Annotated in this window: 54 protein-coding genes, 1 tRNA gene and 1 pseudogene (1 of these 56 only partly in view); 37 read left to right on the top strand and 19 right to left on the bottom strand. The window is 55.8% G+C overall.

Translation table 11 applies throughout. The features are described from left to right. Together AB9F29_RS09635 and AB9F29_RS09630 are read right to left on the bottom strand one after the other, a co-directional pair. Nucleotides 1-1,077, bottom strand: the 5' portion of a protein-coding gene (locus AB9F29_RS09635) for an HlyD family secretion protein (RefSeq protein WP_369755485.1). Its footprint begins 159 nt before the window's first position; 1,077 of the gene's 1,236 nt are visible here — the first part of the coding sequence; it begins with the start codon at nt 1,075-1,077; the stop codon falls past the left edge of the window. After that, nucleotides 1,070-1,447 carry a hypothetical protein gene (locus AB9F29_RS09630; protein ID WP_335584797.1) on the bottom strand — a complete coding sequence of 126 codons (378 nt, stop codon included), beginning with the start codon at nt 1,445-1,447 and terminating at the stop codon, nt 1,070-1,072. Before AB9F29_RS09630 ends, AB9F29_RS09635 begins: the two co-directional genes overlap by 8 nt. 407 nt (nt 1,448-1,854) lie before the next feature. Between AB9F29_RS09630 and AB9F29_RS09625 the strand changes: the two genes are divergently transcribed. The 7 genes from AB9F29_RS09625 to AB9F29_RS09595 all read left to right on the top strand — a co-directional run bounded on the left by AB9F29_RS09625 (nt 1,855) and on the right by AB9F29_RS09595 (nt 6,961). Then, a complete protein-coding gene (locus AB9F29_RS09625; protein WP_335584798.1) occupies nt 1,855-2,247 on the top strand; it encodes a helix-turn-helix transcriptional regulator in 393 nt (130 codons plus the stop codon). Nucleotides 2,248-2,348: 101 nt separating this feature from the next. Further along, nucleotides 2,349-3,866 (top strand): sensor histidine kinase, encoded by a 1,518-nt coding sequence (locus AB9F29_RS09620; RefSeq protein WP_369755484.1) that lies wholly within the window; start codon nt 2,349-2,351, stop codon nt 3,864-3,866. Continuing rightward, entirely contained in the window at nt 3,863-4,471 is a 609-nt protein-coding gene (locus tag AB9F29_RS09615) for a response regulator transcription factor (RefSeq protein WP_369755483.1), read from the top strand. Before AB9F29_RS09620 ends, AB9F29_RS09615 begins: the two co-directional genes overlap by 4 nt. 90 nt (nt 4,472-4,561) lie before the next feature. After that, on the top strand, nt 4,562-5,041 hold the full coding sequence (locus AB9F29_RS09610; RefSeq protein WP_369755482.1) for a heme-binding protein: 480 nt from the start codon (nt 4,562-4,564) through the stop codon (nt 5,039-5,041). Between the two features lie 59 nt (nt 5,042-5,100). Further along, the gene (locus AB9F29_RS09605; RefSeq protein ID WP_369755481.1) at nt 5,101-5,766 is read left to right on the top strand and encodes an ankyrin repeat domain-containing protein; all 666 of its coding nucleotides are present in this window, start codon (nt 5,101-5,103) and stop codon (nt 5,764-5,766) included. A 90-nt stretch (nt 5,767-5,856) separates the two neighbouring features. Next, complete coding sequence (locus tag AB9F29_RS09600; RefSeq protein WP_369755480.1) at nt 5,857-6,237, top strand: antitoxin Xre/MbcA/ParS toxin-binding domain-containing protein; 381 nt, start codon at nt 5,857-5,859, stop codon at nt 6,235-6,237. Beyond that, on the top strand, nt 6,197-6,961 hold the full coding sequence (locus AB9F29_RS09595) for an RES family NAD+ phosphorylase (protein ID WP_369755479.1): 765 nt from the start codon (nt 6,197-6,199) through the stop codon (nt 6,959-6,961). Before AB9F29_RS09600 ends, AB9F29_RS09595 begins: the two co-directional genes overlap by 41 nt. Before the next feature lie 18 nt (nt 6,962-6,979). Here the strand turns inward: AB9F29_RS09595 and AB9F29_RS09590 are convergent, their stop codons facing one another. Both AB9F29_RS09590 and AB9F29_RS09585 read right to left on the bottom strand, forming a co-directional pair. After that, on the bottom strand, nt 6,980-7,489 hold the full coding sequence (locus AB9F29_RS09590; RefSeq protein WP_369755478.1) for a hypothetical protein: 510 nt from the start codon (nt 7,487-7,489) through the stop codon (nt 6,980-6,982). 419 nt (nt 7,490-7,908) lie between these two features. Beyond that, on the bottom strand, nt 7,909-8,244 hold the full coding sequence (locus AB9F29_RS09585; RefSeq protein WP_369755477.1) for a hypothetical protein: 336 nt from the start codon (nt 8,242-8,244) through the stop codon (nt 7,909-7,911). A gap of 61 nt (nt 8,245-8,305) precedes the next feature. Here AB9F29_RS09585 and dusA point away from each other — a divergent pair, with 61 nt between their 5' ends. Both dusA and AB9F29_RS09575 read left to right on the top strand, forming a co-directional pair. Next, nucleotides 8,306-9,316 carry a tRNA dihydrouridine(20/20a) synthase DusA gene (gene dusA, locus AB9F29_RS09580; protein WP_369755476.1) on the top strand — a complete coding sequence of 337 codons (1,011 nt, stop codon included), beginning with the start codon at nt 8,306-8,308 and terminating at the stop codon, nt 9,314-9,316. Nucleotides 9,317-9,334: 18 nt separating this feature from the next. Continuing rightward, complete coding sequence (locus tag AB9F29_RS09575) at nt 9,335-10,159, top strand: sulfite exporter TauE/SafE family protein (RefSeq protein WP_369755475.1); 825 nt, start codon at nt 9,335-9,337, stop codon at nt 10,157-10,159. A 2-nt stretch (nt 10,160-10,161) separates the two neighbouring features. Here AB9F29_RS09575 and AB9F29_RS09570 read toward each other — a convergent pair whose 3' ends face one another. The 3 genes from AB9F29_RS09570 to ccmI are packed head-to-tail and all read right to left on the bottom strand — an operon-like array spanning nt 10,162 to nt 12,112. Beyond that, nucleotides 10,162-10,395 carry a DUF1289 domain-containing protein gene (locus AB9F29_RS09570; RefSeq protein ID WP_335584810.1) on the bottom strand — a complete coding sequence of 78 codons (234 nt, stop codon included), beginning with the start codon at nt 10,393-10,395 and terminating at the stop codon, nt 10,162-10,164. Then, nucleotides 10,392-10,865 (bottom strand): Holliday junction resolvase RuvX, encoded by a 474-nt coding sequence (gene ruvX, locus AB9F29_RS09565; protein ID WP_039001251.1) that lies wholly within the window; start codon nt 10,863-10,865, stop codon nt 10,392-10,394. Before ruvX ends, AB9F29_RS09570 begins: the two co-directional genes overlap by 4 nt. Continuing rightward, nucleotides 10,862-12,112, bottom strand: coding sequence for a c-type cytochrome biogenesis protein CcmI (ccmI, locus tag AB9F29_RS09560; protein ID WP_369755473.1), 1,251 nt, complete (start codon nt 12,110-12,112; stop codon nt 10,862-10,864). Before ccmI ends, ruvX begins: the two co-directional genes overlap by 4 nt. A 240-nt stretch (nt 12,113-12,352) precedes the next feature. Here ccmI and AB9F29_RS09555 point away from each other — a divergent pair, with 240 nt between their 5' ends. The 8 genes from AB9F29_RS09555 (at nt 12,353) to rarD (ending at nt 20,716) form a co-directional block, all read left to right on the top strand. After that, a complete protein-coding gene (locus AB9F29_RS09555) occupies nt 12,353-13,600 on the top strand; it encodes a sarcosine oxidase subunit beta family protein (protein WP_369755472.1) in 1,248 nt (415 codons plus the stop codon). Nucleotides 13,601-13,634: 34 nt separating this feature from the next. Then, nucleotides 13,635-13,988 carry a sarcosine oxidase subunit delta gene (locus tag AB9F29_RS09550; RefSeq protein WP_039001253.1) on the top strand — a complete coding sequence of 118 codons (354 nt, stop codon included), beginning with the start codon at nt 13,635-13,637 and terminating at the stop codon, nt 13,986-13,988. Then, nucleotides 13,985-16,996, top strand: a complete 3,012-nt coding sequence (locus AB9F29_RS09545; RefSeq protein ID WP_369755471.1) for a sarcosine oxidase subunit alpha family protein — start codon at nt 13,985-13,987, stop codon at nt 16,994-16,996. The genes AB9F29_RS09550 and AB9F29_RS09545 overlap by 4 nt, the downstream gene beginning before the upstream one ends. Then, nucleotides 16,989-17,582: a sarcosine oxidase subunit gamma gene (locus AB9F29_RS09540; RefSeq protein WP_369755470.1), complete on the top strand. Its 594-nt coding sequence runs from the start codon at nt 16,989-16,991 to the stop codon at nt 17,580-17,582. The genes AB9F29_RS09545 and AB9F29_RS09540 overlap by 8 nt, the downstream gene beginning before the upstream one ends. 164 nt (nt 17,583-17,746) lie before the next feature. Next, a complete protein-coding gene (locus AB9F29_RS09535) occupies nt 17,747-18,163 on the top strand; it encodes a hypothetical protein (RefSeq protein WP_369755469.1) in 417 nt (138 codons plus the stop codon). A 251-nt stretch (nt 18,164-18,414) separates the two neighbouring features. Beyond that, entirely contained in the window at nt 18,415-18,819 is a 405-nt protein-coding gene (locus AB9F29_RS09530) for a hypothetical protein (RefSeq protein ID WP_369755468.1), read from the top strand. Nucleotides 18,820-19,007: 188 nt separating this feature from the next. Further along, nucleotides 19,008-19,610 (top strand): superoxide dismutase, encoded by a 603-nt coding sequence (locus AB9F29_RS09525; RefSeq protein ID WP_369755467.1) that lies wholly within the window; start codon nt 19,008-19,010, stop codon nt 19,608-19,610. Nucleotides 19,611-19,777: 167 nt separating this feature from the next. Continuing rightward, nucleotides 19,778-20,716, top strand: coding sequence for an EamA family transporter RarD (gene rarD, locus AB9F29_RS09520; protein WP_369755466.1), 939 nt, complete (start codon nt 19,778-19,780; stop codon nt 20,714-20,716). Here rarD and AB9F29_RS09515 read toward each other — a convergent pair. Next, the gene (locus AB9F29_RS09515; RefSeq protein WP_369755465.1) at nt 20,638-21,219 is read right to left on the bottom strand and encodes a TIGR00730 family Rossman fold protein; all 582 of its coding nucleotides are present in this window, start codon (nt 21,217-21,219) and stop codon (nt 20,638-20,640) included. The genes rarD and AB9F29_RS09515 overlap by 79 nt on opposite strands. 36 nt (nt 21,220-21,255) lie before the next feature. Between AB9F29_RS09515 and AB9F29_RS09510 the strand changes: the two genes are divergently transcribed. Then, nucleotides 21,256-22,944: a LysM peptidoglycan-binding domain-containing protein gene (locus tag AB9F29_RS09510; protein WP_369755464.1), complete on the top strand. Its 1,689-nt coding sequence runs from the start codon at nt 21,256-21,258 to the stop codon at nt 22,942-22,944. 75 nt (nt 22,945-23,019) lie between these two features. Further along, nucleotides 23,020-24,846, top strand: a complete 1,827-nt coding sequence (locus AB9F29_RS09505; protein WP_369755463.1) for an ABC transporter ATP-binding protein/permease — start codon at nt 23,020-23,022, stop codon at nt 24,844-24,846. A 114-nt stretch (nt 24,847-24,960) separates the two neighbouring features. Here AB9F29_RS09505 and AB9F29_RS09500 read toward each other — a convergent pair whose 3' ends face one another. Both AB9F29_RS09500 and AB9F29_RS09495 read right to left on the bottom strand, forming a co-directional pair. Next, complete coding sequence (locus AB9F29_RS09500; protein WP_369755462.1) at nt 24,961-28,830, bottom strand: efflux RND transporter permease subunit; 3,870 nt, start codon at nt 28,828-28,830, stop codon at nt 24,961-24,963. After that, complete coding sequence (locus tag AB9F29_RS09495) at nt 28,830-30,104, bottom strand: efflux RND transporter periplasmic adaptor subunit (RefSeq protein WP_369755461.1); 1,275 nt, start codon at nt 30,102-30,104, stop codon at nt 28,830-28,832. The genes AB9F29_RS09500 and AB9F29_RS09495 overlap by 1 nt, the downstream gene beginning before the upstream one ends. A gap of 351 nt (nt 30,105-30,455) precedes the next feature. Between AB9F29_RS09495 and AB9F29_RS09490 the strand changes: the two genes are divergently transcribed. From AB9F29_RS09490 to der, 3 genes are all read left to right on the top strand, one after another. Then, nucleotides 30,456-31,115, top strand: a complete 660-nt coding sequence (locus tag AB9F29_RS09490; RefSeq protein WP_369755460.1) for a hypothetical protein — start codon at nt 30,456-30,458, stop codon at nt 31,113-31,115. Nucleotides 31,116-31,190: 75 nt separating this feature from the next. Next, nucleotides 31,191-32,612: a PQQ-binding-like beta-propeller repeat protein gene (locus AB9F29_RS09485; protein ID WP_369755459.1), complete on the top strand. Its 1,422-nt coding sequence runs from the start codon at nt 31,191-31,193 to the stop codon at nt 32,610-32,612. A 100-nt stretch (nt 32,613-32,712) separates the two neighbouring features. After that, entirely contained in the window at nt 32,713-34,179 is a 1,467-nt protein-coding gene (gene der, locus AB9F29_RS09480) for a ribosome biogenesis GTPase Der (protein WP_335584827.1), read from the top strand. Between the two features lie 115 nt (nt 34,180-34,294). Here the strand turns inward: der and serS are convergent, their stop codons facing one another. Together serS and AB9F29_RS09470 are read right to left on the bottom strand one after the other, a co-directional pair. Next, nucleotides 34,295-35,587: a serine--tRNA ligase gene (serS, locus tag AB9F29_RS09475; RefSeq protein ID WP_369755457.1), complete on the bottom strand. Its 1,293-nt coding sequence runs from the start codon at nt 35,585-35,587 to the stop codon at nt 34,295-34,297. A 96-nt stretch (nt 35,588-35,683) separates the two neighbouring features. Then, nucleotides 35,684-36,058, bottom strand: a complete 375-nt coding sequence (locus AB9F29_RS09470) for a hypothetical protein (RefSeq protein ID WP_369755456.1) — start codon at nt 36,056-36,058, stop codon at nt 35,684-35,686. Nucleotides 36,059-36,232: 174 nt separating this feature from the next. Between AB9F29_RS09470 and yajC the strand changes: the two genes are divergently transcribed. From yajC to AB9F29_RS09425, 9 genes are all read left to right on the top strand, one after another. Further along, the gene (gene yajC, locus AB9F29_RS09465; RefSeq protein WP_052274717.1) at nt 36,233-36,553 is read left to right on the top strand and encodes a preprotein translocase subunit YajC; all 321 of its coding nucleotides are present in this window, start codon (nt 36,233-36,235) and stop codon (nt 36,551-36,553) included. Nucleotides 36,554-36,602: 49 nt separating this feature from the next. After that, entirely contained in the window at nt 36,603-38,267 is a 1,665-nt protein-coding gene (secD, locus tag AB9F29_RS09460; protein ID WP_369755455.1) for a protein translocase subunit SecD, read from the top strand. Nucleotides 38,268-38,269: 2 nt separating this feature from the next. Next, nucleotides 38,270-39,229, top strand: coding sequence for a protein translocase subunit SecF (gene secF / locus AB9F29_RS09455; RefSeq protein WP_369755454.1), 960 nt, complete (start codon nt 38,270-38,272; stop codon nt 39,227-39,229). A gap of 92 nt (nt 39,230-39,321) precedes the next feature. Further along, nucleotides 39,322-39,675, top strand: coding sequence for an Mth938-like domain-containing protein (locus tag AB9F29_RS09450; RefSeq protein WP_039001270.1), 354 nt, complete (start codon nt 39,322-39,324; stop codon nt 39,673-39,675). 42 nt (nt 39,676-39,717) lie between these two features. Further along, entirely contained in the window at nt 39,718-40,338 is a 621-nt protein-coding gene (gene ccmA, locus AB9F29_RS09445; RefSeq protein ID WP_369755453.1) for a heme ABC exporter ATP-binding protein CcmA, read from the top strand. Beyond that, nucleotides 40,335-40,991: a heme exporter protein CcmB gene (ccmB, locus tag AB9F29_RS09440; protein WP_039001272.1), complete on the top strand. Its 657-nt coding sequence runs from the start codon at nt 40,335-40,337 to the stop codon at nt 40,989-40,991. Before ccmA ends, ccmB begins: the two co-directional genes overlap by 4 nt. 55 nt (nt 40,992-41,046) lie before the next feature. After that, entirely contained in the window at nt 41,047-41,775 is a 729-nt protein-coding gene (locus AB9F29_RS09435) for a heme ABC transporter permease (protein WP_369755452.1), read from the top strand. Continuing rightward, the gene (ccmD, locus tag AB9F29_RS09430; RefSeq protein WP_179946740.1) at nt 41,772-41,948 is read left to right on the top strand and encodes a heme exporter protein CcmD; all 177 of its coding nucleotides are present in this window, start codon (nt 41,772-41,774) and stop codon (nt 41,946-41,948) included. Before AB9F29_RS09435 ends, ccmD begins: the two co-directional genes overlap by 4 nt. Further along, nucleotides 41,941-42,477: a DsbE family thiol:disulfide interchange protein gene (locus tag AB9F29_RS09425; RefSeq protein WP_335584834.1), complete on the top strand. Its 537-nt coding sequence runs from the start codon at nt 41,941-41,943 to the stop codon at nt 42,475-42,477. Before ccmD ends, AB9F29_RS09425 begins: the two co-directional genes overlap by 8 nt. Nucleotides 42,478-42,797: 320 nt before the next feature. Here the strand turns inward: AB9F29_RS09425 and acnA are convergent, their stop codons facing one another. Continuing rightward, entirely contained in the window at nt 42,798-45,482 is a 2,685-nt protein-coding gene (gene acnA, locus AB9F29_RS09420; protein WP_369755451.1) for an aconitate hydratase AcnA, read from the bottom strand. A gap of 240 nt (nt 45,483-45,722) precedes the next feature. Here acnA and AB9F29_RS09415 point away from each other — a divergent pair, with 240 nt between their 5' ends. Next, entirely contained in the window at nt 45,723-46,430 is a 708-nt protein-coding gene (locus tag AB9F29_RS09415; protein ID WP_369755450.1) for a DUF1223 domain-containing protein, read from the top strand. On the opposite strand, the gene AB9F29_RS09410 is transcribed toward AB9F29_RS09415, so the two are convergent. Both AB9F29_RS09410 and purB read right to left on the bottom strand, forming a co-directional pair. Then, nucleotides 46,427-47,551: a flagellar motor switch protein FliG gene (locus tag AB9F29_RS09410; RefSeq protein WP_369755449.1), complete on the bottom strand. Its 1,125-nt coding sequence runs from the start codon at nt 47,549-47,551 to the stop codon at nt 46,427-46,429. The genes AB9F29_RS09415 and AB9F29_RS09410 overlap by 4 nt on opposite strands. Before the next feature lie 165 nt (nt 47,552-47,716). Continuing rightward, entirely contained in the window at nt 47,717-49,024 is a 1,308-nt protein-coding gene (gene purB / locus AB9F29_RS09405) for an adenylosuccinate lyase (protein ID WP_369755448.1), read from the bottom strand. 105 nt (nt 49,025-49,129) lie between these two features. Between purB and AB9F29_RS09400 the strand changes: the two genes are divergently transcribed. Further along, nucleotides 49,130-49,543 (top strand): DUF6314 family protein, encoded by a 414-nt coding sequence (locus AB9F29_RS09400; protein ID WP_369755447.1) that lies wholly within the window; start codon nt 49,130-49,132, stop codon nt 49,541-49,543. Here the strand turns inward: AB9F29_RS09400 and AB9F29_RS09395 are convergent. Next, nucleotides 49,530-50,753 carry an alpha/beta fold hydrolase gene (locus AB9F29_RS09395; protein ID WP_369755446.1) on the bottom strand — a complete coding sequence of 408 codons (1,224 nt, stop codon included), beginning with the start codon at nt 50,751-50,753 and terminating at the stop codon, nt 49,530-49,532. The two genes, AB9F29_RS09400 and AB9F29_RS09395, sit on opposite strands and share 14 nt — an antisense overlap. Nucleotides 50,754-50,917: 164 nt before the next feature. Between AB9F29_RS09395 and AB9F29_RS09390 the strand changes: the two genes are divergently transcribed. Next, a complete protein-coding gene (locus tag AB9F29_RS09390) occupies nt 50,918-51,166 on the top strand; it encodes a hypothetical protein (protein WP_369755445.1) in 249 nt (82 codons plus the stop codon). 20 nt (nt 51,167-51,186) lie between these two features. On the opposite strand, the gene glnA is transcribed toward AB9F29_RS09390, so the two are convergent. Together glnA and AB9F29_RS09380 are read right to left on the bottom strand one after the other, a co-directional pair. After that, entirely contained in the window at nt 51,187-52,593 is a 1,407-nt protein-coding gene (glnA, locus tag AB9F29_RS09385; RefSeq protein WP_335584842.1) for a type I glutamate--ammonia ligase, read from the bottom strand. A 59-nt stretch (nt 52,594-52,652) separates the two neighbouring features. After that, complete coding sequence (locus AB9F29_RS09380; protein WP_335584843.1) at nt 52,653-52,991, bottom strand: P-II family nitrogen regulator; 339 nt, start codon at nt 52,989-52,991, stop codon at nt 52,653-52,655. Between the two features lie 245 nt (nt 52,992-53,236). On the opposite strand from AB9F29_RS09380, the gene AB9F29_RS09375 reads away from it, so the two are divergent. Further along, the gene (locus AB9F29_RS09375; protein WP_369755444.1) at nt 53,237-54,757 is read left to right on the top strand and encodes an NAD(P)H-hydrate dehydratase; all 1,521 of its coding nucleotides are present in this window, start codon (nt 53,237-53,239) and stop codon (nt 54,755-54,757) included. On the opposite strand, the gene AB9F29_RS09370 is transcribed toward AB9F29_RS09375, so the two are convergent. Then, nucleotides 54,738-55,265 carry a Hint domain-containing protein gene (locus AB9F29_RS09370; protein WP_335584845.1) on the bottom strand — a complete coding sequence of 176 codons (528 nt, stop codon included), beginning with the start codon at nt 55,263-55,265 and terminating at the stop codon, nt 54,738-54,740. The two genes, AB9F29_RS09375 and AB9F29_RS09370, sit on opposite strands and share 20 nt — an antisense overlap. Before the next feature lie 240 nt (nt 55,266-55,505). Here AB9F29_RS09370 and AB9F29_RS09365 point away from each other — a divergent pair. After that, nucleotides 55,506-55,589 (top strand) — tRNA-Leu (locus AB9F29_RS09365). 150 nt (nt 55,590-55,739) lie between these two features. Next, a pseudogene (locus AB9F29_RS09360) lies at nt 55,740-55,932 on the top strand (site-specific integrase); the annotation flags it as partial.

The following is a 55,932-nucleotide window of genomic DNA, read 5'->3' as shown; positions in this document are numbered from 1 at the left end:
ATAGAGGTTGGCGATGCAATTGCTCCCCGAAATAATACCATCAGTATGTCCCTCATAGAGGGGTGTCAGTTCGACCGTTATCGTGCCGGGGCGGACGACGTCTTGGGTGTCTATAAGGCGATCGCTCGGGCGGAACTGGCCCGAAGCAATGACATCCTGAACGCGGGACACAAACATTGGAATAACGGTGAAGGGTTTTGAAGCACAGGTGATTTCCGCGATCATACCCTCTTTTATAACGCCGGCGGATATCTGGCCAAATCCGGCGATGAATGAGCCTTCGTTATCACTTTCGGGGACCATAATGCCAGCGGGGCGGAACATCGGATTCACGATATCTCCGACTTGCAGCGCCAGTTGGAAAATAGTGGCATCCACGCCAGCACTGATGAGGGTTTTGTCGAGCGCCACTTGGGCTTCAACAACATGTGACAGGGCGCTCTCTTTTTGGGCGGGAAGGACGAGGTCGCGTTGGGTGATTACCCCATCGCGATTTGCAACTGCGGCATCATATGTGGCAACCTTGGTCGCCAAAAGTTGTGTTAAAGTGTCGAGTTCCTTGTCTGTAACCACGTCGGGATTGCGTTTGTAAATGTCCTGTTTACGTTGCAACTCATTGGCGGTTTGGTCTCGGCTGGCTTGGGCTTGGGCAATCGTGGCTTCCGCCACGGCAAGCTGGGACACGACCAAAATAAGCGCAGCATCAACCTCGGAAACTGTACTTTTTGCCGCCTCAAGATTGGCCACTTGCATGGAATCGTCGATTTTGAAAATCGGATCGCCTTGCTTCACTTCTTGGCCTGTTGTCACATAAATTTCCGTCACACGGCCATTGGATTCTGGAAGAATAGAAATGGTGCGATAAAACGACGACACATTGGTCGTGGAGGGGTGGTAGTAAAAGATGATGGTGATCAACGTAAGGGTCAGAATTGCGCAGGCCGTGATGCCATAACGCAGGACATACCATACCGAAAACAGCGTGATTTCATGGCCGATACGCTTGCCCTGACCATAGCGGCGGTACAGGTAATCGGGCAGGATTGTGATCAAGGAGCAGCCGATAACTTCAAACATTTTTCGTGCCCCCATTTTTGGATATGCGAAGCAACGAGCGCGCCATTGAGCGGAAAGGGGTTAGGAAATCGGGGAGGGTCACCGTGGCCAAAACCAGAGCCGCAACCCAAAAATAACCGTTGTGGGTAAAGAGGGCCAAAAGCGACAAAGCCCCGATAACCTGAAGCTGGTTGCCGCGCTTTTCTTCGGCAAGGGACTCGGGAATAGAATGGAGTTTGAAGTAGAACACCCCAAGCGCAAGGATCAGTCCAAGAACGAAAACAGTTACGACGGTAAACATTTGATCTGTGCCCCCCGGAGGAACGATAAAATAGGGCAAATGTTCAGTGGCCGCCGGATTGAGGGCAAGGCCAGTGGGAGGGTTGGACATGGGGGTTCCTCGTTTTGATTTGCCACTTTAGTGCGCGACTAGTTGGCCGTTGTCTATCTTTATAACCAATATCAAGGGTTTGGTAGCATGTTTTTATGGAGTCTCAATTCACCACTCTTGCTGTGAATTCGAGTGGGTATGCCGCCAGCGCATCGGGCAATCTAGGTTGAAATAGGTCACAGCCCCCGCAGGCCGCGCAGGGCAAATTCCGGAAGGCGTAATTGCGCTCAATCCCCTGCCTGTCGCACTGGCGGGCAGGGGTCTTCAAAACGGGCTAATATCCCCTCAGTTTGAGGGCGTTGCCGCTGCCAGATGCTCCAATGAAACGCGCGGCGAACTTGAATTTTGAGGCATAGTAGGTTAGGGAGGGTGTACTGTAACAATACAGTCCAAACGCGGAGCCCGTCGTGTCCACCATAAACCTTGAGAATACCGACCAATTCAACGAAACCGTCGCCACATTCGGCGACCGGCTTGAAGCCGCGCGCGAGGCCAAAGGGCTGACTGTGGAAGGTCTGGCGGGGAAGATTGGTGTCGAAGCCAGCAGCGTCGAAGCATGGGAAAACGATGCCGACTCGCCGCGCGCAAATCGCATCCAGATTTTGGCAGGATTGTTGAACGTGTCCATGGTCTGGTTGATCAGCGGCGAAGGCAATGGCACCAGCCACGTTGCGGACACATATGATCGCCCCGCTGGCGTGAATGACGCTCTGGGCGAAATTGCACAGATGAAAGCAACACTGACGGGCGTACTCGACAAGCTCGACAAGCTCGAAAAACGCCTGCAAGAAATCGATTGATCTCCCGTTAGTTTGCCCCGTGGAAACGCTTGCGTTCCATTGTGCGCCGTAACCGTAGAAATACGGATTGGCGAATTGTGGGCCACATGCGATGAAGACGGATGAAAACGGCGCGCACATCTTTTGAAAATATCTGGCGAACCCTTGTGCTTTGGGGTGTTATTTTGGCTCTAACCGTTGCGGCCTTGGCGCTGTTTGAGCGGCAGAGGCTGGTGCGCGAGCTGACGGTCAAGAGCGCAACGCTGCACCGTTTGGCGTCTCAGCGCGCCGATCAGCATGACGCACATTTAACGTCCCTTTCTGCGATTTTTGTTGCTGGGGGAGCCGAGCGGCAGGACTTATTCTTGGATGTCACGGCGACAATCAAGCGCTTTTACCCACGCATTCTTTCAGTGGATGTGGTCCCGTTTGACCCATCTGAAGTGGGCATTCAATCGCTCCCGCGCCTAGAGGTTGGGACTGCCGCGCTTATCCGCGAGATGGCCCAAAACTCAAATGGCGCGTTGCAGTTGCACCAGATGCCCGCGCGACCGACACAATATTTATTGGTGAAACGCAGCCCCAATACAGATGCAGCGCGGCACGCTCTCGCACTGGTCATCGACGCAAATGCGCTGGTGGCGTCGGAGGATCCATTTTGGGAGCGGCCCTCTGTCTCGCGCCGAATTTCAACACCAGAAGGAGACGTATTGACGGGAACAATCGCGCCCGGCGGTGCCGGTTTCTCCATGCCCCTCGGGAGCGCGTCACAGCCATTGATCCTTGAAACATCGCTTGCGATACGCTTGGCTGACCTGTTGTCCGTGGGGAAAACCATTGCGGCAATCACTGGGGTTTCGACGTTATTTTTATTGATACTCCTTGGCCTTAAACAACGTGCCCGCCGGGAGGACGCCGAAAGTCGTGCCCAATTGAGCGCGCAAGAAACCCGATTGGCCCATGCGTCGCGCGTCAATGCGATGGGTGAAATGGCCAGCGGAATGGCGCATGAATTGGCGCAACCCCTGACCGCAATTTTGAGCCAAGTGCAAGCAGGGCGCCACTTGGTCCGGCAGGGGGACACTGGGCGGTTGGCGCAAGTTTTGGACGATACGGTGACGCAGGCTCAAAGGGCGTCCGACATCCTTGATCGCCTCAGAAAATGGAGCAAACCCAATCGTGCCGCGCCCACGGCCTGCGCCCTGCATGACGCGGTGCATAGCGTTGATCGGCTGCTGGCGCTGGAAGTAAAAACCGTCGGGGCCACCATTTTGTTGCAGCTTTCGAAGGAGCCGATTTTTATTGTCGCGGACCCAGTTGAGGTGGAACAGGTAGTGTTTAATCTGGTGCGTAATGCACTTGATGCCTCAGACCACCCGAAAATTACGATCAGAACGCAGATCTCTCAAGGGCGGGCGATTTTGGAAGTTTTGGACGATGGCCCTGGTGTTCCACCTGACCTTAGGTCACGTATTTTTGAGCCTTTTGTAACGGGGAAGCGCGACGGAACGGGCCTTGGGCTGGCGCTCTGTCAACGACTGGTCGAAGAGATGAGTGGCGATTTGGAACTTGCCGCTGACACGCCGCAAACAACATTCCGCCTGTCCATCCCTCTCGCATCCCCTCGAGGTTCCTTATGAAAAACTATGTCTATCTCGTGGATGATGACGAGGCCGTGCGCAAGGCGTTGACCCTTTTGCTTGAGACCGTTGGCTTGAATGTGCGCAGCTTTGGCTCGCCTGAGATCTTCCTAAATCAAGCGGCGAGCCTCGATCCGGGATGTCTTATTCTTGATATTCGGATGCCCGCGATCTCTGGCTTGAAACTACAGGAAAAACTGCGGGAACACGGGATAAACTGGCCCACGGTGGTGATCAGTGGCCATGGCGATATTGAGGCCTGTAGGCGAGCGTTTCGCAACGGCGCGATGGATTTTTTGAGCAAACCCGTGGATGAGCATGACTTGATTGATGCGATTCAAAAAGGACATGCCGAACTTGAAGCTCAAGAGCAGGTTTCAGCAGAGCGGGCCGAAGCTTTGGCGCTGGTCCATCACCTCTCAGTGCGAGAACAGGAAGTGCTTGGGATGATCGCCAAGGGGTTGACCACCAAGCAAATGGCCGACGCACTCAGCCTGTCGCCGCGCACCGTCGAAAGCCACCGCGCCGCGATTGCGGCCAAGGCGGGCACCTCATCGGCGGCGGAATTGACGCGGTATTGGCTGGAGGCGCAGGCAGGTCCGTAGAACTACGGATATCCCTGCGGCGGCTACGAATGGCGCGATGCAGACACAAGATTTAGGGTGAGGGCATCAGTCGAACAAAAGGAAAATCCAATGATCCGTACAATCGCTCTTGTCGCCTTTCTCGCCCCTGTCGCCTCCTTCGCACAGGACTTGCCAACCGCGCCCTATCTGCCGCTCGACATGGCCACCAAAGCCGCTCAAACCGCCGTCGACGCCTGCACCGCCGAAGGTTACAACGTCAGCGTCGCGATCGTCGCCCGCAGTGGTGTAACCAAAGTGATCTTGCGGGCCGACAACGCAGGGCCACACACGGTTGGCAGCAGCACGGGTAAAGCCTTCACCTCCGCAAGTCTTGGCCGTGACTCGGCTGGTTTGGCCGATTTCATCGGTGGCAATCCACAAAATGACGGTTTGCGCGATATGGATAACCGTCTAGTTATTCAAGCGGGTGGCCTCCCGATCAAGATCGGCGGCGCTTTGGTCGGTGGGATCGGTGTTGGTGGCGCTCCCTCGGGGGACATTGACGCGAATTGCGCACGGGCTGGCCTTGACGTCATCAACGCGGAATAAGCCAAAGACGGCCCGCTCCTACCAAGCGGTGGGCCACTGCTTTTTAAAAGGGGATCTATATGCTGCGCTCTCTGGTTTTTTCTGCCTCCTTGGTGCTGTTCGGTGCCGCCCATGCACAAACCGCCCCATCGCGTTCGGATGTTGCGTCCTATGATGGCCTGCATCGTGCGGCGCATGAAGGGCAGGCGGGTGAGATTGCCCGTTTGGTCGCGGCGGGTGCCGACCCGAACGTGCGGGATCCCGCTGGCCGCACCCCTGCACATGTTGCCGCTTTTGCCTCTCACGACAACGCGCTTACGGCCTTGGCGCAGGGGGGCGCCGACATGAATGCGTTGGAAGATGGTGTCTATGATGTGGTGACAATTGCGGCGGTCGCCGACGATCCCGGCATGGTGTCTTTGGCCATGAGCCTTGGCAATAAGGCGGATTTGATCACCAGCGTTTATGAAGGCACAGCCCTGATTGCGGCGGCACATCTGGGTCATGCCGAAGTCGTCGCGCGTCTTGTCGCGGGGGGTGCCCCGCTCGATCACATCAATAATCTTGGATGGACTGCCGTGATGGAAGCGGTGGTTTTGGGAAATGGCGGTGCGGATCACGTCCGTACCGTTCAGATACTCGTTGAAGCCGGAGCGGACACTTCCCTCTCGGACCGCGACGGCGTCACTCCCTTACAACATGCGAGATCACGAGGGTACGCGGAGATTGTTAGCCTGCTTGAGTGATTATCAGGAGGTGGCATTTTGTCAGCTCTATATTGACCTTTCTGTAGAAATATGTTTAATATAATATTCCTACAGAAAGGAATGGCATTTATGAACACCATCCAAAGACTGGCCTCTGTTCCAAGTCGTGAGGCGATTTTGACTAAGGCTACGACCCGTGCCGCCGCACGCCTCGGTCTGTCTGGCCGATTTCTGGCAGATGTGCTTGGGGTTTCCGAAGCGCAGGTGTCGCGGTTTAAAAACGGCGAAGCCACTCTTGCCCAAAATACGAAATCATTCGAACTTGCCGCGCTCCTCGTGCGGGTTTTCCGTTCGCTTGACGCGATTGTTGGCGGGGATGATCGCGTGGCCTGTACGTGGCTGAAATCAGAAAACACGGCCTTGGGCGCACAGCCTTTGGAACGCATGACCTCAATACAAGGATTGATGGATGTCGTCACCTATCTGGACACCCGCCGCGCTCCAATCTGAGGTTCAGCCGATTGACAGCACCGCGTGGCGTCTTGTTGAGGCGCAACACGTCGTGTCGACATTAAGCCTCGTGGACAGCTTGGAAGAGCAAGCGATGCTTGAGGATATTCTGGAAACAACCAAACCGCCGTTGCCCAAGGACTGTAAGGGGCTGGATTACCTTCTGGCGACGCCGTTCCGCTACAGGCCCTATCCGTATGGGTCGCGGTTCCGTCGCGCAGGCCTCACAAAGGGCGTTTGGTATGGGTCCGAAGCCGCGGAAACGGCCCTTGCCGAAATGGTCTTTTACCGGTTTTTGTTCTACGCCGAGAGTCCGAAAACGCCGTTTCCCGACAATCCAGCAGATTACACGGCGTTTTCCGCCGCACTTTCAAGCGAACGCGCGCTTGATTTGACGACGGGTGGCCTCAAAGCGGATGCCGCAGATTGGCAGCACCACACGGATTACACTTCCTGCCAAAACATTGCGGACACCGCGCGGGCAATCAACGTGGGCATCCTTCGGTTTGCCTCGGTGCGTGATCCCTCCAAAGGGGCAAATTTCGCGGTTTTGGACTGTCGAGCCTTTCGGAATAGCTCACCTCTGGATCGGCAAACGTGGCGTATCCGTATTTCTCGAACGGGGGCACAGGCCGTTCGGGATTACCCGCGACTTGGGCTTGAGTTTCCTCAGACGGCTTTTAACGATGACCCACGCGTTGCCGGAATGGTTTGGGAGAGATAGGCATTTACAAAGGGCCCACTAATAAGCTTCAGTTGATCCATCTGGGTGTAGTACTTCTGCGGTGCGATTCATGAAGCTGCTGATTTCGGTGCCGATGAAACGGATCTTCTTCAAATACTCACGGGTGTGAGCTTCATTACGCACTGCGAGCAGGGCATCAACCTCGTCTATGAGACCAAAAAGAGTGCTGCCGATTTCAAACAGACCATCGAGTTTGTTGGCTTCCATCGTCATACACAAGGCAGCCTTATACAAGCGAGCATTGACTGTACGGTGACTGACGGCCATGCAGGTGTCAACATAGTCTTGACCGCTTTTCTTGAGGTCTAGAACGTCTCGAAATTTTAATAAATCCCGAAGATATCTCGCGATCATATAAGATTCATAAGCTTTATCGTCGGTAAGAAAGTCCCAAGTCGTCTTTTTCCCCTTCTTAAGATCAATCGATCCAAATTCTAAAAACGACAAACTAGTTCTTTCAGAGGTTCCATAATATTCTTCTAGTTTTAGTTTGTCGCTTATTGTCATTTCCCATGCTTTGTTGGTTTGCGTCCTCGCCTAATGCTCAGAAACCTAGATTTTTTTTAAGTAGTTAGGTCTAGCGCGATCCCCTCGAAAAATGGTTGTGTTGAATCCGCTCGCCGCAAGGACGGACAAATGGAGGAACGAACCACAGACGAACAAATTACTGCGATGATTAAGGAGCAGGAAGCTGGCCACACGGAAGTTGGTTGGTTCGTTATCCGTCAGGCTGGTGAACCCAACTTCACTGAGGGTAGCGAAAACATGTGCAACGCGGCTAAATCTATCGGACTTGTACGGGGTAAAATCCCATTAAGCACTATCGGGCGCTCTTGGTCTCAACATGCCGCAGCAGTCCATTGCACCGCCAAAACCATAGCGAACAATGCTGAACAGGTTATGTTCGCGGAGCAAAATCAAGGCATTCACCCCGCAACTGGGCTAGCGTACGGCTCCACCCTACGAGACGTCAGGTTTTTGGGGCGTAGACGACCCAATTCCTTCTCCACCTTATTGAGAGCGGCGTCTTTAGAACGGCCCCAAGGTTTGTAGGGCTTAATCCCAGAGCGGTCCTTTCTTATCATGTCACCCATTGCAGCAGTCTTCACATCTGCATTGTGGCCTGCTATTGCGCGATCTAACTCCGCTTCTAGGGCCGTGGCCCAAGCCGTCGCAGCGGTCTTACTGGTAAAGGATTTTGACTTGGTTACGCCATGCTTGCGCACTTCCCACTTCTCACCACGCTTCCTAGCGAACGCCATTTCTGCTCCAGTCTTTCAGGGGTATTTGTGCGATCAAGTAGCATGTGATTTCGGTTAAAATATGAGCAATAATAATGCATTAGCTTCTGCAAGACTATCCGTTGCTCCGATGATGGACTGGACGGATCGCCATTGTCGGTATTTGCACCGTTTGCTGACCAAACGCACGTTGCTGTATACCGAAATGGTCACGGCTCCTGCGCTTGTGCGCGGGCAGGCGTTGCATTTGTTGCGGTTTGATGCGGCGGAACATCCTGTGGCGTTGCAGCTTGGTGGGTCTGATCCGGTGGAACTCGCGCAGGCCTGTGTGTTGGCGAATGACCACGGATATGACGAGATTAACCTGAATGTCGGTTGCCCAAGTGACCGCGTTCAGTCGGGCTGTTTTGGGGCCATTCTGATGGAAAACGCGCCGCTTGTGGCGGAATGCGTAGCGGCCATGCAGGCGGCGAGCACCTGTGAAATTACGGTGAAATGTCGGATTGGGGTGGATGATCAGGATCCGAGCCAAGTGCTGCCTGATTTTATTACCAAAGTCGCGCAGGCGGGCGTGACGCGGTTCCAAATCCATGCGCGCAAGGCGTGGCTCAAGGGGCTTTCGCCCAAGGAAAACCGCGATATACCGCCGTTGGATTATGATTTAGTGGTCGCGATGAAGGCGCAGTTTCCAGAGTTGCACTTGTCGATCAACGGCGGGATTACCTCGTTGGATCAGTCGGAAGAGCTGCTGGCGCGGGGGCTTGATGGTGTGATGATCGGGCGCACGGCCTATCATTCCCCGGCGGATGTGCTCTGTGCGGCAGACGCGCGGATTTACGGGGAAACGGGGCAAAGTGACCCTGTGGAAGCGGTGCACCAGATGATCCCCTATATTGAGCGCCACATTGCTGAGGGCGGGCGGCTCAACCAAATCACCCGCCATATGTTGGGGCTGTTTACCGGCCGTCCGGGTGCGCGGGCGTGGCGTCGAGTGCTCTCGGATGGGGCGCCACGTGAGGGAGCGGGGCCTGAATTGTTGCTTGAGGCGCTTGACCGCGTCACCGGAGGCGATATTGAGGGTGGCAACCCATAGGCCATCGAAAGACACGTCATGACTGATTTAATCCAATATGTCCCCGCTCTTATCCTTTTACTGGTGATCGGGGCCTTTGCGGGCGTCATGGCGGGCTTGCTGGGCGTTGGCGGCGGCATTATCCTTGTGCCCGCGTTTTATTATGCGTTTGACGCGCTTGGCTATGGTGGCGATCAGTTGATGCAAGTCTGTCTTGCTACATCGCTCGCGACGATCATCGTGACCTCCATGCGCTCGGTTTCGAGTCACCATAAAAAGGGCGCGGTGGAGTGGGATATCCTGAAAAAATGGGCCCCTGGCATTGCGGTTGGGGCGGTGTTGGGGATGCTGACGGTGTCGTCGCTGCGCTCCTCTACCCTGCAAGGTATCTTTGGGTTTCTGGGTATTTTTATTGGGTTTTACATGGCGTTCGGCAAGGCGACATGGCGCTTGGGCGATGAGATGCCCGCAGGTCTCAAACGGAATATTATTTCCCCTTTCGTTGGATTCCTCAGCGTCCTGATGGGCATCGGTGGCGGCAGTTTTGGCGTGCCCTTAATGAGTTTGCACGGCATTGCCATTCACCGCGCGGTGGCTACGGCGGCTGGTTTTGGCGTGATTATCGCGTTCCCCTCGGTGATCGGGTTTCTGTTTGTGGACGTCGCCGCCGACAGCGCGCCGCCGTTTACACTGGGTGCTGTGAATATTCCTGCGTTTCTTGTGGTGATTTCCATGACGCTCATTACCGCGCCCATTGGGGCGAAATTAGCGCATCGACTGGACGCAAAAATGCTCAAGCGGATTTTCGCAGTGTTCTTGATTGTTGTCGCGACGAATATGTTGCGCAAAGCGGCGGGATACTAAATCTAGCCACGTTCCTTGAGGCGCGCGGCACGACCGCCGCGCCGTTGCTTGAGCAACTCGATACGCGGGGGCAGGGCGTCTAAAATGGCCTGCCGACCCGCCGCATCCATCCCGCTCCAATCTGCGATTTCATCCAAAGTGCGCAAACACCCCGTGCAAATTTCGGCCTTGGAATGGATCACACAGATGTTGATACAGGGTGATTCAGGCTCGTCTCGTTTCCAAATATCGGTCATTGGCGCCTCAGGTGGCTCAATCGGTCCAACGCGCCCTGAAGGATAAATCCAGCGGCAACATGGTCGATCACATCGGCGCGTTTGGCTCGCGACACATCCGCAAGCAACAGCGCGCGCTCGGCGGCGACGGTGGACAGGCGCTCGTCCCAATAGGTGATGGGCAGGGGGGTGAGCCGTTCCAAATTGCGCGCAAAAGCCCGCGTTTTTTGACAGCGCGGCCCCTCAGAGCCATCCATATTGCGCGGAAATCCAAGGACAATGCCGCCGACTTCGTTTTTGGCCAGCAAGGCCAACAGCGCTTCGGCGTCGAGGGTGAATTTCTTGCGACGGATGGTTTCAAGCGGGGTGGCGATGTTGAGCATGCGATCCGAGAGCGCCACACCGATGGTTTTGTCGCCAAAATCCAAACCGGCAATCGGGCGCATGGTCGGCACTTGCGGCGCGAACTCTTCGATCAGTTCTAATATCATTCCGTAACGCCCACTTCATACCCTTCTTCGATCCCCGATTGAAAGATGACTTGGGCATCTTCGGGGCTATCTGCAAATGTCGCCTTGGCGGTGTCATAGGCCTGTTGGGCAACATCATTTTTGCCCAAAACGCTGTTGGCGCGAATGTATTGCGCCCATTCTCGGGCCGTGCCGTCGCCGCTCTCAAGTTTGCCTTTGAGGTTTTCGACCATGCCCAAGATCATTTCTTGGCGGTCTTCTTCCGACATGCTGCCTGCGTCGCGCATTTGTTGCGCTGTTGGCCCTGCGGTTTGGACGGTTGGGGGCGTGTAGTCTTTGCCTGCGAAATAGGCGACATCGGGGAATTGCGCAAAGAGCAAATCCGTCCAAGGCGCGTTTGGATCGGCGCGCTCAAGCAGCGGTTCCCAAAACGCGTAAGTCGCATCGGGGCGTCCGGTTTGCGCCAGCATCAACCCCATATAAAACCGTGCTTCGGCGTTTTGAGGTTCGCGGCGCATGACTTCGCCCCAAAGCGCCTCAGCTTCGGGTGAAACAAAACCGTTCGCGCCATAAACCATGATTCGTGCCAAAAGGATCAAGTCGTTGGTGTCCACTTTCTCGGCACCCATAAGTTCTACAACGCGGGTTTGCGCGGACCGTGCGGCGGTATAGTTGCCCAGTTGGGCTTCCTGTTTTGCCAACAAGCGATGGCCAACCTCGTCGGTTGGCCGCTGTTCCAGCGCGGTGCGCAGCTTGTTAAGAAGGTCCAAATCCGCGTCACTTATGTTTTTAACGGAGCGATCAGGGGCCAGTTCTTCGGCTTCGCGTTGGGACATGCGGTTTTCATAGGCCTCGTTTGCCTCGGCAAATCGTTCGGCCAAAGGTTCATCCGCGCGACCTGCGCCGCCCAATTCCGCGTAAATATATCCACCCACGCCAAACAAAAGCGCCACGATCAATGCGGCCACCGCATAACTTGCACCCTTGGGGGCCTGTGGCAAAACAGGGGCGTTTTGTGCGCGTTTGTCTGCTTCCAGCAAGCGCCGAGAGACTTCGGTTCTGGTGCGGGTTGCGTCCTCTTCTGCAAGGGTGCCGCTGGCTACGTCACGGTCGATATCTGCGAGCTGGCGTTGATAAAACACTACTTCTTCGGAGGGCGGCTTAGCGGCATCAGGGGCCGAGTCGCGGCCCTCGCGTTTCATCAAGTTTAGAATTACAAAGGTTGCACAAACCCCCGCAATCACCGCAATTGTCAAATAGAACCACATGGCCGCTCCTTTAGTTGCTCCCTTCCTAGCGACTCTGGGGCGGTTGCAAAAGGTACAAGTAGCCGCAGCAGGCCCTCAAAACCCAACATTCCTGTGATATGTCGCAGATGTGCCGAAAACTGCCGCAAGTTGGCTGCCTATGGCTTGGCAACTGCGCAAGAAAAGGCAAGGATAGCCTTGTCCGTTACGCCCTTGCGGCGCGTTGCCCTTTTTGCCGACCCTTCATTGTGGAAGTACCCTATGAAACGTTATTCTGCCTTTGCCATTGCCCGCGAAGCCCTGCGTCACCACACGGGATGGGAACGCGCGTGGCGCAGTCCCGAACCCAAGAAGCGTTACGACGTTGTGATCGTCGGCGCGGGCGGACATGGGCTTGCGACGGCCTACTACCTTGGCAAAAATCACGGCATCACCAATGTGGCGGTGATTGAAAAAGGCTGGCTTGGCGGCGGAAACACGGGGCGCAATACCACGGTTATTCGCTCGAATTATCTGCAAGACCCTTCGGCGGCAATCTATGAAAAAGCCCGTAGCCTCTATGAAACCATGAGCCAAGACCTCAACATGAACGTGATGTTCAGCCCGCGCGGCGTGTTGATGATCGCCCAAACCCATCACGAGGTGCGCGGCTATAAACGCACGGCCCAAGCCAATGCCTATCAGGGGGTGGAAACCGAGTTCGTGACGCCTGAACGCGTGCAGGAACTGTGCCCGATTATCGACATCGCTGGGCCGCGCTATCCGATCCTCGGCGCACTTTGGCAACCTCGCGGCGGCACCGCCCGTCACGATGCGGTCGCATGGGGCTATGCGCGCGCCTGTTCGGGCATGGGCATGGATATCATCCAGAAATGCGAAGTCACAGGCATCTCGCAAGCCAACGGCCAAGTCACCGGCGTTTCGACCACACGCGGCGATATTGACTGTGGAAAGCTCGGGATTGTCGTTGCGGGCCATTCCGGACACCTCGCCGATATGGCGGGCTTTCGTTTGCCCCTTGAGAGTGTCGCGCTGCAGGCCCTCGTGAGTGAGCCGATCAAACCCTGCATGGATGTGGTTGTGATGGCCAACACAGTGCACGGCTATATGAGCCAATCTGACAAGGGCGAAATGGTCATTGGCGGTGGGGCGGATAGCTATAACAACTACACGCAACGCGGCTCGTTCACCCATGTCGAGGAAACCGTGCGTGCGCTTGTGGAAACCTTCCCGATGATTTCGCGCCTGAAGATGTTGCGCCAATGGGGCGGGATTGTGGACATGACGGGCGACCGCTCACCGATCATTTCACCCACGCCACTGGGCAGTTGTTTCATTAACTGTGGCTGGGGAACGGGGGGCTTTAAGTCAATTCCAGGATCAGGCTGGGCGATGGCCGATATGATGGCCCGTGGCGCCCCGGGTCCGCTTGCATCCGCCTTTGGTCTCGACCGTTTCGTCGAAGGGCGCTTTATCGACGAAAGCGTCGCAGCGGGGGTGGCACATTGAACATCTCTAACATCAAGTCCCTCGGAGACCGCCCATGCTGACCTTCAAATGCCCTTATTGTGGTGTCCAAGCGGACGAAACCGAACTCGCGGCGGGCGGTGCGGCGCATCTTTCGCGCGCGCTCCCAGACAGCGATGATGCCGCGTTTGAGGCCTATCTTTTCCATCGCGCCAACCCGCGTGGCGTGCATTTTGAACGCTGGCGGCATAGCAACGGCTGTACCAAATGGTTCCATGCCGCCCGTGATACGATGACCCTCGAAGTCTATGGCACCTATCCGGCACAAACCTTTGGCCCGCCTGACGAAATTATCGCCAAAATCCGCGCCCGCCACCCCAATTGGACGCTCGATGCCGCCATCGCAACACCCGCCGGAGGTGCCGCATGAGCACGCGCCAAACCACAGACGCTCGTCTGATTGACACAAGCAAACTGCTGAAATTCACCTTTAATGGCCAAACGCTCACGGGCTATGCAGGCGACACACTCGCCTCGGCTTTGCTTGCCAACGGCCACTTGCTCATGGGACGCAGCTTTAAATACCACCGTCCGCGCGGCCCCGTGGCTTCGGGCGGCGAAGAGCCTAACGCGCTGGTCAATTTGGGGCAGGGCGGACATGTCGAGCCCAACCAACGCGCCACCACCACGGAATTGTTCGACGGCCTCGTGGCCACGTCGCAAAACCACTGGCCCAGCCTGAATTTTGACGTGGGTGAGATCAACAACAGTATCGCGCGCTTCCTTCCCGCTGGCTTTTACTACAAGACCTTCATCTCGCCACGGCCCGCATGGAAGCACGTGTTTGAGCCGATCATCCGCAAATCTGCGGGGCTGGGTCCGGCTCCCAAAGACCGTGATGCGGATCGCTATGAACATTTCTATGCCTTCACCGATGTTTTGGTCGTCGGTGGTGGCATCGCAGGCCTGCAAGCGGCCCTCGCCGCAGGACGCACGGGTGCCAAAGTTCTGCTGTTGGAGCAAACCGACAATTGGGGTGGTCGCGCGCCCGTGGACGGCGACGTTATCGACGGTATGGATGCTCAAAGCTGGATAACTTCGGCCCTTAAAGAATTGAATGCACTCGAAAATGTGACATTGCGCACCCGCACCCAAGGTTCTGGCGTTTATGACCACGGCTATGCTTTGGGCTACGAGCGTCTAACCGACCACGTCACCGCATCCGCCGCCCCCCGCCACCGCCTATGGCGCATCCGCGCCGCGCGGATTGTGACGGCCACAGGGGCTTTGGAACGCCCCCTCAGCTTCGCGGGCAACGACATTCCTGGCGTCATGCTCGCAGGGGCAATGCGCGACTATTTGGTCAATTTCGGAGTCGCTCCGGCGCAAAATCCAGCCGTAATCACCAACAATGACGACGCCTATCGCACGGCCATCGCATGGCGCAAAGCGGGGCTGAAGGTTGCCGCAATTTTGGATGTGCGGGACGCCCCAGCGGGGGATCTAATCGATCAGGCACGTGCACTCGGGATTAACGTCAAATTCGCCACAGGCATTGCCAAAACCATGGGTCACAAAGTGGTGACGGGCCTTAAAATCTGCGCCATCGACAGTGACGGGAGCCAAACCGAACTCCTCGAATGCGACGGCGTGGCCATGTCCGGCGGCTGGTCTCCCGTTGTCCACCTTTGGTCCCATTGCGGCGGAAAACTGCTCTGGGATGACGCGCAAATTCACTTCGCTCCCGATCCAAACCGCCCTCCGCTTGGCGCGGATGGCACGGGTTTCGTGCTTACGGCGGGCACGGCCTCTGGGCCTCTCGCGACAGGGGCGCTGCTTGCCGATGCGGATGCCGCAGGCAAACGCGCCGCCAAGGAGGCGGGGTTTACCCCCTCCGACGCGACGGCTCCTACCGGCGCAGAAATCGCGACTGCACTGCCCAAAGCCATGTGGATTATTCCCGCCAAAGCTACCGCAGATATGCGCGCAAAATCATGGTTGGACTTCCAGAATGACGTCAAAGTTTCGGACGTGCAACTGGCCGCCCGCGAGGGTTATGAAAGCGTTGAACACACCAAGCGCTACACCACTTTAGGTATGGCGACTGATCAAGGTAAGTTGAGTAATATCAACGGACTGGCGGTTCTTTCTCAAGCGATGGGTCAAGAGATACCCTCCGTTGGCACGACCACCTTCCGTCCGCCCTATACACCGATCTCCATGGGCGCAATCACCGGCGAAGCGCGCGCCGATTTGTTCCAACCTTTGCGCCGTACGCCGATGCACGATTGGCACCAAGACCACGGCGCAACATGGGAACCCGTCGGCGCGTGGCGTCGCGTCTATGCCTATGAGCAGGCGGGAGAAACCTCCGATCAGGCCGTCATGCGCGAAACCAAAAACGCGCGTGATAACATCGGTCTTTTGGATGCCAGTACCTTGGGCAAACTTATCGTTAAGGGCCCCGATGCTGCGGCATTCCTTGACCTCATGTACACCAATATGATGTCGACGCTCAAACCCGGCAAATGCCGCTATGGGTTGATGTGTAACGACAATGGATTCCTGATCGATGATGGTGTTGTTGCCCGCATAGATGAGGAGACGTTCCTCTGTCACACAACAACCGGCGGCGCAGAATCTATCCACGTGCATTTCGAGGATTGGTTGCAATGTGAATGGTGGGACATGAAGGTCTATACGGCCAATATCACCGAACAATTTGCGCAAATCGCTGTGGTGGGTCCCAAGGCGCGGCTTCTGTTGGAAAAACTTGGCGGTATGGATGTTTCCAAGGAAACGCTGCCGTTTATGTCTTGGGCACAGGGCACGCTCGCGGGATTTGACGTGCGGGTGTTCCGCATCAGTTTCTCGGGCGAATTGAGCTATGAAATCGCCGTTCCTGCCAGTCAGGGTTTGGCGTTTTGGCAAGCCTTGCACGATGCGGGGCAGGAGTTTGGCCTGATGCCTTATGGCACCGAAGCGCTGCATATTTTGCGCGCCGAGAAAGGTTTTATTATCGTGGGTGACGAAAGCGATGGAACCGTAATCCCGCAAGACCTCAATCTGGGGTGGGCGGTTTCCAAGAAGAAACTCGATTTTATCGGAAAACGCGCCCATAGCCGCAAAGATATGCAGCGTGAAAATCGCTGGAAATTGGTGGGTTTCCAATCCCTGGACGGATCAATGCTGCCCGAAAGCGCCTATGTTCTGGGCACGGGTAAAAACGAAAATAACCAGCATGTGATGCAGGGACGGATTACCTCCACCTATCATTCACCCAACCTTGGGTTTGGGATCGCGATGGGCCTAATCGAGGGCGGACTGGCGCGAATTGGGGACGTTGTCGAGGTTGGCAATCTGGGCCGCGAAACCATCGCCGCGCGGGTCGTTGATCCGGTTTTCTATGACAAAGAAGGGGCCAAGCAAGATGTCTGAAGCAATTGAAATCGCCGTGAGTGCCCTTGAGGGGGCAACGTCCTCTGGCTGTGTAACTGTGCGCGAAATGGGTCTCCAGGGCATGTTGACGGTGCGGGCAGATTTGTCGAGCAAAGTGGTCAAGGCCGCAGTCAAGGCCTTGACGCAAGTGGCAATTCCAAAACCCCGGCGCGTGTCGATTTCAAAAGGCGCAGGGGTGGCATGGATGTCGCCCGACGAACTGCTTATTTTGCTGCCCTATACTAAGGCCGTTGAGGCATCGGTTGCGTTGGACAAAGCCTTAGCGGGCACCCATGCGCTGGTAGAAAATGTCTCCGACGCGCGGGCGGTGTTTACGGTTTCCGGCCCCGATGCTCGCGATGTTTTGGCCAAACTTTCCCCTGTTGATCTCTCGGATGACAACTTTGCCAAAGGGGAAATCCGTCGCAGCCGTCTGGCGCAAATTCCGGCGGCGTTTTGGATGTCGGGGGATTCCTCCGCACGCCATGAGGAGATGACCATCGTTGTCTTTCGCAGCGTTGCGATATACGCGTTCGATGTCCTTTCTAACGCCAGTAGTGGCGGGCCGGTCAAGTTCTATTCTTGAAAGGAGCGTGATCCTTGTGGGTTGGGGCGGGCCGAATGAGGTATCATAATATGTTTGTTTACAAATGGTTATGACCACAAGACACAAGCCTCCACACGCCTTGCGATAATACGATTATCACGCTACCCATGTTGGATATTGTTTTTTCAATTTGAAGAAGTCATTTGAAATTTTCGTTTTTCGCAGTGGTTGCAGCGACTTTAACCCTCGGGATCACAGCACCCGCTTCCGCTGCCAACCTGCTCATGTGCAAAGTCTCAAATGCTGGCGCGTCACGAGGTTGGATTTCGGACAAGATCGTAATTGCCTATGAGGAAGGCAAAAAAGATGTTCTAGTTTTTGATCGTGTGATTTCCAATTATGGTTCTGAATCAGCGGTGGGGAAGGTTGAAACCGATAATGCAAAGCGGACGACTTTTGTTTGGGAAGTTAAGGTTACGGATTCCAAGCGCCAACACGCCACAATGCAATACCGATTGACGTTTCTAAAGAAGAACCACGGTCTGCGGTTGACAGTAAACCCTTTAGGATATCGCGGCGACGTGACTGGCAAAGGTATCTGTACGCCAACGGTGAGCTAAAACGCGCTCCTATACTGGGATCCGCATAGTTTTGTTCCGAAGCGTGGCGCAAGACGCGTTTGACACGCTGTCTAACGCGTCATCGGGCGGGGCCGATGGCTACTGCGATTAACGGTTTCTATGCGGATCGGACTCCATTTTATTGTGCTTTATTGAGGAAATTTCGTCCCATTTAGGGAATGCTGTTGTCCATCAACCTCTCAACCCCTAGGCTTGAGACGCGTAGTATTTGAAAATTATGGAGAAGTTTTGTGAAACCTTTGACTTTTGCCGCCGCCACTCTGGCTCTTATTGTTGGGGGCGTCGCACCGGCTTCCGCACTAATTCTGAAATGCAACATCTCGAATGCAGGCTCGTCAAAAGGGTGGATCGCGGACAGCATTGAGATTGAATATGAAGACGGATCAGAGCTGGCAATGGTTTCCGATCAACTCATTCTAAAATATGGTTCCGGAATTGCAATCGGTCGGGTTAAAAGTGACAATTCCACACGAACGACCTTTGTTTGGGAGCAAAGAATTAAAGACACGTCGCTCCAAAACGCCACGATTGAATACCGTCTGAACTATGAAAAGAAAGACAACCAGCTAAGCATGACCGCGAAGGCGATGGGGATTGGACGTACTGCTACTGGCAAAGGGTCCTGTACGTTTTAATTGGAAAAAAACAAGGTCTTGCACAGGGAACTTGTTTTATGAAAGGTGTCTGACCGAGGTATGAAAATTTCGAATTTGGACACGAAACCTACAAAACACCCTTGACCTCCCCCCATTGACGGGGCCATTCATCAGGGGACAATATCCGCGAACATGCGCCAATTTGCGCTCAAAACATGAGGTTCACCATGGCTTTTACGCTTCCCGATCTTCCATATGCCCACGACGCCCTTGCCGACAACGGCATGTCCGCCGAGACGCTCCAATTCCACCACGACCTGCACCACAACGCTTATGTCACCAATGGCAACGCGGCGATTGCGGGCACCGAATGGGATGGCAAGAGCCTCGAAGACATCATCACAGGCACTTACAACGCCAAATCGGTTGCCCAAAACGGCATCTTCAACAACATCAGCCAGCTTTGGAATCACAACCAATTCTGGGAAATGATGTCTCCCGGCACGTCTGCTATGCCCTCCGAGCTTGAAAAAGCTTTGGTTGAGAACTTTGGCTCGGTCGACGAATTTAAAACTGAATTTGCAGCCGCTGGTGCTGGTCAATTCGGTTCTGGCTGGTGCTGGTTGGTAAAAGCTGCTGATGGGGGCCTCAAAGTCACCAAAACAGAAAACGGTGTGAACCCGCTTTGCTTTGGTCAAACAGCGCTTTTGGGTTGCGACGTATGGGAGCATTCCTATTACATCGATTTCCGCAACAAACGCCCAGTTTACCTCTCGAACTTCCTTGAGAAGCTCGTGAACTGGGAAAACGTTGCATCCCGTCTGGGCTAAGCTTGGTCCTATAATTTTTGAAAACCCGCTAGGAGTAATTCTGGCGGGTTTTTTCGTTTTACCACAAGGGAATTTTCCTTTACGTCACGGGGCTGCTGTGAAACGCTGACGTCGATACGCGTGCGTTTTTGACACGGGTTACCCCAATAAATTTAAGGTGATCCCCCATGCCCGAGCATATTAAGGGAAGTCTTGCGATGCTCTTGGCCTGTGTTGTCTGGGGCTTTTCGTCGATTTATTATAAAGCGATAGATCACGTGGCACCCTTGGAAGTTTTGAGCCACCGCAGCCTGTGGTCGCTTGCGTTCTTGCTTGGTATTCTGGCGGTGCAGGGGCGGTTGTCGACCTTGTGGCCGATCTTGCGGGATCATCGCAAAATGCTGTGGATTACGGCGGCTTCCTTGCTGATTTCAATTAATTGGTTTTTGTTTATCTATGCGGTTCAATCGGGGCGCGCGGTTGAAAGTTCGCTGGGCTATTTTATCTTCCCTCTGTTTGCTGTTTTGCTGGGGGCCTTTGTGTTGGGAGAGCGTTTGGGGCCGCTCAAATGGGCCGCTGTGGCGCTGGCTGCGATGGCCGTCATGGGGCTGACTTACGCGCTTGAGGCACCGCCTTGGATCTCGCTGGTATTGTCCAGCACCTTCGCGGTTTATGGTCTGATCAAGAAGCAGCTAGATGCCGGCCCCGTGGTTTCGGTGACCTTAGAGGTGCTCATTCTTCTGCCTCTTGGCGTGATCTGGCTTTGGGGCGCGCATACGCAGGGTTGGCAGGCGATTGGCACGCAAACCCCCGGTGTGTTTGGCAAAAACTGGCAGGACAGCCTGTTGTTGATCTTTTCTGGCGTCTTGACGGCGGTGCCGCTGCTGCTTCTGTCCTATGCTAGCAAACGCGTGTCCTTGGCGACTTTGGGGTTGTTGACCTATGTGAATCCAACGCTTCAGTTTTTGGTGGCAGTTTTTCTGTTTGGCGAGATCATGACGCCCGCGCATTTGATCGCCTTCCCCGTCATTTGGATCGCTTTGGCGCTTTATTCCGTCGTGAGCTTCTCTGAGGAAAGGTCGTCGCGTAAAGCGCTGCGCAATGCGGCGACGGTTTCGACAACGTGAACGAAATCGCGCAATGAGGCGTCGGCAAATCCTTGGTCGATAATGTGATCTATGAGGGTCATAAGTGGCGCCCAGTATCCGTCGACCGACAAGAGGTAAATGGGCTTGCTGTGCAGACCCAACTGGCGCCACGTCAAGACCTCGAAAAACTCATCCATTGACCCCGCACCACCGGGCATCACCACCACGGCATCGGCGTTCATATACATCACCTTTTTGCGCTCGTGCATGTTTTCGGTGATGATGAAATTGGTGAGGTCGCGCTTGCCGACTTCATGTTTCATCAAATGGGTCGGAATAACGCCAAAGGTTTGAGCGCCTGCGGATTGTGCGGCGTTGGCCACGGCCCCCATCAATCCGATATCCCCCGCGCCATAAACCAAGCGCCAGTTTTCCTCGGCGATCATCTGGCCCGTTTGTTTTGCCGCCTCTGTATATGCGGGATTTACCCCGTTTCGCGAGCCACAATAGACACAAATTGATGCAGAAAAAGTGGAAGTCATGGACAACGGCCTTTGGTTAGGGTTTCTTGAGCGTCAATGTGGGCGCTGCGCCTGCACAATCGCTTGTTCATGGGACGGGTGCAAGACCATTGGGGAATGGAATACATGGCTGTTCAGGGCAAATCAGGATTAACGGGCGCGACAGGCGTAGTTTTGGGCGGAGGGGCGGCATTGATTGTCGCGATGGTCGGTTATTTGGCCTATTACGCGCAAACGCAACACCCTGTAGAGACAGAGATCAAAGAGTCAGCCGTGATCGCCCCCGCGCAGGTCGCGGCACCGGTTAATAATGCAATCGAAACTGTCTCCGAAACGGATATGGTTGCGCCTGAGACTGAGCCACAAACTCAAACCAAGGCCCAAGTGCCAGAGCAACAAGTATCAGAGCAGCCTGAACCTGCGCAGGTAGAGACCGACTTGGTGGAAATCGCGCCCGCCGATCCCGAGCCACTCGCCGACCAAGGCCTCGTGCCGCCGACGTTTGATGTGGTGCGAGTTGATGCCGACGGCAATGCGCTTGTGGCGGGGCGCGGCGTTGCGGGGCAAGAAATAGCCATTCTGATCGACGGAGAAGAAGTTGCGCGCGCACAAGCAGATGGCGCGGGTAATTTCGTCAGCCTTTTCACCATCAACCTCACATCGGCGGCCAAAGTCGTGTCCCTCCTTCAAGGAAGCGGCGGTTCGACTGTGGCGTCAGTTGATACGGTGATCCTTGCGCCGCCCGAGGCACCTGTGGTTGTTGCAGAGGCCACACAAACGCCAGCGGCGTTGCCAGAAAAGGAACCGCAAAACGCGCAAGTGGCCGTAGACCCTTCGCAGGAAACGACGAATTTGAGCACTACAGATGGCACGACGCAAAGCACACAATTGGTTGTGCCCGCCGAGTCCGTTGAGGTTGCAAAAGTACAGATCGAGGACGCACAGGTTCCTTTGTCCTCAGCGCAGGCTGCGGCGACACCGGCAGTCCCTGAGGAGGATGTCGCAGAGGCGGCACTTGAAGGTGTCGCGCAAGTCGACACAGCCCAAACCTCTGTTGTTCCTGATTCCGCGCCGACCGCAATCGAGGCTGCTGGAATAGAAGAGGCGGTTTCTCAAACGATTGAGACACAGGAGTTGAACACGCAGACCGCTTCTCAAACGCCTGCCGAAGCCGTGGCGGAGCCTGTCGCCCAAGCTCCTGCGATCCTTTTGGCGACGGAGGAGGGCGTGAAAGTGCTGCAAACAAGCGGGGCCTCCGCCATCAAAAACATTGCGATTGACGCCATCACCTATGCGACCACGGGCGACGTTCAGGTCACAGGGCGCGGCAAGGCGGGCGAATTCGTGCGCCTTTATCTCGACAACAAATCCGTCGGTGAAGGCGAGATTGCTTCTGATGGTGCGTGGTCATTTGACTTGGAACAGATCAGCGCGGGGCTTTACACTTTGCGCGCGGATCAGGTCGACACGGCGGGAAAAGTCAGTGCGCGCGTTGAGACACCGTTCAAGCGCGAGGCGCCGGAACTTCTGGCCCAAACCGCGCCCTCTGCCCCCGAAAACGGAGCGGCCACCGTCAAGGCGGTCACTGTGCAACCGGGCAATACCCTTTGGGGGATCGCGAAGGCAAGCTACGGCGACGGGGTACTTTATGTGCGGGTCTTTGAGGCAAACAAGGACGCCATTCGCAATCCTGACCTCATCTATCCCGGGCAGGTTTTTACGGTTCCAGCATCAAAAGAAAACTAGGTTTCTGACGGCTCCCCTCTGGCCATCCACCGCGCGTCTGTCTACTTTGCGAAGTTCAGCTAGCCGGAGGAAGCCATGCGCCGATTGACCCCCACAGATGCCGCCCTAAAAGGCGGCCCAAAGGGCGGAGCGTGGAATGTGATCCGCCGCGTCACCCCCTATGTTTGGCCCAAGGATAAGCTCTGGGTGAAACGTCGTGTGGTCGCGGCCATGACCATGCTCATTCTATCTAAGTTCGTTGCCGTTCTCGCGCCGGTTTTGTACAAAGAAGCGGTGGACAACCTCGCGGGCGAAGGGCAGTCTGCGGCGTGGATGTTGGGCATGGGCGCGGTCGGATTGACCATCGCTTACGGCATGACACGCGTGATGACAGTCGGGATGAACCAATTGCGCGATGTCATCTTTGCCAAGGTTGGCCAAGGAGCGTTGCGCGCTCTCGCGCTTGAGACGTTCACCCATATTCACCAACTCTCGATGCGCTATCATATCGCGCGCAAAACCGGCGGCCTCTCGCGGATTATCGAGCGCGGCGTAAAGGGCGTTGATTTCCTCCTGCGCTTCCTTTTGTTTTCGATCGGGCCCTTGATCCTAGAGTTGTTGATGGTCGCCATCATTCTATTTTTTGTGTTTGATGTCTGGTATTTAGCTGCCGTTGTTGTGACGATTACCCTGTATGTCTGGTTCACATTCGCGGTGACCGAATGGCGCGTGCGCGCCCGCCAAGAGATGAATAAACAAGACACCGAGGCCAACCAAAAGGCCATCGACAGCCTCCTCAATTTTGAGACGGTGAAGTATTTTGGCGCAGAGAAGCGCGAAGCTGCGCGCTATGACGAGTCCATGGCGCTCTATCAAGTTGCCGCGCTCAAAACCAACTATTCCCTCGCGTTTCTGAACTTTGGCCAGTCGCTTTTTATCACTGCTGGCCTTGTGGTTGTGATGGTGATGGCGGCCATGGGCGTGCAAAGTGGCGCGCTGACGGTTGGCGATTTTGTGATGGTGAATGCCTATATGATCCAAATCACCATGCCGCTCAATTTCCTTGGATCGGTCTATCGCGAAATCCGCCAAGCCTTGGTGGATATGGGCGATATGTTCGATCTTTTGGGGCAACCCGCAGAGGTGGTCGACAAGCCAAATGCGCCCGACCTCAAGATCAACGGCGGCGAAGTTGTTTTGGACAGTGTGAAGTTTGGCTATGACGCCGAGCGGCCGATTTTGAAGGGCGTGAGCCTGACGATTGGGGCGGGGGAAACCGTAGCGATTGTTGGCCCCTCAGGGAGCGGAAAATCCACCATTGGACGTCTGTTGTTTCGGTTCTATGATGTGAGCGACGGCGGGGTGCGCATTGATGGTCAAGATCTTCGCGATGTGACCCAAGAGAGCCTGCACGCCCAGATTGGCGTCGTGCCACAAGACACCGTATTGTTCAACGACAGCATCTATTACAACATTGCCTATGGGCGTGCGGATGCCAGTGAGGAAGAGGTCTTTGAGGCCGCACGCGGTGCGAAAATCCACGACTTCATCACGTCGCTTCCCGATGGGTATAACACCCCCGTTGGCGAGCGCGGTTTGAAGCTTTCGGGCGGTGAAAAGCAGCGGGTCGGCATTGCGCGGACCCTGCTCAAAAATCCACCGATCCTGTTGCTTGACGAGGCCACCAGTGCGCTAGACAGCGAAACAGAGCGCGACATTCAGGACAGCCTCGCGGCCATGGGGCGGGGGCGGACGGTGATTACGATTGCCCACCGTCTCTCGACTGTTGTGGATGCGGATCGGATTGTTGTGTTGGAGGCGGGCGAGGTTATCGAGCAAGGGTCGCACGATGAATTACTCGTGCGTAACCAACGTTATGCCTCGATGTGGTATCGCCAGCAAACAGAAGAAGACGTGGCCTAAGAGCACCGTTTTTACGTGACCCGAACCCGTCTATTGTGGAATGCCTAAGGAAGAGACCTCAAGTCTCGCAGATAAAAAAGACCGGAGATAATCTCCGGCCTTTTGCGTTTTACACTACTCGGCAGCTTTTAACGGGGGGCCATCTTTTTTGGCGATCCCGTTCTGGAGTTCGCCGTCATTGCTTGCCGCACCGACATCCGCTTCGCGTAGGCAATCCTGCTTTGGGTCCGGCGCTTTGCCGGTTTTCTCAAGGACGCTCTCAAGTTCGCTGAGGTCGATATCCTCGGCGGGTTCCTCTTCAAAGCCGTCGCCTTGTGGCAAGGTCAGGCGGGTCCAGTCCAGTTCGGGAGCGTGGATTTTACGGGCGGCGGATTGGAGGGCCCAATCCTGTGCTGCCTTGCTGCTGCGCCCCATCGACAGCATCGCAAACAGGCGCGCGAGCCAGCTTACATAGGTCCAGAACCACACCCGAATGGCGAGCATGGACGGGGTGAACACAAGCGTCAGAACGGTTGCAATCCCAAGGCCAAAGACCACGGCGGTCGCCAGTTGGTTCCACCAAAGGGCAGTGGGGCTGTTGACGGAATAGCCACCGTTGATGAAGTCGAGCGACAGGCCAAACATCATCGGCGCAAGGCCCGCCATCGTGGTGATTGTGGTCAGCAACACTGGGCGGATACGGTTCTGCGCCGTGCGGATAATCGCTTCAATGCGCGGCATGTAGCGCGCGTATTCCTGATAGGTGTCGATCAACACAATGTTGTTGTTCACCACGATTCCCGCCAAGGCCACGATCCCCGTTCCGGTCATAATAATCGAGAACGCTTGTCCCATCACCAGCATCCCGATGAGCACGCCCGTGGTCGAAAGAACCACCGCGATGAGCACCAAAATGGAGTTATAGAAGCTGTTGAATTGCGCCAGTAGGATCACAAACATCAAGGCCAAAGCGCCTGCGAAAGCTTTCATCAGGAAGGCGCCGGACTCCGCTTGCTCTTCTTGATCGCCCGTCCATTCCCATGCAACCCCCTCGGGCAAATTGCCGTCAGCGTCGAGCCATTCCGTGAGGGTTTCGATGCGCTCGGTGGGGTTTACGGGGATTGATTTGTAATCACCCGCGTCAATCTGCGACTGATAGGTGGTCCCGTTTGAACGCGTCAATTCAAGTTGGTCCTCGCTTATCACGACGGTTTCCATGCCCTCTTGCGAGGTGTCCTGAGGGACCAGTTTAACGAGGTTTGAATCAACCGCCGCTTTCACATCGAAATACCGTTGCTGATCAATCCGGTCGATCTGTGCCAGCTTTGCCACGGGCTTACGGGTGGTGAAATTCGACAGCGGGACAAGGCCTTCGGAGGTGCGAATACGCAGGCTATCCAAGGTCGAAAGAACGCGGTCCGCTTCGGGTAAACGCACCCGAATTTCGATTTCCTCGTCGCTGGTATCGACCCGCATGGTGTCGAGCAGAATACCGCGCGTGACCAGCTGAACCATGCCGCCAACGGTGGCCACATCCGCGCCATAACGGCCGGCTTTTTGGACATCCACGTCGATCTGCCAATCAATCCCCGGAAGGGGGAGCGTGTCGTCAATATCGGCCAGACCCGCCGTGTCTTCAAACTTCGCGCGTGCGATTTCTGTTGCAACAAGAAGCGATTCCCAATTGTCGGATTTCAGGCGCAGATGCACAGGTTTTCCAGAGCCCGGACCGCGCGACAAGTTCAGGATTTCGGCTTTGATACCCGGAATTTGAGCGAGTTTGACTTCGAGGCGCTCCAGCACCTTATTGCCATCATATTCAGGGTCTACGGCGTTGCGTTCGATGCCCCAAAACCATGGCACTTTGACGGTGGGGCGATCTTCCCATGGGATCAATTCGATTTGAACCTGACCGATGGCGTCGCGCGGTGCACCCGCGCCACCGTCGTTTTGGGTCAGGCCGCCGTCACCCGCGAAGGCAAAGGTGCTTTGCACACCGGTTTCATTGATAATAACCTCTTCGGCCTCGCGCAGGGCGGCGTCTTTTTCCTCAAGTGACAGGTTTCCGCGTTGGCGTACGTAAATAATCGCCTGTTCGGGTTCGCTTTCAACAAAAAACTCGACGCCTTTGTTGTTTTCGCCAAAGTATTGGAAGGTGGTCATCACCACGAAAATCACGGCGGCGATCGAGACCAAAGGCATGATCGGGTTGCCCACGATGAATTTGATGAACAGGCCAAAGGGCGAGCGACGCACGCCTGCGCGCACTTTCTTCTCGCGTTTGGGCAGGGCCGCAGCTCCGAGGAACGCCGAGCTGGCAAAGGCCGAGATCATAAAGAGCACAGCCCCTGGAAGGATGGCCATCACGCCCTCGGTTGGGGCAGTGCCGCCAAACAGGTATCCGGGGTTGAGCATCTGCATCATGCCCAAGAACAACCCGTAGAGCGCGAAAGGTACGAACGCCGCGCGCACGAACCACGGGAGTTTGGTGATCAGCCACGCCGAGACGTGTTCAATGATCCGCGAGCCACGGCCAAACACGCCGCCCAAGACAGGCAGGTAGATGAGCGCGACCACAAGCGAGGCGGAAAGCACAAAGATCAAAGTGACGGGCAGCATGCCCATGAATTGGCCGGGAACGCCGGGCCAAAACAGCATGGGCAGGAAGGCACAGAGCGTGGTCGCGGTGGAACTGACGATGGGCCAGAACATGCGTTTGGCGGCCTCGGTAAAGGCGTGCATCGGGCCGACGCCCTCTTTGATACGTCGGTCGGCGTATTCCACCACCACAATCGCGCCATCCACCAGCATCCCCACGGCGAGGATCAAACCAAACATCACGATGTTGGAAATGGTGATCCCCATCGCGCCCAAAAGCACGAAACACAACAGGAACGACGTGGGAATAGAGAAGCCCACCAGAAGGGCGGAGCGCGTGCCAAGCGACGCAAGCACCACGATCATCACCAGCGCAATCGCCGTGAGAACCGAGCCTTCAAGCTGGCTCACCATTGAGCCCACAGTGCGCGATTGGTCGTTGCTCGCGCCGACATGGACGGCGGCTTGCAACTGTTCGGGCCACTCGGCGCGGGCCTCTTCAACGGCCGCACGCACCTGTGCGGCGGTGTCGATAATGTTGTAACCTTTGCGCTTCACCACCTGTAACGCGACCGTTGTTTCGCCATTAAAGCGGGCGGTTCCGGTGCGATCTTCAAACGTCAGACGGATATCCGCGAGGTCGCCAAGAGTCACAACACGGTCACCGTTGGTTTTGACGGGCAGGTCGAAAATGTCTTTGGCATCGTTGAAGCTTGAGGGGATTTTCACGGAAAACGCCCCATTAGGCGTTTCGATTTCGCCCGCTGCGATCAATTGGTTGTTGTTGACCACAACGTTGATTAATTCGGGCGCGGTCACGTTATAGGCCTCAAGGCGCAATGGGTCGATGGTCACTTCGACCATCTCGTCGCGATGCCCTGCGAGGGCCGCTTCCAAGACCGGTTCAAGGGCTTCGATTTTATCCTGAAGCTGCTTGCCAACACGCACCAAGGTGCGCTCTGGTAAATCGCCAGATAGATTTACAATGATGATCGGAAATTCGGAAAAGTTGATCTCGGTGATGGAGTATTTATCGGCCCCAGCGGGGAAATTCCCCTCAACGGTGTTCATCTTGTCGCGCACATCGGCGATAATTTTGGTCTTGTCCCAGCCGAATTCAAACTCCAGCGCCACGCCGCCATAGCCCTCAGAGGCGGTGGCGGTCATGGTCTTGAGGCCATCCAGATCAGACAGTTCGTTTTCCATTGGTTTGACCAACAGGGCTTCGCTGTCTTCGGCGGAAATTCCGGGGAAGGGGACAGAAACAAAAAGAGCCGGAATTTCAATATCCGGCTCGCCCTCCTTGGGCAGGTTCATATACGCCGCAGCCCCCGCGATCAGGGAAATCGCGATAAAGGCAACCACCATGCGGGCGCGTTCGGCGGCCCAATCGACTAAACCAGTCATCAGCTTGGCTCCCTATAGGTCACCGCGACGGTCACACCATCAATAACATATTCTTGGCCTGACGTAATCACGCTCACTTCTTGGGGAAGGTCCAAGACCCAAATCCCATCGACGCTATCGCGTAAAACGGACACTTCCAAAAATTTCACCACGTTTTGGTCTTCGACAACCCGAACCCCAAGGGCACCTTCGTCATTCAGGGTCAAGGACGAAGCGGGCAATAAATGCGCGTCCGACCCCGCGGAGGATACCACGATCTCCACCGTTTGGCCGTCGCGGATGGCGAGATCTGCGTTCGGCACGATCACCTCCACGCGGAAGGTGCGGGTCGCGCTATCGGCGGTGCGCGACAGGAACGACACGCGGCCAACGGCGTCCACACCCGAGGCCAAACGTGCGCCGGACATGGCCCCAACTTTGATGCGTTCCACATCGGTTTCCGGAACAAACCCGACCAGCTTAATCGGATCAAGCAATACGACCGTTGTACACAGAGCGCCCGGTTGCATCAGGGTGCCAAGCTCGGCGGTGTCTGTTTCCAACATGCCCGAGAAGGGGGCCAAAATGCGCAGACGTTCGATATCCCGCTCGGCGGCAACCACACGGGCTACGGCCGATTTGATGCCAGATTCGGCGGCGGAAACGGAGGCTTTTGCGCCCTGAACACCCGCGAGCGCGCTTTCATACGCGGCGGCGCTGGAGGCCACCCGTGTATCGGAGGCAAATCCGCCTTCCGAGAGGCGTTTGGCCGCGGTGTCGTTAATTTTTGCTTCAGAAAGGCGTGCATTGGCCTCGGCGAGGCGCGCATTGGCTTCAGGGACGGCGGCATTTGCGCGCTCAAGATTACCCTCGGCATCCGCGAGGACAGAGGCGCGGGTGCCAATCTCGACTTCGCACAAAAGCTGGCCTTTTTCGATATAGCCACCCTTGCGCAGGGGTTCGGAGATAATCAATCCAGTGACTTCGGAGCGGATTTCAACTTTGCGGGCCGCTTCGGTTTGGCCACGCAGTAAGACCGCATTTTCAACAGGCTGGGCAACAGAGCGCAACGCGACGACAGAGACCATCGGGCTAGCGTTTTGCGTGTTTGTGACTTCGTCTGAGGCTTCGATTTGGGCCACGGAGGTGGGTTGGTCGCCTGCCTCAACCGTTTCTTCTACAACGACGGGGGTGTCATCTTTAAAGGCAAATCCCAAGAGCCTGTCGCGCTCAAATACGAGCAAAAATAAAAATAAACTTACCAAAATGGCAGAAATCACGGGTAATGGACGCATGGAACCCTCTTACAAACATACTATGGCTGCCCGTCGGACAGGTGTTAATCACGTTCACATAAGTGGTTTTGGTTAGATTACAACTGAAATCTAACGTCATTTTACCTGAACTGTTCGGTTTAGTTTATTTATGCGGCACAATGATTGCAAGTGATGAAGAAATGATTGCTGGGGGAAAATGTTGCATCTAAACGCCCAGATATTCCCACCCAAGCCCGTGCATTTATAAAGAGCGACGCGGCGGGTCTTGGCAAGGCGTTCCGCTTCGGGGTATGAGGGGGCATACCGGACGCATTCGGGAAGACGAAATGCCCCCGCACAGACGGGTGGGCAGACGGGCAGGAGAACGACGTGAGCGATACAGACAGTTTTATTGACGAGGTAAGCGAAGAGGTCCGTCAGGATCGACTCTTTGGATATATGCGTAAATACGGGTGGGTCGCAGGTGCGCTCGTTTTGCTTTTAGTTGGGGGAACCGCCGTTAATGAGGCGAGACGCGCCTCAGCCCAAGCGTCAGCCGAGAGCTTTGGCGATGAAGTGATTACCGCGATGCTCAACAATGAATCCGCAGCCCGAGTCACCGAACTTGCGGTCATCCAAGCGCCTTCCCCACAGGCCAACGTCATTCTTGCGTTTTTGCAAAGTGGTGAAGAATCTTTGGGCAGTGAAGGCTCAGATGCCGCCATTGCAGCCCTTGATGTCATCAAAGCGAGCCCCGAGTCTGCGGAGGTCTATCGGGACCTTGCAGGTTTCAAGGCGGCATTGCTTTTGGGTGCGGGCGTTCCTGCTGCGGATCGCAAATCGGCTTTTGAGGCTCTCATCGTTCCAGGCAGCGCGTTCCGCCTGTTGGCCGAAGAGCAAGTGGCCCTTATTGAGGTCGAAATGGATGACAAGGACGCGGCGATCGCGCGTTTGAACGCCATTTCTCAAGATGCCGAACTGACGTCGAGTTTGCGTCAACGTGTGGAGCAATGGAAATTGGTTCTGGGCGTGAAAACGGCGACAGGCTAGAGAAAACGCGTCACCGCTTGAGAATGGCCTATTTGCGCCGTGAACTAGGGACGAGGAATTTGAGTGGAGCTTAACATGAACCCAGTGCTACCGAAATTTGCACTCGAGTCCGCCAAAACAACTTCTGTTTTCGCGCCCTCACGGTTCGGACTCAAAAAGGCCGCGCATCTTTTTGCGGGGCTTGCTGTGGTAGCTTTGTTGGCGGCCTGTGCCAAGGATGAAGTTATTCTTCCGGGCGAGCGGATTGGTTTGCGCGCGCCTTTTGGTGCCCAAGAGCCTGCGACGGCAATGGTTGTCGAAACCCGCGCCGAAGTCACGCTTCCGCCAGCGCCCAGCTTTTCCGCACGTCGCCCCGTGACCAACAGCGCGTGGACCCATTCCAACGGGTCCCCACAACACCACATTGACCACCCCGCCTTGGCCCAAACCATCCGCCCCCTTTGGAGTGTGGATATCGGCGAGGGTGACAGTCGCAAGTACCGGATCTCAACCACCCCCGTCGCCAAAGACGGCCGTATTTTCACCATGGACAGCCAATCACTGGTCATGGCGCATAACACCAGCGGCGCGCTCCTTTGGAAGCGCAACCTCACGCCGATCACAGATTCGCCAGAGGATGTTTCGGGCGGCGGTCTGGCAATTTCGGGTGACATCTTGGTCGCCACGACGGGATTTGGCGAGATGGTGGCACTGGATGTGAAAACCGGTGGCGAAGTCTGGGCGCAACGGGTGGATGCAAATATCGCAAGCCCTCCGACAATCTATAACGGCTTGGTCTATGCCATATCGCGCAACAATGTGGCTTGGGCGGTCAATCTGAGCGACGGGCGCGTTAAATGGCAATTGGCCAACGCGCCAAGCGATTCCGGCATCATTGGCGGCGCGGCCCCAGCGGCAACTAATGATGTCGCGATTTTTCCGTTCAGCACGGGCGAAATGATCGCCACCTTCCCGCAAGGCGGCGTCCGTCTGTGGAGCACGACGATTTCTGGCCGTCGCGTCGACTCGGCCTACGCGGGCATCACTGACATCACCAGCGAGCCAGTGATCCTTGGCAATACGGTCTATGCGGGGAATGCTTCTGGGCGCACGATTAAATTCAACCGCGCCAACGGCGATGTCGTTTGGACCGCGCAAGAGGGGGCTTATGGTCCCGTTTGGCCTGAGGGCAACTCGGTGTTTCTGGTCAACGATCAATCCGCCCTCGTGCGTTTGAGTGCGGCGACGGGCGAAACCTTGTGGAAAGTTGATCTGCCTTATTTTGTCGAGGAAAAGATCAAGAAACGCAAAACAATCTATGCCCATTACGGCCCTGTCCTTGCGGGCGGACGCCTTTGGGTGGGGTCGAGCGATGGCGTGCTACGCTCCTTTGATCCGCAAAACGGCCAGCTTTTATCGACGGTCCCGCTGCCTGAAGGGGCAACCACAGCGCCAATCGTCGTCAACAAAACCCTCTATATCGTCACCAGCGACGGGGCCTTGCGCGCCTATCGCTAGGTGCGGCACCCCGATATCTTAGGAATTCTTTACGCAGGGGCTTTCCGTTCCTGCGCAAATCATGTTACGGACGCGCCTGATCCGTGCATTGGAGCATAAAATGAGCTTTACCCTTGCCATCGTGGGCCGCCCGAATGTGGGCAAATCCACTTTGTTTAACCGTTTGGTCGGTAAACGTCTTGCGTTGGTGGATGACCAACCGGGCGTCACACGAGACCTGCGCGAAGGTGCCGCGCGGCTTGGTGATTTGAATTTCACCGTCATTGATACGGCGGGCCTTGAAGAAGCCACCGACGAGAGCCTTCAGGGGCGCATGCGTGCGCTCACTGAACGTGCCGTCAGTATGGCTGACATCTGTCTGTTCGTGATTGATGCGCGGGTTGGCGTGACCTCAACCGACCGTGTTTTCGCCGAAATCCTGCGCAAAAAGAACGCGCATGTTATTGTTGCCGCGAATAAGGCCGAGGGAAACGCCGCCGAAGGGGGCGTGCTTGAGGCCTATTCTTTGGGCCTTGGCGAGCCTCTTCGGCTATCTGGTGAACACGGCGAAGGCATGTCGGATTTGTATTCGATGTTGCTGCCGATTTCCGAGGAACTTGCCGCCAAGACCTATTCGGCCGAGCCAGAAGTCGATGTTGACGTCTCTGACGATGACGAAGAAGAAGGACCCCGCGTTCCCACAAAAGAACAGCCGCTGCAAATCGCGATTTGTGGGCGTCCCAATGCGGGGAAATCCACCCTTGTGAACCAACTCTTGGGCGAGGAGCGGATGCTTGTTGGTCCAGAGGCGGGGATCACGCGCGATGCGATCTCGGTGCAGACTGTTTGGGAAGGCACACCTGTGCGCGTGTTTGATACCGCAGGCATGCGCAAACGGGCTAAGGTGCAGGAAAAGCTTGAGAAACTCTCGGTTTCTGATGGCATTCGCGCCGTTAAATTTGCCGAAGTTGTGGTGGTTTTGCTGGATGTTGAAATCCCGTTTGAGACCCAAGACCTGAAGCTTGCTGACCTTGTGGAACGCGAGGGGCGCGCGGTTGTTATCGCGGTTAATAAATGGGATACGGAACCGGATAAACAAGCTAAACTCAAGCAGTTACGCGAAAGTCTTGAGTTGCACCTACCGCAATTGCGCGGCGTGCCGATGGTAACGATTTCGGCCAAAACCGGCAAGGGCATGGACCGTCTGCACGAAGCGATCATGAAGGCCCATGATGTTTGGAACACACGGATTACGACAAGTCATTTGAACCGCTGGTTGATGGCGATGGTTGAGGCGCACCCGCCGCCCGCACCGTCGGGTCGTCGGATCAAATTACGCTATATGACACAGGTAAAAACACGCCCACCGGGGTTTGTGGTGATGTGTAGCTTGCCGGAGAAGTTGCCTGAGAGTTATTCTCGATATCTTGTCAATGGGTTACGGCTCGACTTTGAGATGCCGGGGACTCCGATTAGGTTGCATATGCGCAGTCAGGCGTCGCAGAATCCGTTTAAGGATAAGAAGAAGTCGACGCCGTCGCGTTTGCGCAAGCACCTTGGGAAACCGACCGCTAAGAAGACTTGGTAGGGCGTTTTTTAAAAAGTTTAAAACCTCTGAGAGGCACTTTTTAAAAAGTTTAAACATTCTGGAATAAAAAAAGGGGCCTCAACGGGCCCCTTTTTCGTGTCTTGCGGGAAGTGGCCTAGGCCAAAACGCCCTCGGAGGTGATGCGGGTTTTGCCGCCGAGGTAGGGGTGCAAAACGGCGGGGAGGGTGACGGAGCCGTCGGCTTGTTGGCCGTTTTCTAGGACCGCAATGAGGCAGCGTCCGACGGCGAGGCCGGAGCCGTTGAGCGTGTGGACGAATTCGGGTTTGCCGCCGTCCGCAGGTTTGAAGCGGGCGTTCATGCGGCGGGCTTGGAAATCGCCTGTGGTGGAGCAGGAACTGATCTCGCGGTAGGCGTTTTGACCGGGGAGCCACACTTCGATATCATAGGTGCGTTTTGCGCCAAATCCGATGTCGCCGGTGCAGAGTTTGACGGTGCGATAGGGCAGCGCGAGTTTTTCTAGGATGCCCTCGGCGCATTTTGTCATGCGCTCAAGTTCGGCATCAGACTCGTCGGGATGCATGATTGAGACCATCTCGACTTTTTCGAACTGGTGCTGGCGCAACATGCCCGACGTGTCGCGACCAGCGGAACCTGCTTCGGAGCGGAAACACAACGTGTGGGCAACCATGCGGCGGGGCAGGTCTTCGGCGGCGAGGGTGCCCTCGGCGACGCTATAGGTGAGGGGGACTTCGGCGGTTGGAACGAGCCACCAGCCGTTGGTTGTCTGGTAGCTGTCCTCGCCGAATTTTGGCAATTTATCGGTGCCTGTCATGGCTTCGTCGCGGACCAAAACGGGCGGGTTGATTTCGGTCAGGCCGTTTTCATCGACATGGGTGTCGAGCATGAATTGGGCAAGGGCGCGGTGGACGCGGGCGACGGCACCTTTGAGCATCACGAAACGCGCGCCCGAGATTTTGCCAGCGGTTTCGAAATCGAGGGAGGCCGCGGTGCCGGACAACTCGAAGTGTTCTTTGGGCGTGAAATCATAGGTGGGGAGGGTGCCCCATGTGTGCATTTCTTGGTTTTCGCTCTCGTCCGCGCCATTGGGCACATCGTCGGCCACGATATTGGGGATGACCATCAACATGTCGCGCAGGCGGGCGTCTTCAATCTTGGATTCTTCTTCGAGGGTGGCGATTTCGGCCTTTTTCTCGGACACGAGCGCGCGGAGGCGTTCAAATTCGGCATCGTCGCCACGGGCCTTGGCCGCGCCAACTTCTTTGCTGGCCTTGTTGCGGGTCGCGAGGGCCTCTTCGGCGGCCATGATTTTCTCACGGCGGGCGGTATCAACGGCGAGGATTTCGGAGGACAAAGACGACAAGCCCCGACGTGCCATAGCGGCATCAAAAGCGGCGGGATTTTCGCGGATTTGGCGAATGTCGTGCATGGGGTGTGTCCTTTATTGGGGTGGTCTTGAGGGCTTTTAGCGCGTTTTATTTGGGTTGGGAACCTTTGGTTTTTGTGCGCGGTTCACGGCGTTTATTCAGTCACTGTCCTTGGCGGGGTTACCCGCTTGTGGGGCCTGTTTCTGTGACGCGGCGGTTTTGCGGGATTTCGCAAATCGTTCAAAGGGATTTGGGATCAGATCAAAGAGGCGCAACACTAGCCAAGATAGGACAGGACTGGCGGTGTAGACACAGAGTTCAACGTAGCCCAGTCTTCGAATGTCTGGGTCTAGGCTTTCCAGTTTGGGGCTCCAAATTGATTGCGAGTTCCGATAGAAATACCAGCATACTAAAAAAGTCATCACAACTTTTACAAATATGCCCGGTTTATAGGCTGCGAGAGACGAATCCGCGCGTTTTAGGCGCAGCCAAAGGGCTTGAAGGATATTCGGGTTGTTCTCAGAATCACGCATTAAGACCTCAATTCAGTTGCAATAGTGTTAGCGCTGCACTGGCATTGGGACAACAGGCTGCATATGTCCTGTGGGGTCGGGTGTTTAGCTTGTGATTCTGTAAACGCGCCTTTAGGGTGCCCGCCAGCCAATACGGTGCAAATGCACCACTAAACCCAAGAAAAGGACGACCAAATGTTCGTGACCCCTGCATATGCCCAAGCCGCTGGTGGCTCTTCCAGTGCTATCTTGCAATTTGTGCCCCTCATCGCGATTTTCGCCATCATGTATTTCCTGATGATCCGCCCCCAGCAAAAGAAGCTCAAAGAGCACAAAGCGATGGTTGCGGCGCTGCACCGTGGCGATCAAGTGGTCACGCAGGGCGGTTTGATCGGCAAGGTTTCCAAGGTTAAAGATAACAATGAAGTTGAAGTTGAATTGGCCGAGGGCGTAAAAGTGCGCGTGGTTCAATCGACGATCGCGCAGGTTTTGAACAAGACAGAACCAGCTAAATAATCAACAAAAACAATATCCTAATACGATTGTCTAAGAACAGGCGGAAAAGATGCTGAGTATCGCTTTATGGAAGCGGATTACCATTTGGGGACTCGTTGCCCTTGGTGTGGTCCTTGCGCTTCCCAATGTGTTTTACCCACGGGTAGAGCGCCACAACGACGCCGTTGCGGCGATTGAGGCTGGGTTTAATACACCCGAAAATCAGGCAGAAGCGGCGCTTTGGCCTGATTATCTGCCGTCAAATCTGGTCAATCTAGGGCTTGATCTTCGCGGCGGGGCGCATTTGCTGGCGCAAGTGAACCTCGCGGAAGTTTATGCGTCGCGGATGGAGGGCATGTGGCCCGATGTGCGGGATGCGTTGCGGGTTGAGAGCGATGTCGTTGGCGGTGTGCGTCAGGTAAAAGACGCGCCCGAAGGCGAATTGCACGTTCAGATCAACACGCCCGCCGGATTGCAACGCGCGATTGAGATTGTGCGGACATTGGCGCAACCCGTTGTAAGTCTTACAAGTATCGGCCACACCGATTTGGAAGTGACGGGTGAGGGCGACGTTATTGTTGTGAAGCTGTCGGAGGCCGAACGTGTGGCAACCGATTTGCGGACCATGGCAACATCGCTTGAAATCGTGCGCAACCGTGTGGATGCGGCAGGGACGCGCGAGCCGACAATTCAGAGCATTGGCGAGGATCGTATCCTTATTCAGGTGCCCGGAATTGGTTCGGCGGAAGAGTTGAAAACACTGATCGGTTCGACCGCGAAGTTGGAATTCAAACCTGTGACAGGGCGCGCAACAAGCGCCGATGCACGGACGGATTCGCGCAACGAAGTCCTTAAGTCGGTTGACGAAGAGGGTGTCTATTACATTGTTGAGAAAACGGCCGTTGTGACGGGTGAAGACCTGACCAATGCGCAGCCAAGTTTCGACCAAAATGGCCGTCCCGCCGTTAGCTTTACGTTCAACGGGTCTGGGTCGCGCAAATTTGGCGATTATACGTTGGAAAACATCGGCTCGCCGTTTGCGATTGTCCTCGATAACGAGGTGATCTCGGCGCCGACCATCCAAAGCCACATTCCAGGTGGATCGGGGATTATCACGGGGAACTTTGATATTGCCGAAACCACGCATCTGGCGATTTTGCTGCGGGCGGGGGCGTTGCCAGCCAAGATGACGTTCCTCGAAGAACGCACCGTTGGGCCAGAATTAGGCCAAGACAGTATTGATGCGGGGCGGATTGCTTGCATCATCGCCTTTGCGGGTGTGCTGATCTTTATGATGCTATCGTATGGAATGTTTGGCCTGTTTGCCAATATCGCGCTGATCATCAACGTCGGGCTTATTTTCGGTATTCTGAGCGTATTTGGCGCGACCCTGACCCTTCCCGGGATTGCGGGGATCGTGTTGACGATTGGTATGGCGGTTGATGCCAACGTGCTGGTTTTTGAACGGATTCGCGAAGAACTCAAGGCGGCGCGTGGCCCTGTGCGGGCGATTGAACTTGGCTATGAAAAAGCGCTGAGTGCGATTATCGACGCGAACGTCACCACGCTGATTACGGCGTTTATCCTGTTTGCCATGGGCTCTGGCCCCGTCAAAGGCTTCGCGATTACGCTGGGTATCGGCATTATCACATCGGTCTTTACGGCCATTTTCGTGACCCGTTTGATCATCGTGATATGGTTTGAACGTACACGTCCCAAAACGATCGAGGTATAAAGATGCGTTTGAAACTTGTTCCTTCGGAAAGCAATTGGGATTTCTTTTCGACCACCAAAATCACTTTGGGCGCCTCGGCGCTCGCGGTGGTGGTGTCGGTTATCTTGTTCTTCACCATGGGTCTGAACTTCGGAATCGACTTTAAGGGTGGCACAACCATCCGCACGGATTCCGATATTTCGGTGGACGTGGGCGCCTATCGGGACGCCCTTACGCCGCTCAATTTGGGCGACGTTTCGATCACGGAAATCTTTGATCCCACCAATGCCGATTTGAATGCGGCACAAATTCGCATCCAAGCCCAAGAGGGCGCGGAAAGCGTGTCCATCGACATGATCACATCGGTGAAAGAGGCGCTTCTGGCGACCGACAGCACCCTGACGTTTCCAGAGGTCAATTCGGTAGGCCCGAAGGTCTCGGGCGAGTTGGTGCAAACGGCGGTTCTTGCGATTGTGGCGGCGATGGCGGCGGTGTTGTTTTACATCTGGCTGCGGTTTGAATGGCAGTTTTCGGTTGGCGCGGTTGTGGCGCTTATCCACGATGTGGTGCTGACGATCGGGGTGTTTAGCCTTGTGCAAATCCGGTTTGATTTGGCGATTATTGCGGCCCTTTTGACCATCGTAGGGTATTCTCTCAACGACACAGTGGTTGTGTTTGACCGCGTGCGCGAGAACTTGCGCCGCTATAAAACACGGCCCTTGCGGGACGTTTTGAACCAGTCAATCAACGAAACCCTGAGCCGTACCGTGATGACATCGGTGACCACATTGATCGCGCTTATTGCCCTGTTTATCTTGGGCGGTGACGTGATCCGCGGGTTTGTTTTCGCGATGATTTGGGGCGTTGTAGTCGGGACATATAGCTCGATTTTCGTGGCCTCCGCGATCCTGTTGCGCCTTGGTGTGACACGCGATTGGTCAAAAGAACAAGGTGATCCCGCCGCGGAACAAGCGGAAGCTTAAAACACAGTGCTGGCCCATAACGGGCTGGCATTTTTTTTGCCTTGGCGGTCTCCAGACTTGTCGGACTTACGAATTAGGGGTAAAAACACGTTATGAAATTTACCGAAGTAACATATGGCGATGTGGTTCCTGTGGACGGTTACGGCCCCGGATTTTTTCGCATTTTGGGCGAGGTTCATACAGGGCCGATGGCCTTGATGCCGAGCGGTGTTGTTGAATGGCAGGGGTTTGATGACCTCGCGCCGTTGCTCAAGGCCGCCGATGATTTGGACGTATTGTTTGTGGGCGTTGGGGCCGAGATTGCCGCGCTTCCTGCGGGTGTGCGCGCCGCCCTTGAGGGGGCTGGCATTGGCGTGGAACTGATGGCGACGCCTACGGCCTGTCGGACGTATAATGTGCTTTTGAGCGAGGGGCGGCGCATTGGGCTTGCGGCCTTGCCTGTCTGAATTCCTTGCCTTTGTTGGGCGCAATAGTCTAGGCCTTTCCCTATGATATTGCAGGTTGAAAATCTTACAGTTCAGCGCGGTGGCGTCGCGGTCCTGGCGGGGGTTTCCTTTGCGCTGGACGCGGGGCAGGCCGTTTTCTTGCGCGGTCCTAACGGGATCGGCAAGACGACGCTTTTGCGCACCTTGGCGGGGTTGCAACCCGCCGTGACGGGGGCGATTTCGGGCGCGCATTGGCCAGAGGGTATCGCCTATGCCTCGCACGCAGATGGGGTGAAACCGACGTTGACTGTGGCCGAGAACCTGTGGTTTTGGGCGCGTGTTTTTGGCACGGTGGAGATTGACGCGGCCCTTGATCAAATGAACCTGCTGGATTTGCGAGATCGCCCCGCGCATACGTTGTCGGCGGGACAAAAGCGGCGGTTGGGGCTGGCGCGGATGCTGGTGACGGGGCGGCCGATCTGGGTGATGGATGAACCAACGATTTCACTGGATCGTGACAGCACGGCCCTTTTTGCACAGGCGGTGCAAAGCCATCTGGCGCAGGGCGGCGCGGCGGTGATTGCTACCCATATCGACCTTGGTTTTGACGCGCAAACCCTTGAACTTGCGCCGTTTAAGGCGGCCCGCATGAGCGACGCAGATTTTGATGAGGCTTTCCTGTGAGGGCGCTTTTCTGGCGGGATATTCGCCTTGCTGTGCGGTCGGGCGGCGGCTTTGGGCTTGGGCTTGCGTTTTTCCTGATCGTTGTTGTGCTGATTCCGTTCGGAGTGGGGCCGCAGACCAGTGTGCTGCGGGTGATCGCGCCGGGGGTCTTGTGGGTCGGGGCACTTTTGGCGTGCCTTTTGTCGCTTGATCGCCTTTTTGCGCTGGATTACGAAGACGGCTCGCTTGATCTTATGGCGACATCGCCCTTGCCGCTTGAAGGGGTTGTAGCGGTAAAAGCGATGGCACATTGGGTGACGACGGGGGTGCCGTTGACGCTGGTTGCGCCTGTTTTGGCGGTGCTTTTGAATATGACGCCGGAGGCATTTGTGTGGTTGGTGGCAACGCTGGCGATTGGCACACCCGCGCTTTCGGTGATCGGCACGTTTGGCGCGGCGCTGACAGTGGGGTTGAAACGCGGTGGGTTGCTGCTGTCGATTCTGGTGCTGCCGATGTATGTGCCGACACTGATTTTTGGGGCAGAGACTCTGCGCCGTGGAGCGAGCGGGATGGAGGTGCAAACGCCTTTGCTTTTGCTCGCGGCCATCACGCTTGCGTCCTTGGCAATCCTGCCTTTTGCCTCGGCTGCGGCAATCCGTATCAACCTGCGTTAACACAAACCCGTGTAGGGTGATTGCGCAAATGTTTAACTCAATTTAGGGTCCGGCCATGTCACTTTGGGAATATGCAAATCCGCGAAAATTCATGGCAACCTCCGGCACCATCTTGCCGTGGGTGATGGCGCTTGCGGTCGTGACGTTGGTCGGCGGTCTTGTTTGGGGGTTCTTCTTTACGCCTGAAGATTATCGCCAAGGGGCGACAGTAAAAATCATGTTTTTGCACGTGCCAGCGGCGCTTATGGCGATCAATGCGTGGTTGATGATGTTGGTTACGAGTTTGATCTGGCTTGTGCGGCGGCACCATGTGAGTGCGCTGGCGGCCAAAGCGGCGGCACCGATCGGGATAGTCATGACGCTGATTGCGCTGATTACGGGCGCGATTTGGGGGCAACCGATGTGGGGGACCGCGTGGGAATGGGATCCGCGTTTGACGTCTTTCCTTATCTTGTTGCTATTTTACCTTGGCTATGTGGCCCTTTGGGAAGCGATCGATAATCCTGATACCGCTGCCGATTTAACGGCCGTTTTGTGCCTTGTCGGATCTGTTTTCGCGCTTTTGTCGCGCTATGCGGTGCTGTTTTGGAACCAAGGCCTGCATCAAGGGGCGAGCTTGTCGTTGGACAAAGAAGAGAACGTGTCGGATGTTTTTGCCTATCCGCTGTACCTGTGTATGGCCGGTTTTATCCTCTTGTTTGTGGCGCTTGTTTTGATGCGTACACGGACCGAAATTCGTGTGCGGCGGTTGAATGCGTTGCTGGCAAGGGAGCGTTCGGTATGATGCCAGAACTTGGAAAATATGCGAGTGAAGTCATGGCGGCCTATGCCGCCACGGCGGTTTTATTGGCGGTGTTGATTGCCATGACCGTGGTGAAAAGCCGCCGCGTTGCGGATGCGCTGCGTGAAGTTGAAAATCGGCGTGAAGCGCTTAAAAACGGGAATGAAAATGGCTAGAATATCACCTTGGGCCGTTGTCCCCCCCCTCCTTTTTGCGGGGTTAGCGGCCGTTTTCTATGTTGGCATGTACCGCGAGGACCCGAGTGCTTTGCCAAGCGTTCTTATTGGCAAAGAGGTGCCCGTGTTAACGCTTTCCTCGTTTGAAGGCAGCGACGTGCTCTCCGTCGAGACCCTCGCGCTGCCAGGTGTAAAGCTGGTGAATTTCTGGGCCAGTTGGTGCGTGCCGTGCCGCGCGGAACATCCGCAGCTTGAGGAGATGGCGCAATCGGGCGTTACAATCCACGGCTTGAACTACAAAGACAAACCAGAGGCCGCCGCAAAATTCCTAGCGGAGCTTGGCGATCCCTTCGCGACAATTAGCGCGGATGATACGGGGCGCACGGGGCGTGATTGGGGGGTATACGGGGTTCCGGAAACCTTCGTGATCGATGGTGACGGAGAGGTAATTTTGCGCTTTGCTGGCCCGATTACCCAGCGCGTGATGAAGGAAACGATCCTTCCCGCCATAGAAGAGGCCACCCCTTAAGAGGGGAGGCCCGAGAACGCTGGGCAACCCTAGTGAGGAGCGTGCGTCAGAAAAATTAATAATAGAAATCCGGCTGTTTCGAGCAATGGCCATGAGAATGGCAGTCCTACGGGAATCAATTTTATCTTGGAAATTTTCATACCTAGAGTGTCGCATCTATTTATTAACAAGGCTAGAACGCCAATGGCTCCATAGGCGGTCTCTTGGGAATTTCACTGTTTCCAACGAAGGGTACTTTCGCCTTTAAGATGTAAAAAGGCGCCCCGCAAAACCTGCGAGGCGCTTAAGTTGTCTAGATTCGGTCGTTAAGCCTTTGAAACTTAGGACTTAGCAAGGTTGCGCAGCACATAGTGCAACACGCCGCCGTGTTCGACGTACTCAACTTCAATCGCAGTGTCGATCCGGCACTTGAGCATGATCTCTTTGACGGAACCGTCCGCCATCGTGATCGTGCAGGGCACCTCTTGGAGGGGCTTAATGCTGTCCAAACCGCTGATTGAGACCGTTTCTTCGCCAGTGAGGCCAAGCGTTTTGCGCGTGTCGCCACCTGTAAATTCGAACGGGATCACGCCGAAGCCAACGAGGTTGGAACGGTGAATACGTTCAAAACTTTCCGCAATCACAGCTTTGACGCCGAGGAGGGCCGTTCCTTTGGCCGCCCAGTCACGCGAAGAGCCAGCACCGTATTGTTCGCCGCCAAAGACAACGAGCGGTGTTCCGGCATCTTGGTAAGCCATGGACGCGTCGTAGATCGAGGTTTCTTTGCCGTCGGGACCGTTGGTATAGCCGCCTTCAACGTTGTGCAGCATCTCGTTTTTGATGCGGATGTTGGCGAAAGTGCCGCGCATCATGATCTCGTGGTTGCCGCGGCGCGAACCGTAGGAGTTGAACTCCCGTGGGGCGACTTGGCGCTCGATCAGATACTTACCCGCAGGGCTTGTGGTCGCGAAACCACCCGCTGGAGAGATGTGGTCGGTGGTGATCATATCGCCCAAAACGGCCAGAACTTTGGCGTCGTGGATGTTGGTGATCACACCGGGTTCGGGGCTCATGCCTTGGAAATACGGCGGGTTTTGCACGTAGGTCGAGGTTGGGGGCCAGTCGTAGGTGACGCTGTCTGTGGTCTTAACGCCCTGCCATTTTTCGTCGCCTTTGAAGACGTCGGCATATTTGCTTTGGAAGGCTTCGCGGGTCACGGTTTTTTCAACCAAATCCGCGATTTCCTGGGTCGATGGCCAGATGTCTTTTAGGTAGACATCGTTGCCGTTTTGGTCTTGGCCAAGCACGTCAGATGCAAGGTTAATGTCCAAGGTTCCGGCGATGGCATAGGCCACAACGAGGGGCGGCGAGGCCAGATAGTTGGCGCGCACGTCGGGGGAAATACGGCCCTCAAAGTTGCGGTTACCAGACAGAACGGAGGTTGCCACGAGGTCGCCTTCGGCGATGGCGGCAGAGATCTCCGCTTGGATCGGTCCGGAGTTACCGATGCAGGTTGTGCAGCCGTAACCGACGAGGTTGAAGCCGAGTGCGTCGAAGTCTTCTTGCAGGTCAGCCGCCTCTAAGTAGGCAGAAACAACTTGCGAACCGGGAGCGAGGGAGGTTTTGACCCAAGGCTGGCGGTTAAGACCCAAAGCGCGTGCTTTGCGGGCAACGAGACCCGCGCCGATCATCACGTAGGGGTTGGAAGTGTTGGTACAGGAGGTGATCGAGGCGATCACAACTTTGCCCGATTCCATGGTGTAATCTTCGCCTGTGACAACCACTTCTTTGCCCATTGGACGTTTGAAGGTCTCTTCCATTTCGCGGCGGAATTCGGTTTTGCCATCTGTCAGTGCCACGAAGTCCTGTGGGCGTTTTGGACCGGAAATCGCAGGAACGATTGTGCTCATGTCGAGGGACAATGTGTCGGTGTAGATCGGGGAATAATCCGCGTCGCGCCAGAAGCCGTTCTCTTTGGCATAGGCTTCGACGAGGGCAATCCGGTCTTCGTCGCGGCCAGAAACACGCAGGTAGCGCAGGGTTTCATCATCGATTGGGAAGAAGCCACATGTTGCGCCGTATTCCGGCGCCATGTTGGCGATTGTCGCGCGGTCGGCGAGGGGCAGGTGATCAAGACCCGCGCCATAGAATTCGACGAATTTGCTAACAACGCCTTTGGCACGCAGCAGTTCGACAACTTTGAGCACAAGGTCGGTGCCGGTTGTGCCTTCGACCATCGCGCCTGTCAGCTCAAAGCCAACAACTTCGGGGATGAGCATTGAGATCGGCTGGCCGAGCATCGCAGCTTCGGCCTCGATGCCACCAACTCCCCAACCAAGAACAGCCAAACCGTTGACCATTGTTGTGTGGGAATCGGTGCCGACGAGCGTGTCGGGGTAAGCAACTTCGTCGCCGTTTTGGTCCGTGTCCGTCCAAACAGTTTGCGAGAGATACTCAAGGTTTACTTGGTGACAGATGCCCGTGCCCGGAGGAACAACGCGGAAATTGTTAAAGGCGGATTGGCCCCATTTCAGGAAGGTATAGCGCTCCATGTTGCGTTCATATTCGCGGTCGACGTTCATTTGGAACGCACGTGGGTTGCCAAATTCGTCGATCATCACGGAGTGGTCAATCACCAGATCAACGGGGTTGAGCGGGTTGATTTTCTCAGGGTCACCACCGAGGGCGACAATCCCGTCGCGCATCGCGGCGAGGTCAACCACGGCAGGAACGCCGGTGAAATCTTGCATCAAAACGCGGGCAGGGCGGTAGGCGATTTCGCGAGGGTTTTTGCCACCGTTGGCACCCCATTCGGCGAAAGCCTTAATGTCGTCAACCGAGACGGTTTTGCCATCTTCAAAGCGCAGCATGTTCTCAAGAACAACTTTCAGCGCGGCTGGCAATTTGGAGAAATCGCCAAGGCCTGCGGCTTGGGCGGCTGGGATGGAATAGTAGGAAATGCTCTTGTCGCCCACAGTGAGTGTTTTGCGGGTCTTTGAGGAATCGTGTCCGACGGTGATGGGCATGTTGGCCTCCCTTTATAGTGAAAATAGGGTATCGCTGGAGGGGTTTTGGACCAGTTTGACTCGATAATCAAGAGGGGAGCACGTCTATTGTATACCATTGTACACGATTTTTACGCCAAGAGAGGGTTTTTTCCCGATTTTGACGCGCGGGCACCACACGCGGCGCTCGCAAATGGTTGATTGGCGCTTGAACCAGTGTTTCAATACAAGGTTAAGAAACAGATGTATCGGAAAGACTTCATGGCGGCAATTTGGACACGCGCAGCACGCGCCCTTGCACTCTCTCTTGGCTTTAGTGCGATTTGCGGGGTGGGCAATGCGCAGTCTGGGCCTGTTGTTGTGGAACTTTATACCTCTCAGGGGTGCTCGTCTTGTCCACCTGCGGATGCGCTTTTGGATCAATTGGCGCAGCGTCGCGACATTATCGCCTTGGGACTACATGTCGATTATTGGGATTACATCGGATGGAAAGATGTCTTTGGCGATCCCGCCTTTACGGAGCGCCAGCGTAATTATAGCCGCGCGGCGGGAACGACGGTTGTGTATACCCCGCAAATGGTGATTGGCGGCGTTGAACATGTGGTTGGCAACAAACCTGCCGATGTTGAGCGGGCGATTAAGAAAGCCATGGGCGTGGTTTCCCCTGTCACGCTCTCGGTGGTGAAAAACGGCCCGCTGTTCGTGATCGAGGCGCAGTCCAAGCAACGCGCGGATATGGTGGTGCAATTGGTGCGGTTCGTGCCAAATCAATCGGTAAAAATTCGCGGGGGCGAGAACAATGGGCGGGAAGTGTCGTATTCCAATATCGTGACCGATTGGCGGGTGCTTAAGAAATGGAACGGCGCAACGCCTTTTACGGTAAAAGTTGATCCCAAGGGCGCGCATCATGCGATCATTATTCAGCGCGCGGGGCATGGCCCGATATTGGCCGCGGCGCGTTTGGATTAACCTTCAGGCGGATCGTCATCCATTCTTAGGAAGATTTCGCCCGCCGCCTCAAGTTGGCGGACCGAAGCCACAAGTTTGGTTTGGGCCTCATCAGAATCCTTGGCTTTGATAACGCCCGCTTCTTCCATTTCTTCGAGGAGGCTTGCCGACAGTCGTTTGGACATGCTTGCGAGAACAAAGTCGACGGTCGCATTGTCTCCCCCTTGTTTGGCCGCAGCGAGCGCGGTCACAAGATCGGCCTGATCTACGCCGCGCAAAACTTTGGCCATGTCGCGGGGGTGAATGCGCTGGGGAATATTGGCGAAGGTGAAAATAGCCTTGCGCACAAGGGCGCCGAACTCCTTGTCATCTTCATCCAGCCCATCCAAAACCTCGTCGCGACGGGTGGCGGCCGAGAAATTCAGGATTGCGCCGACACGGTCAACGGGATCATCGTCAAAGGCGACGGGGGGCTGGTTGTTGAGTTGGGTGGCGAGGGAAACGCCGATGCGACGCACGGCCTCTGGGGTGACGGATTTGGTTTGGGAAATCGCATAGGCAATGCGGCGCGCGCGTTCGCCCGCAATCATGCCAAGCAGTTCGGCGGCGCGGGGCACGGCGAGTTTGGAGATCATCACAGCGCAAATTTCAATTGCTTCGGATTCCAGCGCCACGAGAAGGATGTCAAGCGGGAGATCGACGACTTTTTCCCAAGGGTCACCGTAGAAAACGCCACCCGCTTCACGGCGCAAGCGCGTGACCATCGAGGGGGAGAGCGCGCCTTCCAGAACCTTGAGCGCGCCATCAAGGCCACCGGGGAAGAACATGCCGACGCTCTCGATTTCCGAGAGGAATTCCTCGATAACGGAGATCATCGTCTCGCGACTGATACTTTTCATGCTGCCCATGGAACGGGTCAGAGTGTGTTGTAATTCCTCGGGAAAATCCGAAATCGGGAGCTTGGCCCCATCCGAGAGGAGCAAGCGCACGATGATCGCCGCTTTTTGGGCGCGGGAGAGTTTGGGGGCGGGGCCGGAATTTGAGGGGAAAGACGGTGCGGCGGGAAAACCACTTCCAAGGGCATTGCCCAAAGGAGGCAAATCTAGGGGGAAATCGCCGATCGGGGCTAAGGCAGTGCTCACGTGTGTCTCTCCATTCTGGATGCTTTAGGAATGCACCAGAGATGTTAAGAGAGGCTTTAAGAATGGCGAGATAGAGAAAATTCTCAGCAGTTTTTTAGAGGAGGTAAAGAAAATCCCGCCAGAGGGTGTCTGACGGGATAATGATTGTTCGAAATTTAGGCGGGGTTAGCTTTTGCCAAAGACCCGTGCAAAGATCGTATCGACGTGTTTTGTGTGATACCCGAGGTCGAATTTCTCCTCGATTGCTTCCACGCCAAGGGCTTTTACCACGGCGTCGTCGGCAAGCAATTCGGTTTTGAAATCACAGCCCGTTTCCCAGACTTTCATCGCGTTGCGTTGCACCATGCTGTAGGACTCTTCGCGCGACACACCTGCTTGGGTGAGGGCGAGAAGCACGCGTTGCGACATCACGAGGCCGGGGAATTTGTTCATATTGGCGAGCATATTCTCGGGGTAAACTAGGAGTTTGTCGATCACGCTTGTGAGACGCGCGAGGGCGAAATCAAGGGTGATTGTGGCGTCGGGGCCGATGTTGCGCTCGACCGAGGAGTGCGAAATATCGCGCTCGTGCCAAAGGGCGACGTTTTCAAGCGCGGGGATTACGGTCATGCGGACAAGACGCGCGAGGCCTGTGAGGTTTTCGGTCAGGATGGGGTTTTTCTTGTGCGGCATCGCAGAAGAACCCTTTTGGCCCATCGAGAAAAACTCAGCCGCTTCAAGCACTTCGGTGCGTTGCATGTGGCGGATTTCGGTGGAAATGTTTTCAACCGTGGACGAGACGACACCGAGGGCGGCGAAGAAAGCTGCGTGGCGGTCGCGCGGGATAACTTGGGTGGAAATGGGCTCGGGCTCAAGGCCGAGTTGGGCGCAAACGTATTCTTCTACGGCGGGGTCGATATTGGCGAAAGTGCCGACCGCGCCAGAAATCGCGCCTGTGGATATTTCTTCGCGGGCGGTTTTGAGACGGCGCAGGTTGCGGTCCATTTCGGCGTAGAAACGCGCGAAGGTGAGGCCCATTGTCGTTGGTTCGGCATGAATGCCGTGGGAGCGGCCGATACGGATGGTGTCTTTGTGCTCAAGGGCGCGGCGTTTGAGGGCAGCCATGAGGCCCTTTGCGTCCTCAATGAGGATGTCGGCAGCGCGCACGAGTTGGACGTTGAAACAGGTGTCCAAAACATCGGAGCTGGTCATGCCTTGGTGTACGAAACGCGCTTCTTCGGAACCGACATGCTCGGCAAGGTGGGTGAGGAAGGCGATGACGTCATGTCTGGTTTCGGCTTCGATTTCGTCGATCCGTGCCACGTCAAATTCAACGTCTTTGGCTTTCCAAACGGCGTCGGCGTTTTCGCGCGGGATGACGCCAATATTGGCCATGGCTTCGCAGGCGTGGGCCTCGATTTCATACCAGATTTTGAATTTGGTTTCAGGTGACCAAATGGCAACCATTTCAGGGCGAGAATAACGAGGGATCATGGGGTAGCCTTTTTTAGGGAAACAGACATGGCAGAGGCGCGCGGCTTCTCATAGACTGACGGGGCACAGGCGGCAAGGCCACGCGGCGTAAAGGGACGTGACAAAGTGAGTTTTTCACCAGATTTAATGGATTTTAGCGGCGAATGGGCGTTGGAACGCGAAATTCAGAGCGAAATTGCGGGGCAAGCGGGACGGTTTTCGGGGCGCGCGTGGTTTTGCGCGGCCGAGGGGGGCTTGGCCTATCGCGAGGTTGGGAAGCTGCATCTTGGGGCGGCAGTGCTTCAGGCGGAGCGGAAGTATTTTTGGCGCGAGGCGGCGGGCGAGATTGAGGTTTTGTTTGCCGATGGGCGTCCGTTTCACAGCTTCACCCCCGCCCAAACGGCGGCCACGCATTTTTGCGATCCGGATGTATATCAAGTGGCCTATGATTTCGCCGATTGGCCATGCTGGTCTTCGCGCTGGCGGGTGACGGGGCCGCGCAAAGACTATGTGATGACCAGCCGCTTTAATCCCGTTTAGCCCCAAGAACCGTCGTGATGTGGGATTTTTTCTCAAGGGTTTGATGCACGGGGCAGCGGTCGGCGATTTCGAGGAGGCGCGCGCGTTGGGTCGCATCGAGGGAGCCTGTGAGGTGGATTTCACGGTGGAAACTATCGATATTTTGCGGCGTGGTTTGACAGGCGTCTTGGGCGTGGACCTTGTTATGGGTCACGTCAACTTGCACTGTCTCCAGCGACCAACCCTTGCGGCGGGCGTACATGCGGATGGTCATTGAGGTACAGGCGCCAAGGCCCGCAGCGAGGAAACCATAGGGCGACATGCCCTGATTTGTGCCGCCATAGGCGTGGGGTTCATCGGCCAAGGCATGATGAAACGGGCCGGATGTGACGTCTTGCAGGAAGCCCGCAGGGTCGGCCTCCGAGACGCGCACAACCCCCTCTGGTGCGCCAATCGGCGGGGCGGGGGGCGCGAGTTTGAGGTAGCGCGAGGCCCATGTGGCAATCACTTCGGCGACGTATTCGGCATCTTCGGCCCGGCTCAGAAGATGGTCGGCGCTATCGAGGGTGACGAAACTTTTGGGGTGTTTGGCGGCGGTGAAAATATCGGCGGCGTTGTCGATGCTGACAATTTCATCACGCGGCGCATGCAGGACCATGAGCGCGGCTTTGAGCTGGGCTAAATCGGGCAGGATGGGGGCATTGGCAATGTCATCGATGAAGGTTTTGCCAATGGTAACCGGACGGCCCCCAAGTTCGACTTGGGCGGAGCCTTGGGCGTTGATTGTCGCGAGATCGTTGTCAAATAAATGCGCCACATGCGACGGGTCGGCAGGGGCGCCGATGGTGGCGACGGCCTTGATGTTGGGTAAGGAGAGCGCCGCGCGCAGGACCGCCGCGCCACCTAAAGAGTGGCCGATCAGGACGGTTGCGGGGGAGCCGATGCTCTCAAGATGGGCCGCAGCGGCGAGGAGGTCTTGGGCGTTGCTGGTGAAGTTTGTATTGCCAAATTCGCCGTCAGAATGACCCAAGCCCGTAAAATCAAAGCGCAAAACGGCAATGCCCATTGAGGCAAGGCGCGCGGAAATCCGACGGGCGGCGGGGATGTCTTTGCCACAGGTGAAACAATGCGCGAAAATTGCGGTCGCCAAATGCGGCCCGTCGGGTCGATCAAAACGCGCGGCGAGTTTGTCTCCGTCATGGCCGACAAAGGTGAGTTTTTGGGGGGGCATTGGGCTTCCTTGTTGCAGGATTTGAGAATGGGGTGCGGGGGCGATTTGGGCAAGGGGGGACGGGGGCACCTCACGCATTGGTGAGGCGGCGCGGGTCTTTGTGAGGTCGAAATTGGGCCGGTGTTCGGGGCGGGGTCGCCTAAACTTGCGTTATGATCGAGATCTTGAATACGTTCCTTCCGCCCGAGCACGCCACGCGCGCCTGTGCGCCGCGTATGCCAGGACTTGCGCCGCTTAGGTTTGCGGATCGGTTTCAGATTTCGGAGGTTTACGGTCCGCAGATGGCGTTGCGGCGGGAGTTGTTGGATTTGGTTTTGGCACAGCTTGCGGTGGCTCGCGCCGCGCCTTTGGCGACTCTGGCGCAATCAGAGGCATTCGAACAACGAAAAAGGGCGCCCGAAGACGCCCTTTAAGATATTAAAACCGTTAGAAATTAACAGCTGTAGTACATTTGGAATTCCACAGGGTGTGGTGTGTGTTCAAAAGTGTAAACTTCTTCCCATTTGAGGGCTGCGTAGCCTTCGATTTGGTCTTTTGTGAACACGTCGCCCTTGAGCAGGAAGTCGTGATCCGCTGCCAACTCTTCGAGCGCTTCACGCAAGGACGCACAAACCGTCGGGATGCCAGAAAGCTCTTCTGGTGGCAGGTCATAGAGGTTTTTGTCGGACGCCGCACCGGGATCGATCTTGTTGAGGATGCCGTCAAGGCCAGCCATCAACAAGGCTGCAAAGCAAAGGTAGGGGTTTGCTGCGGGATCAGGGAAACGCGCTTCAACGCGTTTTGCCTTGGGGGATTCCGAGAACGGAATACGCACACAACCAGAGCGGTTGGACGCGGAATAGGCGCGCAGAACGGGGGCTTCAAAACCAGGGATCAAACGCTTGTAGGAGTTTGTCGATGGGTTTGTGAAGGCGTTCAAAGCTTTGGCGTGCTTGAGGATACCACCGATGAAGTACAAAGCTTCTTGGGAGAGATCCGCGTATTTGTCACCCGCAAAGAGCGGCTTGCCGTCTTTCCAGATCGACATGTTTACGTGCATGCCAGAGCCGTTGTCGCCATAGATTGGTTTTGGCATGAAGGTCGCGGATTTGCCGTAGGCGTGCGCGACGTTGTGCACGATGTATTTGTATTTTTGCAGGTGATCGGCTTGCTCGGTGAGCGTGCCGAAGATCAGGCCAAGCTCGTGCTGACAGGAGGCAACCTCGTGGTGGTGCTTGTCAACTTTCATGCCCATACGCTTCATAGTGGAAAGCATTTCGGAGCGAATGTCTTGGGCATCGTCGATTGGGTTGACGGGGAAGTAGCCGCCTTTGAGACCTGGACGGTGGCCCATGTTGCCCATTTCGACTTCTGCGTCTGTATTCCAAGAAGCGTCCAGCGCGTCAACTTCGTAGGACACTTTGTTGATCGAGTTGGAGAAGCGCACATTGTCAAAGAGGAAGAATTCAGCTTCTGGGCCGAAATAGGACGTGTCACCTACGCCGGAAGCGATGAGGTAAGCTTCAGCTTTTTCCGCGGTGCCACGTGGGTCGCGGGAGTAGGCTTCGCCGGTATCAGGCTCAACAACGGAGCAGTGAATGCAGAGTGTTTTTTCCGCATAGAACGGGTCCATATAGACCGATTTTGGGTCTGGGATCAATTTCATGTCGGATTCGTTGATCGCTTTCCAGCCCGCGATGGACGAGCCGTCAAACATGAACCCGTCTTCGAAGAAATCTTCGTCGACGATGTCTGAGATCAAGGTGACGTGTTGGAGTTTGCCACGTGGGTCTGTGAAACGAACGTCCACATATTCAACATTTTCGTCGGCAATAAGTTTGAGAACGGCAGCTATGCTCATCTGTTTCTCTTCCCTCTGGTTTAGTGTTAGATTAGAACCGCTTGCGCGGCGTTGTTAACTTACAATGCGTCTTCGTTGGTTTCGCCGGTCCGGATGCGGATGGCCTGTTCAATGGAGGACACAAAGATTTTGCCATCGCCGATTTTGTCGGTTTTAGCAGCATTGATAATGGCTTCGATTGCGGCATCTACCTGATCGGTGGCCAGCACGATTTCGATTTTCACTTTGGGCAGGAAATCGACAACATATTCGGCGCCACGGTAAAGCTCCGTGTGGCCCTTCTGACGGCCGAAACCCTTGACTTCAATTACCGAAAGACCCTGAACGCCAACTTCTTGGAGCGCTTCTTTTACCTCGTCCAATTTGAACGGTTTGATAATGGCTTCAATTTTTTTCATTGTGCGTCTCCTTTGATTGGGTCGGGGAATCTCCGCTGTCGAAGTGTTCAGAACACTTTCCTAATCAGGGAACAATTGGCTATGCTGACGCATCCACGGTGGGGGCGGGGAATCTGGGCGTTAAGTTCGTTAATTGTGCGATTTGATTAAAAATAGGGCAGTATGAAAACTTTTAGGGCAATGCGGTTCCAGGGTTTCGGACCGGAGTCTTTGATTTCCTCAGGAATAAGTTTGAAAGTGAAGTTATGACGGACCTTATAACAGCGGCGCAAATGCGCGGTGTCGAACAGGCTGCGATCACGTCGGGCGCGGTCACAGGGCTTGAGTTGATGGAGCGGGCAGGGCGCGGTGTGGTGGCGGCCATATTTGAGGAATGGCCAGAATTTGCGCAGTCTGGTGGGCGCGCGGTTGTGCTCTGTGGGCCGGGAAATAATGGCGGCGACGGCTTTGTGATTGCGCGTTTGTTGCGGGATTGGGGCTGGGAGGTGGAGGTTTGTTTGTGGGGCGATCCTGCGCGGCTTCCGCCCGACGCCAAGGCGAACTATGTGCGTTGGTGTGCACTTGGCGCGGTGCATCCTTTGGGGGAGCCGGTATTTGAGGCGGCAGAGTTGGTGGTGGATGCCCTGTTTGGCACGGGACTTACGCGGAAGTTAGAAGGGCTTGAAAAAACGGCATTGGCGATGAAGGACAGGGGGGCAGCAGGGCGTCCCAAGGTTGTCGCGGTGGATGTGCCAAGTGGTTTGAGTGCGGATAGTGGCCGTTATGTGGGGGAAATCGCCGTTGAAGGGCGCATTTCTGCGGATCTGACGGTGAGTTTTCATCGGGCCAAAACGGGGCATTACTTGGCGGATGGCCCTGCGGCCTGCGGGCGGTTGGTGGTCAAGGATATTGGTTTGGACGGATTTTGTGTGTCTGGGGAGGGAGTCCGTTTGGCGAGCCCGAATGCGGAAAGGCTCCAAAAACGAGGCGAAGGGCATAAGTTTTCCCATGGACATGCGTTTGTGCTGTGCGGGGGTGTTGGCCACGGCGGCGCGGCGCGGTTGGCGGCGCGCGGGGCTTTGCGGATTGGCGCGGGGTTGGTGACGCTCGGGTGCCCTCCGGCGGCGATTTTGGAAAACGCCTGCCAGCTTAATGCGGTGATGCTGGCGCGGGTTGCGGATAGGGCGGGGTTGACGGAAATCCTTGAAGATAGCCGGATCAACGCGCTTTGTGTGGGGCCGGGGCTCGGGAGCCGCGCCGAGACGCGGGGTCTGGTTCGGGCGGTGCTTTTGGCGCGGCGCGCGAGCGTGGTGGATGCCGATGGCTTGTCGGCGTTTGCAACGGCCCCTGCGGATTTGTTTGAGATGTTGCATGAGGCATGTGTTTTGACGCCCCATGCGGGCGAATTTGCGCGGTTATTTCCGGATATCGCAGAGCATTTGTCGGCAGAATGTACCAAGGTTGATGCCGTGCGAGAGGCTGCTGCACGAGCGGGATGTGTGGTTTTGTTGAAAGGGGCGGATACGGTGATTGCGACCCCAGAGGGGCGGGCTTGTATTAACGCAGCCGCCTATGAACGCGCGGCGCCGTGGTTGGCAACGGCGGGGTCGGGGGATGTTTTGGCGGGGTTTATCACGGGGCTTCTGGCGCGCGGATTTGCGCCCTATGAGGCGGCGCAGACGGCGGCTTGGCTGCATGTGGACTGCGCCCGCACTTTTGGACCGGGGTTGATTTCCGAGGACTTGCCGGAGATTTTACCGAGCGTTCTTAGGCGTTTACACGGATAGGTGGCGCGCTGGCGACTTCGAGACCGTCCACATAGAGAATATGCGGCGTTTCAAACTCAAGCACAAAGAATACAGTCTCTGTGGCGGTTTCGCGTGCAATGAAGTGACCGTCCGCAAGGCGGCTTACGGGCACCAAAGCTTCGGCCTCGCCAAACATCGCTTTTGCCCGCCAGTCGCGCAACAAAATGCGTTGCCCTTCGGCGACCAGAAGTTCGCTTGCGGGACGATCATGCCCCAAGACGCTGGCGCGAATGCGGTAGGCCGAGTCGGAGCGGGTTGTGGTGACGGCTTTGAGCTGCGCCATGCCGATATCGCGCGTGATAATGCGGTCCCCCGCGCGCAGATGCTCGACCAGCATTTCGCCCTTCAGCGTCAGGACAATACTTCCCGTCGCAAAGCCGGACGGCAAAGTTGGCCCAGTGTCTTCAATTTTCCGCGCAAGATTCATCACAAGACACGCCTGGGGAGCGTTCCCTGTTTGCGCGCGCCGGACCGTTTTCGGTTTCATAGACGTGCTCTCTTTTAACCTGCCTCAAGGTTTTCCTCAACCTAGGGCACAAAGGGGGAGACTGAGGTTTTTTTTGGCGGAAATTCGTTAATATTTGATTGATGTTGCCCCGAAGACTCGCATTGGGGGCAGCTGTTTTGGCAGGACGGCGAAAAAACTTTAATATTGGCGCATTTTCCACTAGCATAGGGGAAACCTCTAGGCTAGAAGGGCGCGAATGGTGGCCTCGGCCCCATGAGTGCGGGTGTGGCGGAATGGTAGACGCACCAGATTTAGGTTCTGGCGCCGCGAGGCGTGGAGGTTCGAGTCCTCTCACCCGCACCAATATTTTTCCCTTATGCAGTGATATCCCTTATTTATATAAGGTTATACAGGGGTTTATGGTGGGCGTTTCGTACTGGAATGCGCTAAAATCCATTAAAATTGACATGTCATTACGACGAATTACGAATTTTCCGAGCGGGAGAATTTGAAATGGCGTCTATTAAAAAGCTGCAAACCGGCAAATGGCAGGCGCAAGTCGCCATGCAGGGTATACGAAAATCCAAGTCATTTGAGAAGCGCGTTGATGCCAAAGACTGGGCGGCGCGCCAAGAGTTTTTGATTCGAGAAGGGGAGGTTTCGGGATCGACTGAGACCATGCGCGATGCATTGCTGCGATATGCGC

The sequence above is a fragment of the Falsihalocynthiibacter sp. S25ZX9 genome (genome assembly GCF_041205405.1).
Lineage (GTDB): Bacteria > Pseudomonadota > Alphaproteobacteria > Rhodobacterales > Rhodobacteraceae > Falsihalocynthiibacter > Falsihalocynthiibacter arcticus.
The sequence above is the reverse complement of the archived record's forward strand: the minus strand, read 5'-3'. Positions and strand labels throughout refer to the sequence as shown.

Excerpts from the sequence above, each read along its gene's own strand:
- secF (WP_369755454.1), top strand. The coding sequence starts at position 38,270 with ATGCGTTTGAAACTTGTTCCTTCGGAAAGCAATTGGGATTTCTTTTCG.
- AB9F29_RS09495 (WP_369755461.1), bottom strand. The coding sequence starts at position 30,104 with ATGCGTCCATTACCCGTGATTTCTGCCATTTTGGTAAGTTTATTTTTA.
- AB9F29_RS09570 (WP_335584810.1), bottom strand. The coding sequence starts at position 10,395 with ATGACCGATATTTGGAAACGAGACGAGCCTGAATCACCCTGTATCAAC.
- der (WP_335584827.1), top strand. The coding sequence starts at position 32,713 with ATGAGCTTTACCCTTGCCATCGTGGGCCGCCCGAATGTGGGCAAATCC.
- yajC (WP_052274717.1), top strand. The coding sequence starts at position 36,233 with ATGTTCGTGACCCCTGCATATGCCCAAGCCGCTGGTGGCTCTTCCAGT.
- ccmA (WP_369755453.1), top strand. The coding sequence starts at position 39,718 with ATGATATTGCAGGTTGAAAATCTTACAGTTCAGCGCGGTGGCGTCGCG.
- AB9F29_RS09630 (WP_335584797.1), bottom strand. The coding sequence starts at position 1,447 with ATGTCCAACCCTCCCACTGGCCTTGCCCTCAATCCGGCGGCCACTGAA.
- secD (WP_369755455.1), top strand. The coding sequence starts at position 36,603 with ATGCTGAGTATCGCTTTATGGAAGCGGATTACCATTTGGGGACTCGTT.
- AB9F29_RS09470 (WP_369755456.1), bottom strand. The coding sequence starts at position 36,058 with ATGCGTGATTCTGAGAACAACCCGAATATCCTTCAAGCCCTTTGGCTG.
- AB9F29_RS09525 (WP_369755467.1), top strand. The coding sequence starts at position 19,008 with ATGGCTTTTACGCTTCCCGATCTTCCATATGCCCACGACGCCCTTGCC.
- AB9F29_RS09545 (WP_369755471.1), top strand. The coding sequence starts at position 13,985 with ATGAGCACGCGCCAAACCACAGACGCTCGTCTGATTGACACAAGCAAA.
- ccmD (WP_179946740.1), top strand. The coding sequence starts at position 41,772 with ATGATGCCAGAACTTGGAAAATATGCGAGTGAAGTCATGGCGGCCTAT.
- AB9F29_RS09370 (WP_335584845.1), bottom strand. The coding sequence starts at position 55,265 with ATGAAACCGAAAACGGTCCGGCGCGCGCAAACAGGGAACGCTCCCCAG.
- AB9F29_RS09620 (WP_369755484.1), top strand. The coding sequence starts at position 2,349 with ATGAAAACGGCGCGCACATCTTTTGAAAATATCTGGCGAACCCTTGTG.
- AB9F29_RS09595 (WP_369755479.1), top strand. The coding sequence starts at position 6,197 with ATGTCGTCACCTATCTGGACACCCGCCGCGCTCCAATCTGAGGTTCAG.
- AB9F29_RS09555 (WP_369755472.1), top strand. The coding sequence starts at position 12,353 with ATGAAACGTTATTCTGCCTTTGCCATTGCCCGCGAAGCCCTGCGTCAC.
- AB9F29_RS09600 (WP_369755480.1), top strand. The coding sequence starts at position 5,857 with ATGAACACCATCCAAAGACTGGCCTCTGTTCCAAGTCGTGAGGCGATT.
- purB (WP_369755448.1), bottom strand. The coding sequence starts at position 49,024 with ATGATCCCTCGTTATTCTCGCCCTGAAATGGTTGCCATTTGGTCACCT.
- AB9F29_RS09375 (WP_369755444.1), top strand. The coding sequence starts at position 53,237 with ATGACGGACCTTATAACAGCGGCGCAAATGCGCGGTGTCGAACAGGCT.
- AB9F29_RS09550 (WP_039001253.1), top strand. The coding sequence starts at position 13,635 with ATGCTGACCTTCAAATGCCCTTATTGTGGTGTCCAAGCGGACGAAACC.
- AB9F29_RS09425 (WP_335584834.1), top strand. The coding sequence starts at position 41,941 with ATGGCTAGAATATCACCTTGGGCCGTTGTCCCCCCCCTCCTTTTTGCG.
- AB9F29_RS09510 (WP_369755464.1), top strand. The coding sequence starts at position 21,256 with ATGTGGGCGCTGCGCCTGCACAATCGCTTGTTCATGGGACGGGTGCAA.
- AB9F29_RS09615 (WP_369755483.1), top strand. The coding sequence starts at position 3,863 with ATGAAAAACTATGTCTATCTCGTGGATGATGACGAGGCCGTGCGCAAG.
- glnA (WP_335584842.1), bottom strand. The coding sequence starts at position 52,593 with ATGAGCATAGCTGCCGTTCTCAAACTTATTGCCGACGAAAATGTTGAA.
- ruvX (WP_039001251.1), bottom strand. The coding sequence starts at position 10,865 with ATGATATTAGAACTGATCGAAGAGTTCGCGCCGCAAGTGCCGACCATG.
- acnA (WP_369755451.1), bottom strand. The coding sequence starts at position 45,482 with ATGCCCATCACCGTCGGACACGATTCCTCAAAGACCCGCAAAACACTC.
- AB9F29_RS09395 (WP_369755446.1), bottom strand. The coding sequence starts at position 50,753 with ATGCCCCCCCAAAAACTCACCTTTGTCGGCCATGACGGAGACAAACTC.
- AB9F29_RS09435 (WP_369755452.1), top strand. The coding sequence starts at position 41,047 with ATGTCACTTTGGGAATATGCAAATCCGCGAAAATTCATGGCAACCTCC.
- AB9F29_RS09610 (WP_369755482.1), top strand. The coding sequence starts at position 4,562 with ATGATCCGTACAATCGCTCTTGTCGCCTTTCTCGCCCCTGTCGCCTCC.
- AB9F29_RS09505 (WP_369755463.1), top strand. The coding sequence starts at position 23,020 with ATGCGCCGATTGACCCCCACAGATGCCGCCCTAAAAGGCGGCCCAAAG.
- serS (WP_369755457.1), bottom strand. The coding sequence starts at position 35,587 with ATGCACGACATTCGCCAAATCCGCGAAAATCCCGCCGCTTTTGATGCC.
- AB9F29_RS09450 (WP_039001270.1), top strand. The coding sequence starts at position 39,322 with ATGAAATTTACCGAAGTAACATATGGCGATGTGGTTCCTGTGGACGGT.
- AB9F29_RS09540 (WP_369755470.1), top strand. The coding sequence starts at position 16,989 with ATGTCTGAAGCAATTGAAATCGCCGTGAGTGCCCTTGAGGGGGCAACG.
- ccmI (WP_369755473.1), bottom strand. The coding sequence starts at position 12,112 with ATGTGGTTCTATTTGACAATTGCGGTGATTGCGGGGGTTTGTGCAACC.
- AB9F29_RS09575 (WP_369755475.1), top strand. The coding sequence starts at position 9,335 with ATGACTGATTTAATCCAATATGTCCCCGCTCTTATCCTTTTACTGGTG.
- AB9F29_RS09485 (WP_369755459.1), top strand. The coding sequence starts at position 31,191 with ATGAACCCAGTGCTACCGAAATTTGCACTCGAGTCCGCCAAAACAACT.
- AB9F29_RS09585 (WP_369755477.1), bottom strand. The coding sequence starts at position 8,244 with ATGGCGTTCGCTAGGAAGCGTGGTGAGAAGTGGGAAGTGCGCAAGCAT.
- AB9F29_RS09500 (WP_369755462.1), bottom strand. The coding sequence starts at position 28,830 with ATGACTGGTTTAGTCGATTGGGCCGCCGAACGCGCCCGCATGGTGGTT.
- AB9F29_RS09515 (WP_369755465.1), bottom strand. The coding sequence starts at position 21,219 with ATGACTTCCACTTTTTCTGCATCAATTTGTGTCTATTGTGGCTCGCGA.
- rarD (WP_369755466.1), top strand. The coding sequence starts at position 19,778 with ATGCCCGAGCATATTAAGGGAAGTCTTGCGATGCTCTTGGCCTGTGTT.
- AB9F29_RS09380 (WP_335584843.1), bottom strand. The coding sequence starts at position 52,991 with ATGAAAAAAATTGAAGCCATTATCAAACCGTTCAAATTGGACGAGGTA.
- AB9F29_RS09605 (WP_369755481.1), top strand. The coding sequence starts at position 5,101 with ATGCTGCGCTCTCTGGTTTTTTCTGCCTCCTTGGTGCTGTTCGGTGCC.
- dusA (WP_369755476.1), top strand. The coding sequence starts at position 8,306 with ATGAGCAATAATAATGCATTAGCTTCTGCAAGACTATCCGTTGCTCCG.
- AB9F29_RS09590 (WP_369755478.1), bottom strand. The coding sequence starts at position 7,489 with ATGACAATAAGCGACAAACTAAAACTAGAAGAATATTATGGAACCTCT.
- AB9F29_RS09415 (WP_369755450.1), top strand. The coding sequence starts at position 45,723 with ATGGCGGCAATTTGGACACGCGCAGCACGCGCCCTTGCACTCTCTCTT.